The organism is Streptomyces sp. NPDC090108 (assembly GCF_044747185.1).
Taxonomy (GTDB): domain Bacteria; phylum Actinomycetota; class Actinomycetes; order Streptomycetales; family Streptomycetaceae; genus Streptomyces.
The window spans coordinates 170,799-226,465 of the sequence record NZ_JBIVDQ010000010.1; the positions used below are offsets into that span (position 1 = coordinate 170,799).

At 72.4% G+C, this 55,667-nt stretch carries 52 protein-coding genes (2 of these 52 cut by a window edge); 31 read left to right on the plus strand and 21 right to left on the minus strand.

The window, feature by feature from the left end:
• Nucleotides 1-354 carry the start of a Clp protease N-terminal domain-containing protein gene (locus ACIPRD_RS30550; protein ID WP_401567717.1) on the minus strand. 432 nt of this gene lie to the left of the window's left edge, so 354 of the gene's 786 nt are visible here — the first part of the coding sequence; it begins with the start codon at nt 352-354; its stop codon lies off the left edge, out of view.
• 316 nt (nt 355-670) lie between these two features.
• On the opposite strand from ACIPRD_RS30550, the gene ACIPRD_RS30555 reads away from it, so the two are divergent.
• Entirely contained in the window at nt 671-1,819 is a 1,149-nt protein-coding gene (locus tag ACIPRD_RS30555) for a DUF2786 domain-containing protein (protein ID WP_401567719.1), read from the plus strand.
• Between the two features lie 214 nt (nt 1,820-2,033).
• Here the strand turns inward: ACIPRD_RS30555 and ACIPRD_RS30560 are convergent, their stop codons facing one another.
• The gene (locus ACIPRD_RS30560; protein WP_401567721.1) at nt 2,034-2,555 is read right to left on the minus strand and encodes a DUF4232 domain-containing protein; all 522 of its coding nucleotides are present in this window, start codon (nt 2,553-2,555) and stop codon (nt 2,034-2,036) included.
• Nucleotides 2,556-2,637: 82 nt separating this feature from the next.
• On the minus strand, nt 2,638-3,141 hold the full coding sequence (locus ACIPRD_RS30565) for a hypothetical protein (RefSeq protein WP_356407683.1): 504 nt from the start codon (nt 3,139-3,141) through the stop codon (nt 2,638-2,640).
• 698 nt (nt 3,142-3,839) lie between these two features.
• Here ACIPRD_RS30565 and ACIPRD_RS30570 point away from each other — a divergent pair.
• Nucleotides 3,840-4,058, plus strand: coding sequence for a DUF397 domain-containing protein (locus tag ACIPRD_RS30570; protein WP_229887338.1), 219 nt, complete (start codon nt 3,840-3,842; stop codon nt 4,056-4,058).
• Between the two features lie 101 nt (nt 4,059-4,159).
• Here the strand turns inward: ACIPRD_RS30570 and ACIPRD_RS30575 are convergent, their stop codons facing one another.
• Entirely contained in the window at nt 4,160-4,636 is a 477-nt protein-coding gene (locus tag ACIPRD_RS30575) for an ATP-binding protein (RefSeq protein WP_356407686.1), read from the minus strand.
• A gap of 355 nt (nt 4,637-4,991) precedes the next feature.
• Here ACIPRD_RS30575 and ACIPRD_RS30580 point away from each other — a divergent pair, with 355 nt between their 5' ends.
• From ACIPRD_RS30580 to ACIPRD_RS30590, 3 genes are all read left to right on the plus strand, one after another.
• Nucleotides 4,992-5,816, plus strand: coding sequence for a helix-turn-helix transcriptional regulator (locus ACIPRD_RS30580; RefSeq protein ID WP_356407875.1), 825 nt, complete (start codon nt 4,992-4,994; stop codon nt 5,814-5,816).
• Between the two features lie 70 nt (nt 5,817-5,886).
• A complete protein-coding gene (locus ACIPRD_RS30585) occupies nt 5,887-7,347 on the plus strand; it encodes an aldehyde dehydrogenase family protein (protein ID WP_401567724.1) in 1,461 nt (486 codons plus the stop codon).
• Between the two features lie 119 nt (nt 7,348-7,466).
• On the plus strand, nt 7,467-8,009 hold the full coding sequence (locus ACIPRD_RS30590; protein ID WP_356407878.1) for a DinB family protein: 543 nt from the start codon (nt 7,467-7,469) through the stop codon (nt 8,007-8,009).
• 47 nt (nt 8,010-8,056) lie between these two features.
• Here the strand turns inward: ACIPRD_RS30590 and ACIPRD_RS30595 are convergent, their stop codons facing one another.
• Entirely contained in the window at nt 8,057-9,463 is a 1,407-nt protein-coding gene (locus tag ACIPRD_RS30595; RefSeq protein WP_356407692.1) for a glutamate decarboxylase, read from the minus strand.
• Nucleotides 9,464-9,508: 45 nt separating this feature from the next.
• A complete protein-coding gene (locus tag ACIPRD_RS30600) occupies nt 9,509-10,795 on the minus strand; it encodes an ion channel protein (protein ID WP_401567728.1) in 1,287 nt (428 codons plus the stop codon).
• A 151-nt stretch (nt 10,796-10,946) separates the two neighbouring features.
• Between ACIPRD_RS30600 and ACIPRD_RS30605 the strand changes: the two genes are divergently transcribed.
• Nucleotides 10,947-11,711, plus strand: a complete 765-nt coding sequence (locus tag ACIPRD_RS30605) for a MerR family transcriptional regulator (RefSeq protein ID WP_356407697.1) — start codon at nt 10,947-10,949, stop codon at nt 11,709-11,711.
• 151 nt (nt 11,712-11,862) lie between these two features.
• A complete protein-coding gene (locus tag ACIPRD_RS30610) occupies nt 11,863-13,101 on the plus strand; it encodes a DedA family protein (RefSeq protein WP_401567818.1) in 1,239 nt (412 codons plus the stop codon).
• Between the two features lie 53 nt (nt 13,102-13,154).
• Here ACIPRD_RS30610 and ACIPRD_RS30615 read toward each other — a convergent pair whose 3' ends face one another.
• Entirely contained in the window at nt 13,155-14,819 is a 1,665-nt protein-coding gene (locus ACIPRD_RS30615; protein ID WP_356407703.1) for a threonine/serine exporter family protein, read from the minus strand.
• 130 nt (nt 14,820-14,949) lie between these two features.
• Complete coding sequence (locus ACIPRD_RS30620) at nt 14,950-15,441, minus strand: inorganic diphosphatase (RefSeq protein ID WP_351714199.1); 492 nt, start codon at nt 15,439-15,441, stop codon at nt 14,950-14,952.
• A 127-nt stretch (nt 15,442-15,568) separates the two neighbouring features.
• On the opposite strand from ACIPRD_RS30620, the gene dacB reads away from it, so the two are divergent.
• The 6 genes from dacB (at nt 15,569) to folE (ending at nt 23,474) form a co-directional block, all read left to right on the plus strand.
• The gene (dacB, locus tag ACIPRD_RS30625; RefSeq protein WP_401567732.1) at nt 15,569-17,122 is read left to right on the plus strand and encodes a D-alanyl-D-alanine carboxypeptidase/D-alanyl-D-alanine-endopeptidase; all 1,554 of its coding nucleotides are present in this window, start codon (nt 15,569-15,571) and stop codon (nt 17,120-17,122) included.
• Between the two features lie 305 nt (nt 17,123-17,427).
• Complete coding sequence (locus tag ACIPRD_RS30630; protein ID WP_356407709.1) at nt 17,428-18,573, plus strand: zinc-dependent metalloprotease; 1,146 nt, start codon at nt 17,428-17,430, stop codon at nt 18,571-18,573.
• A 193-nt stretch (nt 18,574-18,766) separates the two neighbouring features.
• On the plus strand, nt 18,767-19,837 hold the full coding sequence (gene tilS / locus ACIPRD_RS30635; protein WP_356407712.1) for a tRNA lysidine(34) synthetase TilS: 1,071 nt from the start codon (nt 18,767-18,769) through the stop codon (nt 19,835-19,837).
• A gap of 80 nt (nt 19,838-19,917) precedes the next feature.
• A complete protein-coding gene (gene hpt / locus ACIPRD_RS30640) occupies nt 19,918-20,478 on the plus strand; it encodes a hypoxanthine phosphoribosyltransferase (protein ID WP_356407715.1) in 561 nt (186 codons plus the stop codon).
• Nucleotides 20,479-20,697: 219 nt separating this feature from the next.
• A complete protein-coding gene (ftsH, locus tag ACIPRD_RS30645; protein ID WP_356407718.1) occupies nt 20,698-22,737 on the plus strand; it encodes an ATP-dependent zinc metalloprotease FtsH in 2,040 nt (679 codons plus the stop codon).
• 131 nt (nt 22,738-22,868) lie between these two features.
• Nucleotides 22,869-23,474: a GTP cyclohydrolase I FolE gene (gene folE, locus ACIPRD_RS30650; protein WP_356407721.1), complete on the plus strand. Its 606-nt coding sequence runs from the start codon at nt 22,869-22,871 to the stop codon at nt 23,472-23,474.
• Nucleotides 23,475-23,508: 34 nt separating this feature from the next.
• On the opposite strand, the gene ACIPRD_RS30655 is transcribed toward folE, so the two are convergent.
• From ACIPRD_RS30655 to ACIPRD_RS30680, 6 genes are all read right to left on the minus strand, one after another.
• On the minus strand, nt 23,509-24,000 hold the full coding sequence (locus ACIPRD_RS30655; RefSeq protein WP_356407724.1) for a DUF3180 domain-containing protein: 492 nt from the start codon (nt 23,998-24,000) through the stop codon (nt 23,509-23,511).
• Between the two features lie 58 nt (nt 24,001-24,058).
• Nucleotides 24,059-24,670, minus strand: coding sequence for a 2-amino-4-hydroxy-6-hydroxymethyldihydropteridine diphosphokinase (folK, locus tag ACIPRD_RS30660; RefSeq protein ID WP_356407726.1), 612 nt, complete (start codon nt 24,668-24,670; stop codon nt 24,059-24,061).
• On the minus strand, nt 24,667-25,026 hold the full coding sequence (folB, locus tag ACIPRD_RS30665) for a dihydroneopterin aldolase (RefSeq protein WP_356407728.1): 360 nt from the start codon (nt 25,024-25,026) through the stop codon (nt 24,667-24,669). Before folB ends, folK begins: the two co-directional genes overlap by 4 nt.
• A 305-nt stretch (nt 25,027-25,331) precedes the next feature.
• Nucleotides 25,332-25,892 carry a nuclear transport factor 2 family protein gene (locus ACIPRD_RS30670; protein WP_401567738.1) on the minus strand — a complete coding sequence of 187 codons (561 nt, stop codon included), beginning with the start codon at nt 25,890-25,892 and terminating at the stop codon, nt 25,332-25,334.
• The gene (gene folP / locus ACIPRD_RS30675; RefSeq protein WP_356407734.1) at nt 25,889-26,779 is read right to left on the minus strand and encodes a dihydropteroate synthase; all 891 of its coding nucleotides are present in this window, start codon (nt 26,777-26,779) and stop codon (nt 25,889-25,891) included. Before folP ends, ACIPRD_RS30670 begins: the two co-directional genes overlap by 4 nt.
• 318 nt (nt 26,780-27,097) lie before the next feature.
• The gene (locus ACIPRD_RS30680) at nt 27,098-28,912 is read right to left on the minus strand and encodes a phosphatidylglycerol lysyltransferase domain-containing protein (RefSeq protein ID WP_356407737.1); all 1,815 of its coding nucleotides are present in this window, start codon (nt 28,910-28,912) and stop codon (nt 27,098-27,100) included.
• 228 nt (nt 28,913-29,140) lie between these two features.
• Here ACIPRD_RS30680 and ACIPRD_RS30685 point away from each other — a divergent pair, with 228 nt between their 5' ends.
• Both ACIPRD_RS30685 and ACIPRD_RS30690 read left to right on the plus strand, forming a co-directional pair.
• Entirely contained in the window at nt 29,141-30,265 is a 1,125-nt protein-coding gene (locus ACIPRD_RS30685) for an alpha/beta hydrolase-fold protein (RefSeq protein ID WP_356407740.1), read from the plus strand.
• A 97-nt stretch (nt 30,266-30,362) separates the two neighbouring features.
• The gene (locus tag ACIPRD_RS30690) at nt 30,363-32,063 is read left to right on the plus strand and encodes a hypothetical protein (RefSeq protein ID WP_401567743.1); all 1,701 of its coding nucleotides are present in this window, start codon (nt 30,363-30,365) and stop codon (nt 32,061-32,063) included.
• 78 nt (nt 32,064-32,141) lie between these two features.
• On the opposite strand, the gene ACIPRD_RS30695 is transcribed toward ACIPRD_RS30690, so the two are convergent.
• Together ACIPRD_RS30695 and ACIPRD_RS30700 are read right to left on the minus strand one after the other, a co-directional pair.
• Nucleotides 32,142-33,473, minus strand: a complete 1,332-nt coding sequence (locus ACIPRD_RS30695; protein WP_401567821.1) for a PH domain-containing protein — start codon at nt 33,471-33,473, stop codon at nt 32,142-32,144.
• Nucleotides 33,474-33,637: 164 nt separating this feature from the next.
• Nucleotides 33,638-34,141, minus strand: a complete 504-nt coding sequence (locus ACIPRD_RS30700) for a PH domain-containing protein (RefSeq protein ID WP_356407746.1) — start codon at nt 34,139-34,141, stop codon at nt 33,638-33,640.
• Nucleotides 34,142-34,172: 31 nt separating this feature from the next.
• On the opposite strand from ACIPRD_RS30700, the gene ACIPRD_RS30705 reads away from it, so the two are divergent.
• Complete coding sequence (locus tag ACIPRD_RS30705) at nt 34,173-35,321, plus strand: NADH-quinone oxidoreductase subunit D (RefSeq protein ID WP_356407749.1); 1,149 nt, start codon at nt 34,173-34,175, stop codon at nt 35,319-35,321.
• A gap of 61 nt (nt 35,322-35,382) precedes the next feature.
• Here the strand turns inward: ACIPRD_RS30705 and ACIPRD_RS30710 are convergent, their stop codons facing one another.
• Nucleotides 35,383-36,633: an SAM-dependent methyltransferase gene (locus ACIPRD_RS30710; RefSeq protein ID WP_401567747.1), complete on the minus strand. Its 1,251-nt coding sequence runs from the start codon at nt 36,631-36,633 to the stop codon at nt 35,383-35,385.
• Nucleotides 36,634-36,751: 118 nt separating this feature from the next.
• On the opposite strand from ACIPRD_RS30710, the gene ACIPRD_RS30715 reads away from it, so the two are divergent.
• Nucleotides 36,752-37,957 carry a sensor histidine kinase gene (locus tag ACIPRD_RS30715; protein ID WP_401567750.1) on the plus strand — a complete coding sequence of 402 codons (1,206 nt, stop codon included), beginning with the start codon at nt 36,752-36,754 and terminating at the stop codon, nt 37,955-37,957.
• 158 nt (nt 37,958-38,115) lie between these two features.
• Nucleotides 38,116-38,787 (plus strand): response regulator transcription factor, encoded by a 672-nt coding sequence (locus ACIPRD_RS30720; RefSeq protein WP_356407757.1) that lies wholly within the window; start codon nt 38,116-38,118, stop codon nt 38,785-38,787.
• A 150-nt stretch (nt 38,788-38,937) separates the two neighbouring features.
• On the opposite strand, the gene ACIPRD_RS30725 is transcribed toward ACIPRD_RS30720, so the two are convergent.
• Complete coding sequence (locus ACIPRD_RS30725; RefSeq protein WP_401567752.1) at nt 38,938-40,275, minus strand: threonine aldolase family protein; 1,338 nt, start codon at nt 40,273-40,275, stop codon at nt 38,938-38,940.
• Between the two features lie 197 nt (nt 40,276-40,472).
• Here ACIPRD_RS30725 and ACIPRD_RS30730 point away from each other — a divergent pair, with 197 nt between their 5' ends.
• The 10 genes from ACIPRD_RS30730 to ACIPRD_RS30775 all read left to right on the plus strand — a co-directional run bounded on the left by ACIPRD_RS30730 (nt 40,473) and on the right by ACIPRD_RS30775 (nt 48,891).
• Complete coding sequence (locus tag ACIPRD_RS30730) at nt 40,473-41,420, plus strand: DUF2520 domain-containing protein (RefSeq protein WP_356407763.1); 948 nt, start codon at nt 40,473-40,475, stop codon at nt 41,418-41,420.
• A complete protein-coding gene (panC, locus tag ACIPRD_RS30735; RefSeq protein ID WP_356407766.1) occupies nt 41,417-42,439 on the plus strand; it encodes a pantoate--beta-alanine ligase in 1,023 nt (340 codons plus the stop codon). Before ACIPRD_RS30730 ends, panC begins: the two co-directional genes overlap by 4 nt.
• Nucleotides 42,436-44,196, plus strand: coding sequence for an L-aspartate oxidase (locus ACIPRD_RS30740; protein WP_356407769.1), 1,761 nt, complete (start codon nt 42,436-42,438; stop codon nt 44,194-44,196). Before panC ends, ACIPRD_RS30740 begins: the two co-directional genes overlap by 4 nt.
• Nucleotides 44,193-45,170 carry a carboxylating nicotinate-nucleotide diphosphorylase gene (gene nadC, locus ACIPRD_RS30745; RefSeq protein ID WP_401567755.1) on the plus strand — a complete coding sequence of 326 codons (978 nt, stop codon included), beginning with the start codon at nt 44,193-44,195 and terminating at the stop codon, nt 45,168-45,170. Before ACIPRD_RS30740 ends, nadC begins: the two co-directional genes overlap by 4 nt.
• Before the next feature lie 5 nt (nt 45,171-45,175).
• Nucleotides 45,176-45,973 carry a type III pantothenate kinase gene (locus tag ACIPRD_RS30750; RefSeq protein ID WP_356407775.1) on the plus strand — a complete coding sequence of 266 codons (798 nt, stop codon included), beginning with the start codon at nt 45,176-45,178 and terminating at the stop codon, nt 45,971-45,973.
• A gap of 270 nt (nt 45,974-46,243) precedes the next feature.
• Nucleotides 46,244-46,921 (plus strand): hypothetical protein, encoded by a 678-nt coding sequence (locus tag ACIPRD_RS30755; RefSeq protein WP_356407885.1) that lies wholly within the window; start codon nt 46,244-46,246, stop codon nt 46,919-46,921.
• A gap of 105 nt (nt 46,922-47,026) precedes the next feature.
• A complete protein-coding gene (locus tag ACIPRD_RS30760; RefSeq protein ID WP_401567758.1) occupies nt 47,027-47,200 on the plus strand; it encodes a hypothetical protein in 174 nt (57 codons plus the stop codon).
• A gap of 190 nt (nt 47,201-47,390) precedes the next feature.
• Nucleotides 47,391-47,810, plus strand: a complete 420-nt coding sequence (locus ACIPRD_RS30765) for a BlaI/MecI/CopY family transcriptional regulator (RefSeq protein ID WP_401567823.1) — start codon at nt 47,391-47,393, stop codon at nt 47,808-47,810.
• Between the two features lie 9 nt (nt 47,811-47,819).
• Nucleotides 47,820-48,353 carry an amino-acid N-acetyltransferase gene (locus ACIPRD_RS30770; protein ID WP_401567760.1) on the plus strand — a complete coding sequence of 178 codons (534 nt, stop codon included), beginning with the start codon at nt 47,820-47,822 and terminating at the stop codon, nt 48,351-48,353.
• 202 nt (nt 48,354-48,555) lie between these two features.
• Nucleotides 48,556-48,891, plus strand: a complete 336-nt coding sequence (locus tag ACIPRD_RS30775; RefSeq protein WP_356407787.1) for an Lsr2 family protein — start codon at nt 48,556-48,558, stop codon at nt 48,889-48,891.
• Here the strand turns inward: ACIPRD_RS30775 and ACIPRD_RS30780 are convergent.
• A complete protein-coding gene (locus tag ACIPRD_RS30780; RefSeq protein WP_401567764.1) occupies nt 48,870-49,544 on the minus strand; it encodes an SCO3374 family protein in 675 nt (224 codons plus the stop codon). The genes ACIPRD_RS30775 and ACIPRD_RS30780 overlap by 22 nt on opposite strands.
• Nucleotides 49,545-49,974: 430 nt before the next feature.
• On the opposite strand from ACIPRD_RS30780, the gene ACIPRD_RS30785 reads away from it, so the two are divergent.
• Complete coding sequence (locus ACIPRD_RS30785) at nt 49,975-52,500, plus strand: ATP-dependent Clp protease ATP-binding subunit (RefSeq protein ID WP_356407793.1); 2,526 nt, start codon at nt 49,975-49,977, stop codon at nt 52,498-52,500.
• A gap of 93 nt (nt 52,501-52,593) precedes the next feature.
• Here the strand turns inward: ACIPRD_RS30785 and ACIPRD_RS30790 are convergent, their stop codons facing one another.
• The gene (locus ACIPRD_RS30790) at nt 52,594-53,286 is read right to left on the minus strand and encodes an HAD family acid phosphatase (RefSeq protein WP_401567767.1); all 693 of its coding nucleotides are present in this window, start codon (nt 53,284-53,286) and stop codon (nt 52,594-52,596) included.
• Nucleotides 53,287-53,747: 461 nt separating this feature from the next.
• On the opposite strand from ACIPRD_RS30790, the gene ACIPRD_RS30795 reads away from it, so the two are divergent.
• Nucleotides 53,748-54,299, plus strand: coding sequence for a M23 family metallopeptidase (locus ACIPRD_RS30795; RefSeq protein WP_356407799.1), 552 nt, complete (start codon nt 53,748-53,750; stop codon nt 54,297-54,299).
• On the opposite strand, the gene ACIPRD_RS30800 is transcribed toward ACIPRD_RS30795, so the two are convergent.
• On the minus strand, nt 54,289-54,903 hold the full coding sequence (locus ACIPRD_RS30800) for a TetR/AcrR family transcriptional regulator (RefSeq protein ID WP_356407802.1): 615 nt from the start codon (nt 54,901-54,903) through the stop codon (nt 54,289-54,291). The two genes, ACIPRD_RS30795 and ACIPRD_RS30800, sit on opposite strands and share 11 nt — an antisense overlap.
• Nucleotides 54,904-55,028: 125 nt before the next feature.
• On the opposite strand from ACIPRD_RS30800, the gene ACIPRD_RS30805 reads away from it, so the two are divergent.
• Nucleotides 55,029-55,667, plus strand: the 5' portion of a protein-coding gene (locus tag ACIPRD_RS30805; RefSeq protein ID WP_401567771.1) for an MDR family MFS transporter. The gene runs 984 nt beyond the window's last position; 639 of the gene's 1,623 nt are visible here — the first part of the coding sequence; it begins with the start codon at nt 55,029-55,031; the stop codon falls past the right edge of the window.

The window sequence follows — 55,667 nt, forward strand, 5'->3', positions numbered from 1 at the left end:
GTGGCGGGCCTTCACGGCCTCGCTGTGCGCGGACATGACCACGTTCCGCGCGCGGTCGGTGTAGCGGCTGAAGCCCTGGCTGAGGTCGAGGTCGGCCGACTCCTTCGGCACGAACCGCTTCTGCGCCGCCTGCCGGGTCACGCCCATGCTCTTGCCGATCTCGGTCCAGGACGCGCCCGACCGGCGGGCCTGGTCGACGAAGTGGCCGATCAGGTGGTCCGCCACGTCACCGAGGTGATCGGCGGCGATGACCGCGTCCTGGAGCTGGTCGAGCGGCTCGGGGTGGACCTTCTTGATGGCGTCGATGAGGTCGTCCAGACGCACGGATACCGGGGTGTTCGCATGGGATGCCATGTGTCAACCGTAGGTTGACATCCTCGTATCGTCAACCGTCGGTTGACAGTTGGTTCCGTCCGCCGCGATCCGCCCGGCGCGCACCCGTCCATCCGTCCGGCGCGCACCCGCTCGCCCGTGAGGCGCGCACCCCGAGCGGCCGTCCGGCGCGCACCCCGAGCGGCCCTCCGGCATGCGCCCCGCGCGGCCGTTGCGCTCCGCCCGCCGACGCGTTGAGCCGGGTGACGCGGGCGCCCGGGCTCGTACGGAGCGGTTTTGTCCACAGCCTGTGGACGAAGATGCCGGACTGTCGGCGCCGCATGGCACGATCGACGGTGTGACCAGTACCGCCAGCACCGTCGAGCGCGCTTTCCGGGCCGCTCTCTACGACGACACCGACTCCGGACTCGACACCGGCGCGTCCCTTCTCGCCGCCGACCCTGCCGCGGACGCCGAACTCGCCCGGCGCGGGGAGGAGTTCGTCGCGACGGCCTGGCAGCGCGGCTGGCAGCCGGCCGATGTCGTACGGCTGGTGCGGCGTGAGCTGGAGGAGGCGCACGCGCGGCTCGTCGCCGGCCTGATCCGCGCGCAGGCGGGCCGGGACCGTCCCCGGGGGCACCGCTGGGCCGCGCAGCTCGACGTCCTGGCCGGGGAGGCGGCGGAACCCGCGCGCGGAGGCGACCGGTTCTCGCACGCCACCGCCGTCCTGGAGCTGTACCGCCTGCTGCTGCGCCTGCCGTCCCTGGAGCCGCTGGAGGACGCCGCCCGCCCGCACGCGAACGGCAGGGGGGCCGCCCGCCGCGACGCGGGCGGCGCCGCCTCCCGGATGCTCGCCCGTATCCGCGCGCTCCTCGCCAAGGCCGAGGCCACCGGTTACCCGGAGGAGGCGGAGGCGCTGACCGCCAAGGCGCAGGAGCTGATGGCCCGCCACAGCGTGGACGAGGCCGTGCTCGCGGCGGCCGCGCCCGCGCCCGACGCCCCCGGGGCCTGCCGGATCGGCGTCGAGCCGCCGTACGAGCAGGCCAAGGCCGTGCTGCTGGACGCGGTCGCCCGCGCCAATCACTGCCGCGCGGTGTGGAACGAACCGTTCGCCTTCTCCACGGTCGTCGGCTTCGAGGCGGACCTGGAGGCGGTCGAACTGCTCCACACCTCGCTGCTGGTGCAGGCCACGCACGCGATGACCAGGGCCGAGGCCGCGCAGCGGGCCGGCGGCCGCAAGCGGACCAAGACCTTCAGGCAGTCGTTCCTGGCGGCGTACGCCCACCGTGTCGGCGACCGGCTCGCGGCCGCCGCCGAGACCCAGGTCACCGAGGATCTGCTGCCGGTGCTGGCCACGCGCGCGATAGCCGTCACCGACCACATGGAGCGGATGTTCCCGGACACCACCACCAGCCGGCTGCGCGGGGTGAGCGACGCGGCGGGCTGGACGGAGGGAGCCCGGGCCGCGGACGAGGCGCAGGTCAGGGCCCGCCCCCGGCTGCCGTGACCACCCGGGGCCACGCGCCGCCGCCGTGGCCCGTCACACGACCGGGGCCGCGACCGGTCCGCCACTGGGACTGCGACCGCCACCGGGGCCGCGACCCCCACTGGGGCCGAGACGCGGCCGGGGCCGAGACCGCGGCCGGCTACCCGCCCGCGACCCGACCCGACCCAACCCAATCTGACCCGGCCCAGCCCGGCCGCGGTCGCCGTGCCCGCCGTCAGTCCCCGGCCTGCTGGAACGCGCTGACCGTGGCGTCCACCTCGTTCCCGGCGCCCTTGCCGGCGACGGGGCCGTACTTCCAGGGGAAGCTCTTGGACCCGCCGCCGCCCGGCAGGGTGATGCTCATGGAGGTCGCGTCCAGCGCCTTGGCGTCCCCGTCCTTGCCCCGCACGTAGGCGATGGTGAACGTGGCCGAGTCGCCCTTGGCGAGCTTCAGCTTCTGGGCCTGCGCGCCCTGCTGGACGCCCAGCTCGGCGGTGCGGCCCTCCCGGCCGAGGGTGACCTTGGGGAAGTGGTCAAGGGTGCAGGGCGCGCTCTGGTTGGTGATGCTGACGGGCACCTCCCCGCTGTCCCCGGCCGAGGGAGCCACGCTGGCCGAGCCGACCTCCAGGGAGACCGAGTCGACCGAGCAGGCGGAGCCGGCACCGGACTTGCCGCCCCCACCGCCGCCTCCGGCGTCGCAGGCGGTCAGGGCGAGGGCGGCGGCGAGTACGGTGACGGTGAGCGGAATGGCGCGCATGAACTGGTCCCCATCGAGGTCGTGACGGTCTCCTCGCATCATGGCGCCTGCGTCCGGGGTGCGCGCACGCACCCCTCCTGATTCACCGGTTCAGGTCTGTCGGCAGCCCCGAGGGCAGCTTGCCGCCTTCGGCCTTGGTGTACGACTCCTGACCGGCCTTGCCCGACCAGGTCACCTTCAGACCGCTCGCGTCCACCGAGTCGACCATTCCGGTGCCCCGGTCCTTGCTGCCGTCCGCGCAGCTCAGGCGGATCATCCGCATGCCCGACTCCTCGCCGGCGGTGCCGCTGCACATGGTCCCGCCGGTGGCGAAGAGCCCGGCCTGCTTCCCGGTGATCACCAGGGCGACGACCTTGCCCCCGCTGGTGGTGATCCAGCTGCCCTGGAGCTTGTCGGAGGCGCCCGCCACGCCACCGGTCGCGCCGCCGGAGTCCGCGCCGGACGCACTGGACGTGGGGGACGCGCTCGTACCGGACGAGGAGCCGTCCCCGGAGCCGCTTCCCCCGCCGCACCCGGTCAGCGCGAGCGCCCCCACCAGTGCGGCGGCCGGCACAGCGGTCCGCGCTTTCGCAGTCGCCGTCGTCACGTCAACTCCCAAGCTGTAGCGGTCGCCCGGCCGGGGTCCGCCGCCCTGCCGGGCGACCGTCCTTGCGGCCGGAGGGTCCGCAGCAAGTTACCAGCCGTTACACAGGGAATTCCGGACGCGGCCGGGAACCGGGCGCGAGCCGTCGCGGGAGCGGTACGGGGTTCCGCCGCGACCGTCGCCGCGGGGCGGCGGGGCCCGGTGGGGCCCGTGAGGGAGCGCGGGTGCCGCCTGGAACAGGAAGGGCGCGGAACGCGTCTGTATCCGGTGCACGGGAAATCCGACCCGGAGGATCCGGCGCGGACGGCAGCACGGATGATCATGGGCGGATCAGGAGCGGGATCAGAGGCGGCGGCCGGAACGGAGCGTACGTGGCCCGTTCCGGGGCAAACGCTGCAACGACTCCGGTCCGGAATCCGCCAGGGCTGTCGGCGAGACTTCCGGCGAGGCGATCGGCGCGGCACTCTGCATGGCGATCGGGGGAGCGGCCGGTAAAGCGGTCGTCAAAGCTGTAATCGCGGCAACACCCCCCGTGCACGTGCATATGCTCATGCAGCTGCACATGAACAAGGTTATGATCCGGGTCAGTTGACCGCAGCATCCATGGCCACACCGGCCACATCAGCCAGCGCACCACCGGGGAGCGACCTGTGGACCGCGACGTCGACAACGGTTACGGGGGGTACGAGGTGTACAACGGCATGGCTGCGACGCAGCTTGACGGAGTGGCCTGGCAGAAGAGCCGGCACAGCAACTCGCAAGGCTCGTGCGTGGAGTTCGCGCGGCTGCCCGGTGGCGAGGTGGCCGTGCGCAACTCACGGTTTCCCGACGGTCCCGCGCTCGTCTACACGCGCGCGGAGATCGAGGCGATGCTCCTCGGCGTCAAGGACGGCGAGTTCGACCATCTGATCGCCGGCTGACCTCCGGCCACCCGCGCCGCGGCCGATGGCAACGATGTCGGGCGCGCGCGGGCCCGCGTGTACGCGCGTAGACACGGCGCGTGATCCGGTGCCGGGATGCGTCAGTGCGCGGGGTGGAGCCGGAACAGTGCCCAGACCACCTTGCCGCTGAGCGTGCCGGCGAGCGGGTGCCAGCCCCAGCTGTCGGCGAAGGAGTCGACCAGGAACAGGCCGCGCCCCGACTCGGCGGAGAAGTCGTCCGAGTCGCGTGGCACCGGGGTCTCGTGACTGGGGTCGCGCACCGCGCACACCAGCCGGTCGGTCCAGCGCATCAGGTGCAGCCGGACGGACGGCGGGCGTTCGCTCCCGCCCGTGTCGCCGTCCGGAAGGGCGTGCCGCAGGGCGTTGGTGGCGAGTTCGGAGACGACCAGGCATATGTCGTCGAACCGGTCGCCGACGTCCCACTGGTCGAGGGTGCCCCGGGTGAAGCGCCGGGCCTCGCGCACCGCTTCGTAGCGGGCGGGCAGGGCGCAGGACGCCGCGCTGGCCACGGCCGAGGGGTCGAGTGGCGGAAGGCCCTGCCGTAACGGCGTGAGCATGGTCGATCCATTCGTTCCCATGCGAGGCACTCCCGGGAATTCGCGGTCGTTGCGATGCAGCGGTGGCGCGGGACCATGGTTTCGGATGGGGAGAGCAGATGCAAGGGCAGATGCACGTGCACGCGACCGAATTGAGGCTTCCCGTACCGCTTCTTGGCCATTTTTTCCGCCATCTTCGCACCGGACGGTGTCAGAGGTCCGGACCTCCGGCGCCGGAAACCGGCCGAAGCCTTTCCGTTTCTGTAATCGTGCGAGTACTGCTCGAAGTGTTTTAGTGGCAGACTTCGGGCCCTGAAGACGGTTGGGGAGGCTGGCGAACGTGAGCGCGGGAGAGCCCGGATCGGTGGTGCGGCGTATGCTGCTCGGCTCGCAGCTGAGGCGACTGCGTGAGGCGCGGGGGATCACGCGAGAGGCGGCGGGGTACGCGATCCGCGCCTCCGAGTCGAAGATCAGCCGGATGGAACTGGGCCGGGTGAGCTTCAAGACCAGAGACGTCGAGGACCTCCTGACGCTGTACGGGATCACCGACGGCGCGGAGCGCGAGTCGCTCCTCTCCCTGGCCCGCGAGGCCAACGTGGCTGGCTGGTGGCACAGTTACAACGACGTGCTGCCGAGCTGGTTCCCCACCTATGTCGGCCTGGAGGGCGCGGCGTCCCTGATCCGGGTCTACGAGGTGCAGTTCGTGCACGGCCTGCTCCAGACCGAGGAGTACGCCCGCGCGGTCGTCCGGCGCGGCATGAAGGGCGCGGGCGCGGCCGACGTCGAGCGACGGGTCGCCCTGCGCCTGGAGCGGCAGAAGCACCTGCTCGGCGAGGGTGCCCCCGAGTTCCACATCGTCCTGGACGAGGCCGCCCTGCGCCGGCCGTACGGCGACCGCGAGGTCATGCGCGGCCAGTTCCAGCACCTGATCGACATCTCCGAACGCCCCAACGTGCGGCTGCAGATCATGCCGTTCGGCTTCGGCGGGCACTCCGGGGAGAGCGGCGCCTTCACCATCCTCAGCTTCCCCGAGTCGGACCTGTCCGACGTGGTCTACCTGGAGCAGCTGACCAGCGCGCTCTACCTGGACAAGCGGGAGGACGTCACCCAGTACGAGCAGGCGCTCAAGGAGCTCCAGCAGGACAGTCCGGGCCCCGAGGAGAGCCGGGACCTCCTGCGCGAATTCCTTCAACTCATCTGAAACACAAGTACGATGACCCGCGATCGAATCATGGCGTGGACCTGGTTTCCACCGGCGATTGAGGGATCACATGTCGTCCTGTTTCAGCGATCTGGCCCAGCAGTACATCGGCGGTGAGTGGCGCCCGGGCACCGGTTCCTGGGACGTCATCGACTTCGATCCGTACAGCGACGAGAAGCTGGCCTCGATCACCGTGGCGACGGCCGACGAGGTCGACCAGGCCTACCGCAGCGCCGCGCGCGCCCAGAAGCAGTGGGCCGCGACCAGCCCCTACGTCCGGCGCGGGGTGTTCGAGCGGGCGCTGCGCGCGGTGGAGGAGCGCGAGGCGGAGATCGCCGCTCTGATCGTCGCGGAGGTGGGCGGCACCCACGTGAAGGCGGCCTTCGAGCTGCACCTCGTCAAGGAGTTCCTGCGCGAGTCGGTCCGCCTGGCGCTGCACCCCGAGGGCACGATCGTGCCCTCACCGGTCGACGGCAAGGAGAACCGCGTCTACCGCGTCCCGGTGGGCGTCGTGGGGGTGATCAGCCCGTTCAACTTCCCGTTCCTGCTGGCGGTCAAGGTGGTGGCCCCGGCCCTCGCCCTCGGCAACGGCGTGGTCCTCAAACCGCACCAGGACACCCCGATCGCCGGCGGCACCCTGGTCGCGAAGATCTTCGAGGAGGCGGGCCTGCCCCCGGGCCTGCTCAACGTCGTCGTCACCGACATAGCGGAGATCGGCGACGCGTTCATCGAGCACCCGGTCCCCCGGGTCATCTCCTTCACCGGCTCGGACCGGGTCGGCCGGCACGTCGCCACCGTCTGCGCCCGGAACTTCAAGCGGTCGGTGCTCGAACTGGGCGGCAACAGCGCGCTGGTGGTGCTGGACGACGCCGACATCGACTACGCCGTGGACGCGGCGGTCTTCAGCCGGTTCGTACACCAGGGGCAGGCCTGCATGGCCGCGAACCGGGTGCTGGTGGACCGCTCGGTCGCGGCCGAGTTCACGGAGAAGTTCGTCGCCAAGGTCAGGACCCTCAAGGTCGGTGACCCCCGCGACCCGGAGACCGTCATCGGCCCGGTCATCAACGCCACGCAGGCCAACTCCCTCGCGGGCACGGTCGAGCAGGCGCTCGCCGAGGGCGCGACGGCCCTGGTGCGCGGCGCCGTCAGGGGCAACATGGTCGAGCCCAGCGTCCTCACCGACGTGCCGGCGGACTCCGCACTGCTGCGGCGCGAGACCTTCGGCCCCGTCGTCTTCCTCATCCCGTTCGAGGGCGAGGAGGAGGCCGTCCGGATCGTCGACGACACCCCGTACGGCCTCAGCGGCGCCGTCCACACGGCCGACACCGAGCGCGGGGTCGCCTTCGCCCGGCGGATCGACACCGGCATGTTCCACGTCAACGACGGCACCGTGCACGACGAGCCGCTCGTGCCCTTCGGCGGGGTGAAGCACTCCGGGGCCGGCCGCCTGAACGGCGAGACCACCGTGGACGCGTTCACCACGACCAAGTGGATCTCGGTGCAGCACGGCCGCAGCGCCTTCCCCTTCTAGCTCGCCGCGCAGGGCCTCCTCATCCGCCGGGCCCTTTGGGACAGAACCTGTCCCAAAGGGCCCGTAGCGTCGTCCGGGCCGGGGCGGACCGCAGCCCCGCGAAGGAAAGGCGGCCGGTGATGATCACTCACGTGCGCGTGGAGGAGAAGGGCGACGAGCGGGGTGCTCTGCTGTCGTTCCTGGAAGAACAGCGCGGCGGCATCCGCAGAGCGCTGCTGGGGGTCACGGAGGAACAGGCCCGCTCCCGCCCCAGCGCCGGCGAGCTCTCCCTGGGCGGCCTGCTCAAGCACGTCGTCGAGGGGGAACAGAGCTGGCTGGCGCGGGCCCGGCAGGAGCCGCCCGCGATCCGGCGCGACGCGTCGAACTGGCACGAGTGCTTCGAGCTGACCGACGGCGAGACGGTCGCCGCGCAGCTCGCGTACTGGGCGGAGGTCGCCGCGGAGACGGAGAGGTTCATCCGCTCCGCGCCCAGCCTGGACGACACCTTCCCGGTCCCGGACCAGCCCTGGTTCCCGCCGGAGGGCCACGTCTCCCTGCGCTGGCTGTGCCTGCACCTGATCGGCGAGACCGCCCGGCACGCCGGCCACGCCGACATCGTCCGCGAGTCCCTCGACGGCAGGACCGCCTACGAACTGGCCGCCCTGGAACACGCCGCCCCGTAGTGGTGACCCCGTGACCGCCCCGTAGTGGTGGAACCCCGTGGCCGCCCCTAATGGTGGAACCCGGTGGCCGCCTCCTTGTCGCGGGTGTGGGGGTGGGCCTGGGCGCGCAGTTCGGGCAGGAGCCGGGTCAGGTCCTCGACGAAGAGGTCGGCCAGGTCGTGCGAGAAGCCGTTGCGGCAGACCACGCGCAGCACCGACAGGTCCTCCCGGTCCGCCGGGAAGGTGTACGCCGGGAGCAGCCAGCCCCCCTGGCGCATCCGCCGGGAGACGTCGAACACGTCGTACGCCGTGACGTGACCGGCGGTGGTGAAGGCGAACACGGGCAGCTGGTCGCCCCGGGTGAGCAGCCGGAAGTCGCCGAGCGCCTCGATCCGCGAGGCGAGGGACATCGCCACGTCCCGCGTCGACTGCTGCACCGCCCGGAAGCCCTCGCGGCCCAGCCGCAGGAACGTGTAGTACTGCGCGGCCACCTGGGCACCGGGGCGGGAGAAGTTCAGGGCGAAGGTCGGCATGTCGCCGCCCAGGTAGTTGACCCGGAAGACCAGTTCCTCGGGCAGCGCCTCCTTGTCCCGCCACAGCGCCCAGCCGACGCCCGGGTAGACCAGGCCGTACTTGTGCCCGGAGGTGTTGATCGAGGCGACCCTCGGCAGCCGGAAGTCCCAGACCAGGTCCTCGTCGAGGAAGGGCGCCACCATCGCCCCGGAGGCGCCGTCGACGTGCACCGGGATGTCGAGGCCGGTGCGGTCCTCGAAGGCGTCCAGGGCCGCGCACAGGTCGGCGATGGGCTCGTAGGAGCCGTCGAAGGTGGAGCCGAGGACGCCGACGACACCGATGGTGTTCTCGTCGCACAGCTCGACGGCCGCCTGCGGATCGAGGTGGAACCGCTCGCCCTCCATGGGCACCAGCCGCGCCTCCACCTCCCAGAAGTTGCAGAACTTCTCCCAGCAGACCTGGACGTTGATGCCCATGACCAGGTTGGGGCGCGCTCCGGGATAGCGGTCGGCGTTGCGCCGTGACCAGCGGCGCTTGAGGGCCATGCCCGCGAGCATGCACGCCTCGCTCGAACCGGTGGTGGAACAGCCGACGACGGCCGACGGGTCGGGGGCGTTCCACAGGTCCGCGAGCATCGCCACACAGCGCCGCTCCAGCTCGGCGGTGCGCGGGTACTCGTCCTTGTCGATCATGTTCTTGTCCGCGCACTCCGCCATCAGCACCCCGGCCTGCGGCTCCATCCAGGTGGTGACGAAGGTGGCCAGGTTCAGCCGGGCGTTGCCGTCCAGCATCAGCTCGTCGTGCACCAGCTGGTACGCCGTGTTCGGCGCCAGCGGGGTGTCGGGCAGCCGGTGGGTGGGCGGGGCCTCGGCCATGCCGGCGACCGGGTTCGCCTCCCCGAAGAAGGGGTTGACCGACATCGGCCGCTCACCGTTCTTCCGGGAACCTTTGTGCAGGGCCATCGACGTTCCTCCAGACGGGCGATTCGGATTCAGGCGATTCAGGATTCAGCGGACCGGGGTCCCGTCCGCGCGCAGTTGCATCTGGGGCCGCCCGGTCACCAGCAGCCACGCCGGCAGCGAGGCGACGCACAGCAGGGCGAGGACACCCGGCGAGGACACCAGGACCGCGGCGGTGAACAGGCTCACCCAGCCCTGCCGGGTGACCGCGAGGAGCATGCCCAGGACGCCCGAGGCCACGCCCACGGCCGGCGGCACCGCCGGCACCAGCGCGTGCGCGCACAGCCCCAGAGCCGCACCGATGAACACGGACGGGAAGATGCGCCCGCCCCGGAAGCCGCAGGAGGCGGCGACCAGCAGCGCGGCCAGCTTCACCACCGCCATCACGGCGAACTGGCCGGCCGTCCAGCCGTCGGGGTCGGAGGCCAGCTCGCCGACCTCGGCCAGTCCCTTGAACAGCGTCAGAGGGCCGCCCGCCGCCGCCAGCGCCCCGAGGACGGCCCCGCCCGCCGGGAGCATCAGCATCGGGTGCCGCAGACGCCGGAAGGCAGCGTGGACGTAAGGGAAGGCGTAGACGGCGCACATGCCGAGCAGCGCCGAGGCCGGGGCGATCACGAGGGCGGCCAGCAGGTCGCCGCCCCCGGGGTGGCCGAAGGGCGGCAGCCCCAGGTCGAACGTCGGGTGCGAGACCAGGGTGGTCGTCACCGCGCCGCAGGTGGCGGCGGTCAGCGGGGCGAAGAGGTTGTCCCACAGCAGTCCCTTGACCGGCCGTCCGGCCAGCGCCTCGGATATGACCAGCGCCGCCGCCACCGGAGTGCCGAACAGCGCGCCGATCGTTCCCGCCTCGGCGAGCGCCGGCCAGACGCTGTCGGGTGCCCGGGGCCGTAACCGTCCGCCCAGCCAGGCCGCGAGCCCGATGTTCACGGCGATGATCGGGTTCTCCGGGCCCAGGCTCGGACCGCCGGCCAGCATCAGCCCGGTGGCCAGCACCAGCCCCGGAAGGACGACGGGTGGCATGACCGGCGCGTTCAGCCCCATGGTGGCCGGGTCGGGACCGGCGTGCCCGGGGACCTTCCAGACCACCAGGCCCACGGCGACGCCGGTCGCGATCAGCATCACGAACATCCAGAGCACGGAGTAGCGGCCGATGCCCAGCGCGTCCGGAAGAGGGCCCCACAGCACGTGCTGGAGCCGTTCGGCCGCCGCGCTCACCCCGATGAAGATCAGGCTGGACGCCACCCCGACGGTGACGGCGGGCAGGATCAGCGGCAGCAGGGCTCGTGCGGGGGCCGTCGGAGCGGTCGCGAGCGGCTGCCGCGCGGTGTCCTGGGCCACGCGCTCACCATAAGCGGACACAAGGCGTGCAACATCCCGAAAGGGATCGGGCTTGCACCTCACGTGGCGTGAGGCCTCAGGGTGGACCCGTCGCCACGACAGGGGCGACGCCGTCAGGACGGATGACGACGGACGACAAGGAGGGGAAAGCGTGAGCTACTCCGTGGGGCAGGTCGCGGGGTTCGCCGGCATCACGGTGCGTGCCCTGCACCACTACGACGAGATCGGCCTGCTCGCGCCGGGCGAGCGCACCCGCGCGGGCCACCGGCGCTACACCGACGCCGATCTCGACCGGCTCCAGCGGATCCTGTTCTACCGGGAGCTCGGCTTCCCCCTCGACGAGGTCGCGGTCCTGCTCGACGACCCGGAGGCGGACCAGCGCGCGCACCTGCGCAGGCGGCACGAACTGCTGACCGCACGGATCGAGAAGCTGCAGAGGATGGCCGCGGCCGTGGAGCACGCCATGGAGGCACGCGAGATGGGTATCCAGCTCACCCCCGAGGAACGGTTCGAGGTCTTCGGGGAGAAGGACCCCGAGCAGTACGCGGAGGAGGCCGAGCGGCGCTGGGGCGGCACGGAGACGTACGCCGAGTCGCAGCGGCGCGCGGCCCGCTACACCAAGGAGGACTGGAAGCGGCTCCAGGGCGAGGTGGACGCCTGGACCGCCCGCTACACCGCCCTGATGGCGGCCGGCGAGCCGGCGTCCGGCCCGGCCGCCATGGACATGGCCGAGGAGCACCGGCTGCACATCGGCAAGTGGTTCTACGACTGCCCGCACGCCATGCACCGCTCCCTGGGCGAGATGTACGTGGCCGACGAGCGCTTCAAGGCGTTCTACGACTCCATGCGGCCGGGTCTCGCCGAGCATCTGCGCGAGGCGATCACCGCGAACGCCGACCGGCACCCGGAGTCCTGAGCGGCGGGTTCCACCGGTGGCCCGTGCTCGGGCCGCCGGTGGAACCCGGGGCGGTCACCTCACGTTGATAGCTTTGTGCGGCCTCACACGGACGCGTCAGCCGCCGTGGCCGCCGTTGCCGCCCTCATCCCCTCAGGAGCCCGGACCCGTGATGACACTCGCCCTCGGCCCGAGCTGGCTGGATCCCAACTACCTGCTCAGCACCTATGGAATATGGGGTCTGCTGCTCGTCGTCTTCGCCGAGTCCGGCCTGCTCATCGGGTTCTTCCTGCCCGGTGACTCGCTGCTGTTCACCTGCGGTCTGCTGATCACCTCGCACCAGCTCGACTTCCCGCTGTGGGCCGCGGTCGCGCTGATCTGCCTCGCCGCCGTCCTCGGCGACCAGGCGGGCTACATGTTCGGCAAGAAGGTCGGACCTTCGCTGTTCAACCGTCCCGACTCGCGCCTGTTCAAGCAGGAGAACGTGACGAAGGCGCACGAGTTCTTCGAGAAGTACGGCCCGAAGTCCCTGATCCTGGCCCGCTTCGTGCCCGTCGTGCGGACGTTCACGCCGATCATCGCCGGCGTCAGCGGCATGAAGTACCGCTCGTTCCTGATCTTCAACGTGATCGGCGGCTGCCTGTGGGGCGCCGGTGTCACCCTGCTCGGGTCCTGGCTCGGCAACATCGACTTCGTGCACAAGAACATCGAGGCGATCCTCATCCTGATCGTCCTCGTGTCGGTCGTGCCGATCGCGATCGAGTTCCTGCGGGCCCGCGGCAAGGAGAAGAAGGCCGCCCGGCAGCGCCCCGAGCCGGCCGCCGAGGACTCCGACGAGCACCTCCACCCGCAGGCCCCGGCCATGGACGACGCCACGGCCCGCCTGCGGCGCGTCGAGCCGGAGCACCAGCAGTACGACCAGCGGTACCAGGAGCAGCAGCAGCCTCAGCAGCAGCACCAGCCGCCGCAGCAGCACCAGCAGCCGCCGTACCAGCAGCACCCCCAGCACCAGCACCAGCCGCAGCAGCAGCACCAGCAGCCTCACCACCAGCACCCTCAGCAGCAGTACCAGCAGCCGCAGCAGCCGTCGTACCCGTCGCAGCAGGCGCAGCAGTACGGCCGGCCGTACCAGCCCCAGCAGTACGAGCAGCCCCAGGCGCACGCGCAGCAGTCCCACCACCAGCCGCAGCAGCCTCAGCCGCAGCAGCAGGACCAGCAGTACTGGAACCAGGGCTACGACAACCAGTACTACGACCAGTCACAGCACCCCCAGGCGCCCGCGCAGCACCCGCAGCAGCAGCGCCCGCAGCAGCAGCACCCCCAGCAGCAGCACCCGCAGGCGCAGCAGCCCCAGCACCCCCAGCAGCAGTACGGGCAGGACCAGTACCCGTACGAGTACCGCAACGACTGACCCGGCCGCCGGCCGCGGAGGCCCCGTGCGGGGCCCCGCCGCCGGACCCCGGCTCAGAACCCCCGTGTCCGCTTGGCGGCCTTCCGCTTGCTCGCGGAGCCGACCCGCAGGAACAGCCGGGAGATCTCCGAACCCAGGTTGACCCCGATCGCGATCGCCATGGCCAGGGAGACCGCCTTGGCCAGCGACACCAGCCCCCGGTCGATCTGGCTCTGGGCCATCGCCAGCAGGCCGAAGTAGGTGGCGGAACCGGGCAGCAGCGGCCCGATCGCGGCCGTCGTGTACGGCAGGGCCGAGGCGAACTGGTAGCGCGACAGCAGCTGCCCGAACAGGCCCACCAGACCCGCCGCCACCGCCGTGGACGCCACCGGTGAGATGCCCCCGACGTAGTGCATCGCGCCGTACACGCACCACGCGACGCCGCCGTTGAGGGTCACCCACAGCACGGTGGACCGTTCCTGCTGGAGCAGGACGGCGAAGGTCAGCGACACCAGCATCGCGGCCGCGATCTGGATCAGGGGCCGCTCGGAGATGCTCAGCGCGGTGTCCGGGTTGGCCTTGCCGCCGATCTTCACGCCGAAGTACAGGACGACCAGCACGCCGATGACGATGCCGACGAAGAAGTACATGACCTCCAGCAGCCGGGCCGCCGCGGTGATGTAGAACCCCGTCAGGCCGTCCTGCACGCCCGCGACCAGGGCCCGCCCGGGCAGCAGCGCGAACAGCCCACCGGTGATCACGGCGGCCGCCTTCACGTCGACGTGCGCCAGCGTCAGCGCCACGCCGATCGCCGCCGGAGGCATCGCCGCGATCGTGAACTGGTAGAACTCCGGGAACCCGCGCCCGGCGCACAGCCAGGCCAGCCGGTCGCCGAGCATCGCGCCCACCGCCGCGGCGATGAACACGACCAGGTCACCGCCGACCAGGACGGAGGCGGCGCCCGCCAGCAGTCCGGTCGCCGTGGTCAGCGCCCAGCCGGGGTAGGGGTGCCGGTTGCGGCGTATCTCGGCGAGACGGCCGTAGGCCTCCTCCAGCGAGACGTGCGTCTCGGGGTCGGTCAGGTCGTCCACCAGCTGGAAGACCGCCGCGAGCCGCGTGTAGTCGGTGCCCCGCCGGCGGACCGTGCGGGACGCCGTCACCGGGTCCTCCACCAGCGACGGCTGGTACGAGATCGACAGCAGCGTGAAGGTGACGGTCGGCTCGCAGCGGTCCAGCCCGTAGGAGCGGCACACCGCGAACATCGCGGCCTCCACGTCCTCCGCGCCCTCGCCGCCCGCCAGCAGCAGCTCCCCGATACGCAGCGTCAGGTCGAGCACGCGCGGCACCGGGATGCCGCCCTCCTCCGGGCGCTGCACCAGCTCCAGCGCCGGCCGCTCGGCCACCGGCATGCGGAGCATCGTGCGCATCCGGTCCTGCCAGGGCGCGTCCTTGATCAGGCTGACCGTCGGCATGCCCATTGCAGGGGTGAACGCCGCCGGAGCGTCCCTGACGCTGTAGGTGCGCGGCGGACTGAACGCCGAGCCCTCCGGTTCACCGGACGGCTGCTGCGGCGTCTCCAGCCCCTGGGGCAGCGCGAACTCGGAGGTCGTCTCCGAGGTCTCGCTCCCAGCTCTGGAGACCGCCAGGCCCTCCGGCACGGCGAACTCGGACGTGATCTCCGGGTCGTAACTGACCCGCGCCTCGTCCGACCTGGGCTTGCGGTCCTCCGCGTCCGTCACCTATCACCGCTCCCCTGAATGACGCATTCCGAATTCCCTCGGCAGTCCTCAGTATGCGCACCAGCACACAAACGGGCCGCGCCACCCCCTGGCAGGGATGACGCGGCCCGTGAGAAGAACTGACGGCAGGTCAGTGACCGCCGGTCTCCTTGAAGCGCTTGTAGGACCGCTCGATCTCCACCTCGGCGTCCGTGCGGCCGACCCAGTTCGCGCCCTCGACCGACTTGCCCGGCTCCAGGTCCTTGTAGACCTCGAAGAAGTGCTGGATCTCCAGGCGGTCGAACTCCGACACGTGGTGGATGTCGCGCAGGTGCTCCACACGCGGGTCGGTGGCCGGGACGCACAGCAGCTTGTCGTCGCCGCCCGCCTCGTCGGTCATCCGGAACATGCCGATCGCGCGGCACTTGATCAGGCAGCCCGGGAAGGTCGGCTCGTCAAGGATGACAAGCGCGTCCAGCGGGTCGCCGTCCTCGCCGAGAGTGTTCTCGACGAATCCGTAGTCGGTCGGGTAGGCGGTCGAGGTGAAGAGACGACGGTCCAGGCGGATCCGACCGGTCTCGTGGTCCACCTCGTACTTGTTCCGCGAACCCTTCGGGATCTCGATCGTGACGTCGAACTCCACCGGTGGCTCCTCCATGATCAACACATAGTTCTGGTGGTTAAGTGTCCCTCACGCAGGTGTGTGATCGCGAAAGGGGCTGGTGGTAGTGCCAGAGCTGAGGCCTTGGCGAGCCGCGGGACCGCAGGTGATGCGGGTCGCGAACGCCGTACGACCGCGTCTGGCGAGCGCCGCCTCGGCCGCCGGACCGCGGGTCGCGCGGCTGGTGCGGGCGGTGCGCCGGGGCCCTGCGCACCTCCCCCGCACGCGGACCGCCAGGACCTGGCAGCTCACGGCCGGGGCCGCCACCGCCGGACTGGCGCTGGCCGCCGGGATGGTGGCCGCCGCCGGTCCCTGGGACGCCGACGGCCAGCGTACGGCCGAGCGCGACCGGGCGGCCGCCCTGGAGCGGCCGGGTGGCGCAGATCACGGCGGCTCCGGCACGATCGCCGGGGCACCGCGGCCCGCCCCGAGCGCCGCGGCCGTCCTGGCCGGCCTGGGGGGCGCCACGGGCGCGGTGACCACCAAGAAGGCCCCGCCCGCCGCGACGGCTCTCGGGGACGCCCTGGAGCCCCTCCTGGCCGCCCCGGCGCTCTCCCACGGCCACTCGGCCGCCGTCGTCGACGTCGGCACCGGAAAGCTCCTCTACGGCGCCCGCACCGGCGACGCCCTCACCCCCGCCTCCACCACCAAGATCGCCACCGCGGTGGCCGCCCTGTCCGCCCTCGGCCCCGACCACCGCCTCACCACCCGCGCGGCGCTCGAACCGGACACCCACGAACTGGTCCTCGTCGGCGGCGGCGACCCCACCCTCACCGCGCACCCGAAGGCCGGAGGCTGGGCGAGCCTGCGCACCCTGGCCGCCGGCACGGCCACCGCGCTCAAGCGGCGCGGCATCCACAAGATCACGCTCTCGTACGACACCACGCTCTACTCGGGCCCCGCCGTGCACCCCATCGGCGTCAACGACAACCTCGCCCCCGTCAGCCCGCTCACCGCCGACGAGGGCCGCACCGACGCCTCCGACCACGGCCCCGTCGCCCGGGTGGCCGACCCGGCGGCGACCACGGCCGGCACGTTCGCCGGCCTCCTCAAGGCCGCCGGGATCACCACCACCTCCCCCGGCCCCTCCAAGGCCACCGGCCGCGCCCGCACCCTCGCCTCCGTGTCGTCACCCCCGCTGTCCGCCCTGGTCGAGCGCATGCTCACCAACAGCGACAACGACATCGCCGAGGCCCTCGCCCGCCAGACCGCCCTCGCGAGCGGCCGCCCGGCGAGCTTCGACGGCGGCGCCAAGGCCGTCGCCGCCCAGCTCGGCAGGCTCGGCCTGCCCACGGCCGGCGCCTCCTTCCACGACGGCAGCGGCCTCGACCGCGACGACCGGCTCACCGCGAACCTCCTCACCGCCCTGCTGGTCAAGGCCGCCGACCCCGCCCGGCCCGGACTGCGCCCCGTCCTCACCGGCCTCCCCGTCGCCGGCTTCACCGGCACCCTCGCCGCGCGCTACGCCGACGGCGCGGCGGGCGTCGTACGGGCCAAGACCGGCACCCTGACCGGCGTCAACACCCTGGCCGGGACCGTCGTCGACCGGGACGGCCGCCTCCTCGCCTTCGCCTTCATGGCCTCCGGCACCACCGACCCCCTCGCCGCCCAGGCCGCCCTGGACAGGACGGCGACGGCACTGGCCGGCTGCGGCTGCGGGTAGCGGCACCCCGATCCCCGAGGCACCGGGGGAGCGGGCAAGAGCTGCCGCCCGCTCCCCGCTCCCCGCTCCCCGCTCCCCGCTCCCCGCTCCCCGCTCCCCGCTCCCCGTTCCCCGTTCCCCGTTCCCCGCTCCCCCCCCGCCGGAGCTCCCGCGCCGCGCCCGCCGCCCCCTTCCCGGGGCCCGCGCCCCGTCCCGTCCGCACCTTCCGGCACGTCCGTCACGGCCGCCCCGCCGCGCACCGCGAACCCGGCCCCGCGCGGCCGCACGGCCTGCCCCCGGCGGGGGCGACCACGTACGGTTGACGCATGACGAGCTTCGGTGGCACCGCATCTCCCGGGATGGTCGACTGGAACCTCGCGGTGGCGACCGCGACACGGCTCGTACGACCGGGCCCCGAGGTCAGCCGCGACGAGGCCCGGGCCGTCGTCGCGGAGCTGCGCCGGCACGCCAAGGCCTCGGAGGAACACGTCCGGGGATTCACCCGGATGGGCACCGGGGAGACCCACGACACCCCCGTCCTCATCGTCGACCGCCCCGGCTGGGTCCGCGCCAACGTGGCCGGCTTCCGCGAGATCCTGCGGCCCCTGCTGGAGAAGATGCGTGAACGCCGCGGCGACAGCCCCGGCAACGCCGTCCTCGGCGCCGTCGGCGGCAAGGTCACCGGCGTCGAACTCGGCATGCTGCTGTCGTTCCTGTCCTCCCGGGTCCTCGGCCAGTACGAGACCTTCGCCCCCGCCTCCGACGGCCTCCCGGCCGGCGGCTCGCCCGACGCCCCGCGCGGCGGACGGCTGCTGCTCGTCGCGCCCAACATCGTGCACGTGGAGCGCGAACTCGACGTCCAGCCCCACGACTTCCGCATGTGGGTGTGCCTGCACGAGGAGACCCACCGCACCCAGTTCACCGCGGTCCCCTGGCTCCGCGACCACCTCGAGGGCGAGATCCAGTCGTTCCTGGCGGAGACCGACGTCGACCCCATGACCTTCCTCGAACGCGCCAGGGAGGCCGCCCAGTCGCTCGCCGGCGGCCGCCCCGAGGCCGAGGAGGAGGACGGCGGACGCTCCTTCGTGGAACTCGTCCAGACCCCCTCCCAGCGCGAGATCCTGGGCCGCCTCACCGCGGTCATGTCCCTGCTGGAGGGCCACGCCGACTACGTCATGGACGGCGTCGGCCCCGAGGTCGTGCCGAGCGTCGCCGAGATCCGCGAGAAGTTCCAGCAGCGGCGCGCCAAGGGCGCCTCCCGCCTGGACCTCGCCCTGCGCAAACTGCTCGGCCTGGACGCCAAGCTCCGGCAGTACCGCGACGGCGAACGCTTCGTCCGCTCCGTCGTCGACCAGGTCGGCATGGACGGCTTCAACCGGGTCTGGACCTCGCCCAACACCCTCCCCACCAAGGCGGAGATCGCCAAGCCGGCGGACTGGGTCGCGCGGGTGCACCGCAGGACCGAGACGTGAGCGACGGCACGGAGCCATGACACGGATCCGGCCGACGGCAGGCGAACGCCCCTCCAATCACCCGTCCGAGGGACCGTGTGCCATGGGTAGGCGTGCAATGCTCGGGTAACGGCCCGCTTCTGTCACCATCGTCACACTCTGAGTGACCGAATCCCGGGCTCACCCCCCGAAAACTTCATGAAGGGAACCGGACATGGGTCCCCATCCTGCGGTCGCGGCGATACGCCTGGCGGTCCGCCGCGCCCTCCACGACATCCTCACGCACTCCGGCCGCAGCCCCGAGGCGGCGGCGACCGCCGTAGCGGCGTCCCGCGGGACGATCCACGCGCAGAGCCGCGGCGGCCCGCCGCCCGCCCCGCTCGTGCTGGTCGCCTGCTCCGGCGGCGCCGACTCGATGGCACTCGCCTCGGCCCTCGCCTTCGAGGCCCCCAAACTCGGCGTCCGCGCCGGCGGCATCACCGTCGACCACGGCCTCCAGCCCGGCTCCGACCTCCGCGCCGACGAAGTCGTCGTCAGGCTGCGCGGCCTCGGACTCGACCCGGTCGAGTCCATCGCCGTGACCGTCGGACGCGAGGGCGGCCCCGAGGCCGCGGCCCGCGACGCCCGCTACGCCGCCCTCGACGCCGCGGCCGTCCGCCACGGCGCCACCGCGGTCCTCCTCGGACACACCCGCGACGACCAGGCGGAGACCGTCCTGCTCGGCCTCGCCCGCGGATCCGGCATCCGCTCCCTGTCCGGCATGGCCGCGGTCTCGGGGGCCGACGGCCGTTACCGGCGCCCGTTCCTGCAGCTGGACCGGCAGACCGCCCGCAAGGCGTGCATGGCCCAGTCCCTGCCCGTCTGGGACGACCCGCACAACACCGACCCGGCCTACACCCGCTCCCGGCTGCGCCACGAGGGCCTGCCCGCCCTCGAGAAGGCCCTCGGCAAAGGTGTCGTCGAAGCACTGGCCCGCACCGCCCAGCTCTCCCGCGACGACGCCGACGCCCTCGACGCCTGGGCCAGCCAGGCGGAGGCCTCCGTGCGCGACGCCACCGGCCTGCTGGAGTGCGCCAAGCTCTACGCCCTGCCGCCCGCCGTACGCCGCCGCATCCTGCGCCGCGCGGCCATCCGGGCGGGCGCTCCGGCCGGTTCGCTGTTCGCCCGGCACATCGAGGAGATCGACCGGCTGATCACCGGCTGGCGGGGCCAGGGAGCCATCAATCTCCCGGGCAAAGTCGTCGCCCAGCGTCAGGGTGGCAGACTGGTGATTCGGCAAGGCTGAATCCCGACCCCTCCGGAGCGACTCCTCCGGTGGTCCGGGCAGTTCAGCGGGTGGCCGTAAGTGCGGGACGACCGAAAGTGATGCGGGTGGACGCGAAAGACATGGGTGCCGACCTGAAGTCGGTGCTCATCACCAAGGAAGAGATCGACGCGAAGCTGGCGGAGCTGGCCGCGAAGATCGACGCGGAATACGCGGGCAAGGACCTGCTCATCGTGGGCGTGCTCAAGGGCGCCGTGATGGTCATGGCCGACCTCGCCCGGACCCTGTCCACCCCGGTCACCATGGACTGGATGGCGGTGTCGTCCTACGGCGCGGGCACCCAGTCCTCCGGTGTGGTGCGCATCCTCAAGGATCTCGACACCGACATCAAGGGCAGGCACGTCCTGATCGTCGAGGACATCATCGACTCCGGTCTGACGCTGTCCTGGCTGATCAACAACCTCGGCTCGCGCGAGCCCGCCTCCCTGAAGGTGTGCACGCTGCTGCGCAAGCCCGACGCCGCGAAGGTCGCCATCGACGTGGAGTGGGTCGGCTTCGACATCCCGAACGAGTTCGTCGTCGGCTACGGCCTCGACTACGCCGAGAAGTACCGCAACCTGCCGTTCGTCGGTACGCTCGCGCCCCACGTCTACGGCGGCTGACCAGCGGCCGCGGACAGCGGCAGGGCCAACGGGGCGAGTCTTCGCGGGACCATCGGGAACCCCTGCGGGTCTCGCGCCGTTGGAGCAAACAGAGACGGGATTACCGGCAGTCCGAGCCGCTCCGTGCGGCTTCGGGCAACAATGCTGGGGTACCGTCGGAAGAACTGTCTTATCAAACTCACTATGGCAGGAGGGACGGGGCGGCACCGCTCCGTATGGATGGACGTGAAGCGATACTTCCGTGGGCCGGTCATGTGGATCGTGCTGGCCGTCCTTGCCGTGGTCGTGTTGATGCAGGTCGTCGGCTCGTCCGGCGGCTACAAGACGGTGGACACCGGCCAGGTCGTGGCGGCGATCAGTGACAACAAGGTCCAGTCGGCCAAACTCACCACCGGCGACGATCAGACCATCAAGGTCACGCTGAAAGACGGCGTGAAGGTCGACGGCAGCTCGAAGATCGAAGCGAGCTACATCGGCGACCAGGGCGTGGGCATCGCCCAGATGCTCCAGACCAAGTACCAGGACAAGCAGATCAAGGACGGCTACACGGTTTCGCCGTCGAAGCAGAACCCGTTCCTCGGCGTTCTGTTCTCGCTGCTGCCCTTCGTCCTCATCGTGGTCGTCTTCCTGTTCCTGATGAATCAGATGCAGGGCGGCGGCTCCCGGGTCATGAACTTCGGCAAGTCCAAGGCCAAGCTCATCACCAAGGACACCCCGAAGACCACCTTCGCCGACGTCGCGGGCTGCGACGAGGCCGTCGAGGAACTCCACGAGATCAAGGAGTTCCTCCAGGAGCCGGCCAAGTTCCAGGCCGTCGGCGCCAAGATCCCCAAGGGCGTGCTGCTGTACGGCCGCCCGGGTACCGGCAAGACCCTCCTCGCGCGCGCCGTCGCCGGCGAGGCCGGGGTGCCCTTCTACTCGATCTCCGGTTCCGACTTCGTCGAGATGTTCGTCGGTGTCGGTGCCTCCCGGGTCCGTGACCTCTTCGAGCAGGCCAAGGCGAACGCCCCGGCGATCGTCTTCGTCGACGAGATCGACGCGGTCGGCCGCCACCGCGGCGCCGGCCTCGGCGGTGGTCACGACGAGCGCGAGCAGACCCTGAACCAGCTGCTCGTCGAGATGGACGGCTTCGACGTCAAGGGCGGCGTCATCCTGATCGCCGCCACCAACCGGCCGGACATCCTCGACCCGGCGCTGCTGCGCCCGGGCCGCTTCGACCGGCAGATCGCCGTCGACCCGCCGGACCTCCAGGGCCGCCTGGAGATCCTCAAGGTCCACCAGAAGGGCAAGCCGGTCGCGCCCGACGTCGACCTGGCCGCCGTCGCCCGCCGTACGCCCGGCATGACCGGCGCCGACCTCGCGAACGTGCTGAACGAGGCCGCGCTGCTCACCGCCCGCAGCGACCAGAAGCTGGTCGACAACAAGGCGCTGGACGAGGCGATCGACCGTGTGGTCGCGGGCCCGCAGAAGCGGACCCGGATCATGTCGGACCGGGAGAAGAAGATCACCGCGTACCACGAGGGCGGTCACGCCCTGGTCGCGGCGGCCTCGCCGAACTCCGACCCCGTCCACAAGATCACCATCCTGTCCCGCGGCCGCGCCCTGGGCTACACGATGGTGCTCCCGGACGAGGACAAGTACTCGACCACGCGCAACGAGATGCTCGACCAGCTCGCCTACATGCTGGGCGGCCGCGCTGCCGAGGAACTGGTCTTCCACGACCCGACCACCGGTGCCGCGAACGACATCGAGAAGGCCACCAACGTGGCCCGCGCGATGGTCACGCAGTACGGCATGACCGAGCGGCTCGGCGCCATCAAGTTCGGCGGCGACAACAGCGAGCCCTTCCTCGGCCGTGAGATGGCTCACCAGCGCGACTACTCGGAAGAGGTCGCCGCGCTGGTGGACGAAGAGGTCAAGAAGCTCATCGAGACCGCGCACAACGAGGCCTGGGAGATCCTGGTCGAGAACCGCGACGTGCTCGACAACCTCGTCCTCGCCCTCCTGGAGAAGGAGACGCTGGGCAAGGAGGAGATCGCCGAGATCTTCGCGCCGATCCACAAGCGCCCGCCGCGGCCCGCCTGGACCGGCTCCTCCCGCCGTACCCCCTCCACCCGCCCGCCGGTGCTCTCCCCGAAGGAACTGGCACTGACGAACGGCGCGAACGGCACGGCGGCCGCGATCAACACGATCAAGTCCACCGCGACGGAGTCGGCCCCGATCACGGACCGGTCCCCGGACGACCGCTCGGACAGCTGACCCCTTTCGGCCAACAGGGCTGGAATGAATGCCGCGCCCCCCAGGTTCTAGCCTGGGGGGCGCGGCATTTCCATGTCCGCACACCGCTGGCGCGGCCGTCGCCACACCAAGGCACAGGAGCGAGGAACCACATGACCGACCCGGTGACGCTGGACGGCGAGGGAACCATCGGCGAGTTCGACGAGAAGCGCGCCGAGAACGCCGTACGCGAGCTCCTGATCGCGGTCGGCGAGGACCCTGACCGCGAGGGCCTGAAGGAGACCCCGGCACGGGTGGCACGCGCCTACAAGGAGATCTTCGCGGGGCTGTGGCAGAAGCCGGAGGACGTCCTGACGACGACGTTCGACCTGGGCCACGACGAGATGGTCCTCGTGAAGGACATCGAGGTGTACAGCACCTGTGAGCATCATCTGGTGCCGTTCCGGGGCGTCGCCCACGTCGGCTACATCCCGTCCGTCTCCGGCAAGATCACCGGCCTGTCCAAGCTCGCCCGCCTGGTCGACGTCTTCGCGCGCCGGCCGCAGGTGCAGGAACGTCTCACCACGCAGATCGCGGACTCCCTGATGGAGATACTCGAACCGCGGGGCGTCATCGTGGTCGTCGAGTGCGAGCACATGTGCATGTCGATGCGGGGCATCCGCAAGCCGGGCGCCAAGACGATCACCTCGGCCGTGCGCGGTCAGCTGCGCGACGCGACGACCCGCAACGAGGCGATGAGCCTCATCATGGCCCGCTGAACCACCCGTTCGTGACGCCCGGAGCCGGCCGGCCTCAGGCCGCCGGTTCCGCGCGGGTCGGGGGGTTGTGGTCGTCGTCCTCCGGGAGGCGGCAGACGCGTTCCAGGAAGAGGGCGGCCGCTATGACGGCGATGCCGGCGACGGCCGAGAAGCCGGCGTAGATGGCCTGGTCGCGGCGGGCCGGGAAGTCCAGGAGCTCCAGCAGGAAGACGCCGACGCCGCCGTAGACACCGGCGACGAGGGCGGCGACCAGGGCGCTGGCGTGGCCGAAGACGACCGCGCGGGCGGCCATCAGCGGGTCGACGCCCTTGGCGCCGGGGCGGCGTTCGCGCTGGGCCTTGAGGCGGGCGCGCAGCGAGAGGGCCGTGGCGAGCAGGACCACGGCGATCAGGGCGAGGACGATCGGGGCGGCGAGGGGGACGCTGGGGAGCGCCCCCGCGGAGTTCCAGAGGCGGGCGCCCGCCCAGGACAGGACTCCGGCCACGACGAACACGCCGGCCAGCACCCTGATGCGCAGCTGTTTCACGGTGTCCCTTCAGCTCCCCCGGACCGGTCCCGGAATGTGGTCGTCCTGACCTTAACGACTACTCGGGCAGTCGGAGTTCCAGGTCCGGGCGAGCGGTCACCCCGTCGCGGGTGACGGCCGCGAGCAGATCGGCCACCGCGCCCCGGCCGGGCAACTGGGCTTCGGGGTCGACGTCGTACCAGGGCGCGAGCACGAAGGCGCGTTCGTGGGCGCGCGGGTGGGGGAGCGTCAGCAGCGGGTCGTCGGAGGTGACACCGGCGTAGGCGACGATGTCGACGTCCAGCGTGCGCGGGCCCCAGCGCTCGTCGCGGACCCGGTGGAAGGCCTCCTCGACCGCGTGCGCCCGCTCCAGCAGGGAGGCCGGGGGCAGGGTGGTCTTCAGCAGCACGACCGCGTTGAAGTACGACGGCTGGCTGCCGGGCTCGACGCCCCACGGCTCGGTCTCGTACACCGGGGAGACGGCCTTCACGCGGACCCCGGGGGTGTCCTCGAAGGCGTCGACGGCTCCCTGGAGGGTCTCCAGCCGGTTGCCGAGGTTGGCACCGAGGGAGAGCACGGCCCACTGGGGGTTGTGCAGGGTGCTGTCGGCGTCGTCGACCTTCTGGACCACGGACGCGGGCACCGGCTGCACGGTCGGGTCGGGCTGGCCCTGGGTGTACGGCCTGGTCATGCCCGCCTCCGGGTGATGGTGACGGTCACGTCGTCGAAGGGGACGGTGATCGGCGCGTCCGGCTTGTGGACGCACACCTCGACCTCCTCGACCCCCTCGTGCTTCAGGCACGTCCGGGCGATCCGGTCGGCGAGCGTCTCGATGAGGTTCACGGGCTCGCCCCCCACCACGGCCACGACCTCCTCGGCGACGATGCCGTAGTGCACCGTCCGCGCCAGGTCGTCGTCGGCCGCGGCCTGCCGGGTGTCCAGGCCGAGGACGAGGTCGACGATGAAGGTCTGGCCCTCCTCGCGTTCCTTGGGGAACACACCGTGGTGCCCGCGGGCCTTCAGGCCGCGCAGCGCGACACGATCCACGCGAATCACTCCTGCAATCGTCGGGAACGGCCGGTCGGTGCCGCACATGTGCGACACGCCGGCCTCAGACGAATCTACCTGCGGGCACGGACACGGCCGGGTCACGGGGGTACGGGCCGGTGCCGGGCCGGACGGCCGCACCGGCTGTTCCGCCTGGTGAATCCGGGCGCGCCATGCGCTGGTAGCCGTACCTACCCGTGGTTCGTGATTCCAACCACTTCCCGCGCTTTCCGTCCGCGGGGTCCCCGCCGGGCCTGTACGGGCGGCTCCGGTGGCGTCCCGGACGGTGTCCCGGGGGCGTCTTCCTAGCCGGGGTCCACGCCGTCCGTGCCGGGATGCCCGGTGTCGCCGTCCTCGTCGTCCTCGTGCGCGTCGGCGCCGTCGGAGGCCGCGTCGGTCTCGGTGATGACGGGGGAGGCGTGGTGGGACCAGAGCTTCCAGCCGGCCGGGGTGCGCCGGAAGACGTTCGTGGCGACGACGACCTGTCCGACCAGGGGGCCGAGTTCCGCGCCCTCCTCGGGGGCGGGGCCGCCGCTGAGGATGTTCTCGGTGCAGGTCACGAGGGCGGTGTCGCCGGTGACGGAGACATGGACGTCGGTGAGGAAGAACTGGATGTAGTCGGTGTTCGCCATGATCAGGGCGTACGACCTGAGCACTTCGCCGCGTCCGGTGAGCACCGGCCAGCCGGGGTGGACGCAGGAGATCACGCCGGTGTCCGCCGGGTCGTGGTACTCCTCGTCGACGCCCAGGTCGGAGGGCGTGAGCCAGAGGGTGGCCAGTTCCTCGAAGTCGCCGCGCTCCATCGCCTCGTAGAAGGCGGTGTTGGCGGCCTCGACCTGCTCGACGTCGGTGTGGGGGGCGCTCACCGGGCTCCTTCCGCTCCGGTGTCCGCGGTACGCGCCTCTTCCACGGCCCGCGCGACCCGTACCGCGTCCGCGGTGGCGCGCACCTCGTGCACGCGTACGGCCCAGGCGCCGGCGTGTGCCGCGAGGGCGGAGACGGCGGCGGTGGCGGCGTCCCGTTCACGGGCGGGCGGGGGCGCGCCCTCGGGTCCGGCCAGCACATGGCCGAGGAAGCGCTTGCGGGAGGCGGCGACGAGCACGGGGTGGCCGAGGGCGCGCAGTCGGTCCAGGCGCGCGAGCAGGGCGAGGTCGTGCCCGGCCTCCTTGGAGAAGCCGAGGCCGGGGTCGATCACGATGCGGTCGGGGGCGACGCCGCCCGCCAGCACGGCCTCCACGCGCGCGTGCAGTTCACCGACGACCTCGGTGACGACGTCGTCGTAGGTGCCCCGGACGTTGCCCCCTTCGAGGAAGCCGCGCCAGTGCATGACGACGAAGGGCGCGCCCGCGGCGGCGACCACGGGGATCATCGCGGGGTCGGCGAGGCCGCCGCTGACGTCGTTGACGAGGGCGGCGCCGGCGGCGAGGGACTGTTCGGCGACGGAGGCGCGCATGGTGTCGACGGAGACGACCACGCCCTCGGCGGCGAGACCGCGGACGACGGGGACGACCCGGCGCAGTTCCTCCGCCTCGTCGACGCGGGTGGCGTTCGGGCGGGTGGACTCGCCGCCGACGTCGACGAGGTCCGCGCCCTCGGCGACGAGGTCCAGGCCGTGCTTGACGGCGGCGGTCGTGTCGAACCAGCGGCCGCCGTCGGAGAAGGAATCGGGGGTCACGTTGACGACGCCCATGACCGCGCACCGGTCCCACGCCGGAAGTCCGGCCACCCGGCCGCGTCCGCTGAGGTTGTTCATACGTTCAGCGTAGGCCCCGGGTGCGGGCCCGGACGCGCGGCGGCCCGGGCGGAAGCACCCGTACCGGAGGGGGTGGGACGTCCGCCCGGGCCTGTCCGGGGGGCCGCCGCGGCCGTCCGCCGGGCGGGGCCGGCCGGCGGCGGGGGCGTGCCGCGAAAGTGGCGGGGCGTGCCCGCCGGGGGTGTCGGGGGAGGGGCGGGGCGTGCCGTCCGGGGTGCCGGGGGAGGGGTACGGGCGCGTCGGCCGGGGGCCGGGGGAGCGGCAGGGGCGCGCCGGGCCCGGTGCCGGAGCGGGCGTCGCCGGCCCGGCGGTGGTCCGTCAGGCCGCTCTCATGTCGGCCTCCGGGGCGGAGTGCGCGCAGGGGCGGGCCTGGGTCCTGCCGCGCCGGCGCAGGAAGCGGGGCAGGGGGAGGGCGAGGTCGACGAAGCCCTCCGCCTGCATGGCGGCGAAGCCGATGCGGGGCAGGTCGGCGGAGGCGCGGTAGACGACGAAGCGCGGCTCCCAGCGGGGCTGGAACTTGGCGTTGAACTTGTACAGCGACTCGATCTGGAACCAGCGGGAGAGGAACACCAGCAGTCCGCGCCAGGCGCGCAGCACCGGGCCCGCACCGATCTTCTCGCCGCGGGCGAGGGCGGAGCGGAACATCGCGAAGTTCAGCGAGACCCGGGTGACGCCGAGCTTCGGGGCGGCCTGGAGGGCGGCGACGATGAGCAGTTCGTTCATGCCGGGGTCGGCGGCGCGGTCGCGGCGCATGAGGTCCAGCGAGACGCCGTCCTCGCCCCACGGTACGAAGTGCAGGATCGCCTTCAGGTCGCCGTACGGGCCGGGCTGGTCGTCCGCCTTGTGCGCGGTGGCGATGAGGCAGTCGCCGTCGCCGGGGTCGCCGATGCGGCCGAGCGCCATCGAGAAGCCGCGCTCGGTGTCGGTGCCGCGCCAGTCCTCGGCGGCTCGCCGGACGCGCTCCAGTTCGGGTTCGCCCAGGTCACGGATACGCCGTACCCGGGTTTCGTAGCCGGCCCGCTCGATGCGCTTGACCATCTGTCGTACGTTGCGCATCGCGCGTCCGGCGAGCGAGAAATCCGCGACGTCGACCACCGCCTCGTCGCCCAGTTCCAGGGCGTCCAGCCCGGTCTCGCGGGTCCACACCTCGCCGCCGGTCTCCGAGCAGCCCATGACGGCCGGGGTCCAGGAGTGGGCCTTGGCCTCGTCCATGAAGCGTTCGATGGCGCCGGGCCAGGCCTCGACGTCGCCGATCGGGTCGCCGCTGGCGAGCATGACGCCGGAGACCACGCGGTAGGTGACGGCGGCCTTGCCGCTGGGCGAGAAGACGACCGCCTTGTCGCGGCGCAGCGCGAAGTGGCCGAGGGAGTCGCGGCGGCCGTGGCGCTCCAGCAGGGTGCGCAGCCGCGACTCGTCCTCCTCGGTGAGGCGGGCGGCCGGGTGCTCGGGGCGGAAGGCGAGGTAGACGGTGGTGACCGCGGTCAGCCAGCCGAGGGCGCCGAGAGAGAAGGCGACCGTCCAGGAGGTGCTGCCCTGGTAGTCCACCGGGCCCTCGAAGCCGAACAGGCCGTACAGGACATGGGTCAGCCGGTCGGCCAGGCTCGGGTCGCCGATCGTGCGGTCCGGATGGACGCTGACGATGATCAGTCCGAGGACGAGGGAACCGGCGCTCATGAGGACGAAGTTGGCGAGCGCCCGCCAGCGGCTGCGGGGGTCGGGCAGCGCCGCGAACTCGTCCCGGTGGCGCAGCAGCGGTGCCAGGAGCGCCGCCGAGATGAGCATGCCGACGAGCGAGTGCCGGTACACGAACTCGGCGGCCGCGCCGGCCGGCAGCAGTGCGACCGCGGCGCGCCAGGCCCGGCGCTTGCGCCGCTTGAGCCCGTGCGCGAGCAGCAGGAGCAGCACGCCGGCGCTGAGGGAGAGCGCGGCGGCGAACGGCCCGAAGGAGCCGGGCAGCACCTCGGCGAGGGCGTGCATACGGCTGTGCCGGAAGCGCGGGAACACGCCCGCGGCGATGTCCAGGGCGCCCACGAGCGCGCACGCTCTGGCGACCAGGGTGGGAACGGCTTCGGGGCGCGGGCCGTGGAGTATGCGCCGCGCCCGGTGTGATCGGTCCGGAACCTCGCCCGACATTTCCCCATCTATCCTGACAGACATCGCATCCCGTAGTTCTGCGAGAGACCTTGAAACCCGGTGCCGATCGGGCATCCGGCGACATTGCGCCCTCTAGGACGGTGTCCCGGGGAGAGAGGTTCACTCCCCTCCGGAAAGTCGGGTCAAAGGCCAAGGAAAGCCTCGGGCAAGTCCGCGCGAAGAAGTGTGGGCGGGTCACGGGCCAGAAGCGCGGACAGGAATCAGCCCATGGGTCTCACGAGCAACAAAGTGCTGGCGGTGACGGTCGTCGTCGCCATCGCGCTGTTCGTCGCCACGGTGTGGCTCTGGCCGCGGCTGGCCCGGTGGAGCTGGCGTGCCGTCGCCGGACGGGTCGGGCTGCTGCTCGCCACCCAGCTGGCGATCTTCTGCTGCGCGGGCATCGCGGCCAACCAGGTCTTCGGCTTCTACGCGAGCTGGGCGGACCTGTTCGGCAGGGAGACCGACCAGGGGGTCGTCGTCGACCACGCCGAGGGCGGCAGGGGAGGACCGGTCGAGGTGTTGTCCAGCTCCGTGGTGCAGGGGGTGAACGGTTCCCGGCCGCAGACGGCCGGGCAGGTCCAGCAGGTCGACATCGTGGGCCGCAGGACCCGCATCGCCACACCGGCGTACGTCTATCTGCCGCCGGAGTACTTCCAGCCGCAGTACCGCACGCGTACGTTCCCCGCGGCCGTCGTGCTGACGGGTTATCCCGGTACGGCCCAGTCGCTGGTCACCAAGCTGCACTATCCGCGCACCGCGCAGACGCTCGCCAGGAGCGGGCGGACGCAGCCGATGATCCTGGTGATGCTGCGGCCGACCGTGGCGCCGCCCCGCGACACCGAGTGCGTGGACATCCCGCACGGTCCGCAGACGGAGACCTTCTTCGCCAAGGATCTGCCCGAGGCCGTCCTCGCGCACTACCGGGTGGGCCGGCGGCCGGGCAGCTGGGGCATCGTCGGCGACTCGACCGGCGGCTACTGCGCGCTGAAGCTCGCGATGCGCCACCCGGACGTCTACGCGGCGGGCGCCGGTCTGTCGCCGTACTACCGGGCGCCGCTCGATCCGACGACCGGCGACCTCTTCCACGGGGACGTGAACCTGCGGAATCGAGCCGACCTGTGGTGGCTGCTGCGCCACGAACCGGCGCCCGACACCTCGCTGCTGGTGACCAGCAGCAGGGTCGGCGAGCACAACTACAAGGACACGCTCGCGTTCGTGCGGCAGGTGCAGGCCACGCACCGGACCAGGATCTCCTCGATCATCCTCGACAGCGGCGGCCACAACTTCAACACCTGGCGGCGGGAGATCCCGGCGACGCTCCAGTGGCTCGGCGGGCGGCTGGTGGACCGGTGAACCGGGAGGTTCCTGACGCCCCGTGAACCCCGTGGTGTGGCTGTCTTTTTACGGTGCGGGGGCCCATGGTTCGCCTACGCGCGGTAAGTTTCTGGCCATGCCACGTGGACGCCACCGCCATTCCCCGCCTTTGCACCGGCTGTTGCCCTCCTCGGTCATCGCCGGTGTGTCCGTCGTCTGCGCGCTGGGTCCTTGGGTGTTCTCCGAGGTCACGGTGGTCCGTGTACCGGCCGCGATCGCCGCGCTGACGGCCGTCGCGGGCGCGGTCGTGATGCGCCGCTGGGACACGCAGGCGGGCCGGCAGGTCGCCGACCTCACGCGCGCGCGGACCAGTGACGAGTGGCGCTTCGAGGAACGGGTCGCCGAACTGGAGACCGACCTGGAGGAGTCGCGCGAGCTGCGCACCAAGCTGGAGCAGCGGCTGCGCGAGAAGCGCACGGAGCTGGCCCGGCTGCGCAACGAGCACGCCTCCCTGCTGCGCCGGTACGCCACCGCCGAGACCGAGCGCGCGACCGCCCTGGAGGGGCGCCGCCTGCTGGAGATCGAGTCCGCGGCGCCGTCCGGCACGCTCGCGCTGCCGGCCGCGCCGAGTGCGGACGCGGAGCCGTCCGAGGAGCCCTCCGCGGAGCTGTCCGAGGAGCCCTCCGCGGAGCTGTCCGAGGAGCCTTCCGAGGGCGGACCCGTGGCGGCGGAGCGCGCCGATGGCGGGCCCTCGCAGGGCGCGCCGTGGGGGAGCGGGCCTTCGCGGGCCGCGGCCGAGGAGGCCTCGCCCTCGGATGCGGCGGCCGGGGACGGCGCCGCCGGACCGGAGTCCCGCGCGGTGTTCTCGGCCGAGGGTGCCGGGCTCTACCGCCGGGCGGCCGGTGCGCTGGCCCGCTTCGCCGGACAGGCGTCCGCCGAGCCGGAGCCTGCGCCCGAGGCCGGGGTCGAGCCCGAGGCCGAGGGCCAGGCCGTGACGGAGGCTGCGGCGGAGACCTCCCGGACGCCGGAAGCCGCCGGGAACCCGGACGCCCCGGCGCCGGAACCCGAGCCGGTCACGTCGGTCCCCGCGCAGTCCGCGTCCGCCGAGCCCGTCTCCGCCGAGCCCGTCTCCTCCGAGTCCGCCTCCACCGAGCCGGTCTCCGACGGAACCACCTCCTCCGAGCCCGTCTCCGACGCGACCGCGTCCGCCGGGACCGTCTCCGAGGACACCGATCCCGCCGTGTCCACCGCGGCCCCGCTGGCCGAGGCCGCCGCGGCGGCCGTCCGGTCCGAGGCCGCCGCCGCAGGTGCCGAGGGCGCCCGTGCCCCCGGGGCCGGGGCGGACACCTCCGCCACCGCCCCCGAGGAGCCCACCGCCCAGGAGCCGACCGCCCAGGAGGGCACCGCGTCCGGGCAGTCCGCCGACCCCGCGTCGCCCGCCGAGCCCGCCGCGGGCGACGCGGCCGGGACGTCCGAGGCGGCCGGCGACCACGCGCCCGAGGCCGCCGCGCCCGCCAGGACCCGGGGCCGTCATGGCGCCGGGCACTTCACCGTCCCGACCGCCGTGGCCGTCGTACCGGCGGCGCCCGCCCGGCGTCCGCTGGTCGAGGGCGGATTCGACTTCTTCGGCACCCAGAAGGAGGCCGGTCCGGACGACTCCGTGCGCAACGAGGACCTCGCCGACGGCGTGGGCCGGTCGGCGCTCCACAAGGGTGGCGACGAGTCCGGGTTCAAGCCCGGAGCCGGAGTACGCGACGCCGGCCAGGTGATCGACCTGACCGCGCACGACGAGACGGAGCAGATCGACCTGGAGCGGCTGCGCACCGCGGCGTCCTGATCCACGAACACCGCTCCCGGAGCCCGGTCCCCCCGCGAGGGCGGCCCGGGCTCCCGCGTTTTTCCGGGCCGGTCCGGCTCAGGTCATCCAGCGGTCCGGGCGGGCGTCCCGGCGGCCGGTGCGGGAGCGGTCCGCCTGGTCGTACAGCAGCCGCGCGGCCTCCCCGGCGTCCCGGACGCGGGCCGTGACGGTCCGGTCGGCTCCGGTGTCCACATGGACGGAGGCGAGCCGCCACAGGCGCTCCCAGGGCCCCTGGGTGAGCCGTACGCTCTGCACCTTCGCGTGCGGGACCAGGGACAGCCGGCGGCGCAGCAGGCCGCGCCGGGCCGCGAACACCGCCGGGGTCACCGCGAGTCCGTGGCCGCGCCACCACAACGGGACGCACCACCGGGCCCGCCGTGGCGGACGGGACAGCGACGCGGGCACGGTCACTCCGGGCAGCACGTGCGCGACGACCGACTCGGCGACCTCGCGCGGGGCGACCGGCACCAGCACCGAGCCGGCGGATCCGGCGACATGCAGCTCCACCCGTACCCAGCCGGGTCCGCGCCACAGCAGCGGTTCCACGATCCGCACGGTCTGCACCCGGCCCGGCGGCACCGTCTCGTGCGAGCGGTCGAGCAGCCCGTGGTCGATGCGCAGGCCGTCCGGGGACCCGGCCACCGTCCAGTCGTACTCGGTGACGAACCGTCCCACGCTGCGCGCGCCCGCCGCGCCGAGCAGCGGCACGCCGATCGCGAGGACCGTCCACACGCTGTGGGTGGCGAGCCACAGCACGGGCGGTACGACGAGGGCGACGGCCAGGGACGACCAGGTGGCGCCCGTCAGCACCAGGGAGAGCGCCAGCTTGCCCGGGGGCACGCGCAGCAGTTCGCGCGCGGGTGCCTCACCGACCTCGCCCGCGGTCTCGGGCGCGAAGCCCGCCGCACGGGCGAGGAGTTCGGCGCGCAGGGCGCGCGCCTCCTGTTCGCCCAGGAAGGCCAGTTCGTCCCGCCGTTCCGCCCCGACGACGTCTATCCGCAGCTTGGCGACGCCCGCCACGCGCGCGAGGAGCGGGCGGGTGACGTCGACGGCCTGGATGCGTTCCAGGCGGATGTGCGCGGTGCGCCGGAACAGCAGGCCGGTGCGGATGCGCAGTTCGGTGGCGGTGACCGCGAAGTGCGTGAACCACCAGGACAGGAAGCCGTACAGGGCCGCCGCCGGGACCAGCACGCTCAGTCCCGCCAGGAGCATCGTGCCGGTCAGCCGGGTCAGCTGTTCCTGCGCGGAGTTCGGGTCGTGCACGGCCCATCCCGCGAGCACGGCGACGGGCGCCCACGCCCGCCGGAACGGGGTGACGGGATGCAGCCGCCGCTCCCGCGGGCCCGCGCCGGCGTCCGCCACGGCCGTCCCGAAGGCGCCGGGGTCCACAGCGCCGGGGTCCAGGGTGCCGGGGTCCACAGCGCCGGGGTCCGCGTCCGCCGCGGCCGGTTTCCCGGGCCGCGCGCCCGCCTCCGCGGCGGCCGGCCGGCCGGGCCGCGTGCCCGCGCCCGTCTCCGCGTCGCCGCCGGTCCCCGGGGCCGGCACGGGCCCGTTCACAGCCCGGCCGATCGGGCCCCGCCCAGCTCGGTGAGCCGGTCGCGCAGCCGTTCCGCCTCGGCCGGGCGCAGGCCCGGGATGGTCGCGTCGGTCGCGGCGGCCGCGGTGTGCAGCTGTACGCCCGCCAGCCCGAAGTGCCGCTCGACCGGCCCGGAGGTGACCTCCACCAGCTGCATGCGCCCGTACGGCACCACGGTCTCCTCGTGCCACAGCACGCCCCTGCTGATCAGCAGGTCGTCGGCGCGTTCCGCGTACCGCCAGGAGCGCCAGTTGCGGCCGAGCAGCCACCAGCCCCACACCGCCAGGGCGACGGGCAGCAGCGCGAAGGCCGCCCAGCCGGGCCCGGCGAGCAGGCCGAGCGGCAGCCCGACCGCGAGGGCGACCAGTACCGTCCACACCGTCAGCAGCAGCCGGCGCATCCGCAGCAGACCGGGCGGCAGACCGCGCCACACCGGTTCGTCCGCCGCCGGGGCGGCCGGCTCGGGGCTCCCCGTATCCATGGGGCCAGCGTACGTAGGGGAGACTGGATCCATGACTGCGACGGAGACCACGGTCGGCATCGGCGGTGCCGCGGAGAGCACCGACATGGTGCTCAACATCGGCCCCCAGCATCCGTCCACGCACGGTGTGCTGCGCCTTCGGCTCGTGCTGGACGGCGAGCGCATCCTGAGCGCGGAGCCGGTGATCGGCTATATGCACCGGGGTGCCGAGAAGCTCTTCGAGGCGCGCGACTACCGGCAGATCATCGTGCTCGCCAACCGGCACGACTGGCTCTCGGCGTTCTCCAACGAGCTGGGCGTGGTCCTCGCCGTCGAGCGGATGCTCGGCATGGAGGTCCCCGAACGGGCGGTGTGGACGCGCACCCTGCTCGCCGAGCTGAACCGGGTGCTGAACCATCTGATGTTCCTCGGTTCCTACCCGCTGGAACTGGGCGGGATCACGCCCATCTTCTACGCGTTCAACGAGCGCGAGGGCCTCCAGAACGTCATGGAGGAGGTCTCCGGCGGACGCATGCACTACATGTTCAACCGGGTCGGCGGCCTCAAGGAGGACCTGCCGGACGGGTGGACCACGCGCGCGCGGGGCGCCGTCGACGCCGTGCGCTCCCGGATGGGCGTCTTCGACGACCTGGTGCTCGGCAACGAGATCTTCCGCGGGCGCACCCGGGGCGTGGGCGTGCTCGCGCCCTCGGCCGTGCACGCCTACGGCGTCAGCGGGCCCATCGCGCGCGCCTCGGGCGTCGACTTCGACCTGCGCCGCGACGAGCCGTACTTGGCGTACGGCGAGCTCCAGGACACGCTGAAGGTCGTCACCCGTGAGGAGGGCGACTGCCTCGCCCGCTTCGAGTGCCTGCTGGAGCAGACCCACAACGCGCTGGACCTCGCGAGCGCCTGCCTGGACCGGCTCGCCGAGCTGCCGCCCGGCCCGATCAACCAGCGGCTGCCCAAGGTGCTGAAGGCCCCTGAGGGCCACACCTACGCGTGGACCGAGAACCCGCTCGGCATCAACGGCTACTACCTGGTCAGCAAGGGCGAGAAGACGCCGTACCGGATGAAGCTGCGCTCGGCGTCGTACAACAACATCCAGGTGCTGAACGAGCTGCTGCCGGGGACGCTGGTGGCGGACATGGTGGCGATCCTGGGGTCGATGTTCTTCGTGGTCGGGGACATCGACAAGTAGGACGATCCGACGGGCGGGCTGACGGGCGGGGTCGGGGCCCGGGGGCCGGGGGCCGGTTCCGTCAGCGGAGCGGGTCCGCGATGCCCACCGGCTGGAGCAGCCAGCCGAAGTCGCCGAGACCGCCCGGCGCGGTGAGTTCGGCGGCCTCGCCGGCGCCCGCGAGGGCGCGCACATAGGCGGCGGGGTCGGTGGAGGCGAGCGCGAGCGGAGGGCGCGCGCCGGTGACGTCCAGGGCGCGCAGGGCGTCGCGCTGGGTGAGCAGACGGGGGGCGGGGAGCGTGCGCGCCGCCCCGGCGACCTCACCGGCGCGTGCCGGTCCCGTGTCCGCCGGTCCCGTCCCTGCCGGTTCCGTGTCCGCCGGTCCCGCGCCTGCCGGTCCCGTCTCTGCCGGTCCCGCGCCTGCCGTTCCTGTATCCGTCGGTCCCGCACTCGCCGTTCCCGGTCCCGGTCCCGTCGTACCTGCCGCCGCCGCGCACGCGTCCAGCGCGACATGCGCGGTGATGTCGCAGGTCCCGTCCGGTACCGGCGCCGTCTCGCGCCCTTCCCGGAAGCCGGTGAGCGTGCCGAACGGCGGGCGCGCGCCGGCGGAGTGCGCGTAGTCCACGGCCACCGCCAACCCCTGTGCCACCCGTTCCACGGCCCCGGCCCACGCCAGGTCCCTGGGGAGTCCGATCTCCGCGCGCAGCCCCTCCTCGGCCGGCAGCGGCCACCAGCGCGCCAGCCAGTCCGCCGCCGGGCCCGTCACGGGTTCGCCGGGCAGCTCGCCGCCGTCCGCGCCGACCAGGACCAGCCGGGCCACTCCGCGGGCGTCCACCTCGGCGACGTCCAGGGGGACGTTGTCCAGCCACTCGTTGGCGAAGAGCAGTCCGGTCACGGTCTCCGGAGGGGCGCTCAGCCAGGTGATCCGCCCGTCCAGTCCGGCGGGGCGCGCCGCGAGCTCCACGGCGTACCCGCGCGTCCGGGCGGCCACACCGGCCGGGAGCGCGGCGAGGACGCCGGTGACCAGCTCGCCCCGCCCGGCGCCCATGTCGACGAAGTCCAGCGTGTCCGGCCGGCCCAGCGCGTCGTCGACCCGGCACAGCAGCCGGGCCACGGCGGCGGCGAACAGCGGGGAGGCGTGCACGGACGTGCGGAAGTGGCCGGCCGGCCCCTCGGGGCGCCGGTAGAAGCCGCCGGGCCCGTAGAGCGCCGCCTCGGTCGCGGCACGCCAGCCGCGCGCCCCGCCCGCGGCGGCCCCGCTGCCCCGTGGCTCGCCCGCCGCGGCCCCGGTGTCCCGTGCCGCCCCGGTGTTCCCCGCCGATTCATCCGTCACCGGGACAGACTAGGCACACCGCCGATCACGGCATCCACCTTGCGGAGTACACGCGCGGTGTACGGATCGGCCCTCCGGTTGACCCCTGCACGCATTCGGTTTCCCTACTCTGGGTTACGTGCAGCGCGTCTATGACTTCTTCCGCCGCCACCCGGCGTGGGTCGACACCTTCTGGGCCGTCGTCCTGCTCGGGCTGTCCGGCGTGAGTGTCGTGAACGTCAACGGCACTCCCGGCCACCACGGGTCCGTCGCCGCCGGCTGGGCGGTGTCCGTCGTGCTGTGCGTCGTCGTCGCCCTGCGCCGCCGCTTCCCGGAGCCGATGCTGCTGCTGGCGTGCCTGACCGGGCTGGTCCAGCTGGTCCTGGACATCGAGACGACCGCCGCCGACTTCGCCATGCTGGTGATCACCTACACGGTGGCCGCCGTCGGCGCCCGCTGGGCCTCCCGGCTCGCCCTCGCCGTGAGCCTGTTCGCGGCGACGCTGGCGCAGGTGCGCTGGCCGGCCGAGCACACCGGCGCCCTCGGCCAGGTCGCGATCGCCGTGTTCCAGACCGTGCCGTTCGCGCTCGCCTGGGTCCTCGGCGACTCCATGCGCGTCCGGCGCGCCTACTTCGCGGAGCTGGAGGAGCGCGCCGCCCGCCTGGAGAAGGAGCGCGAGGCGCAGTCCAAGGTCGCCGTCGCCGCCGAGCGGGCCCGGATCGCGCGCGAACTGCACGACGTGGTCGCGCACAACGTGTCGGTCATGGTGGTCCAGGCCGACGGCGCCGCCTATGTGCTCGACGCCGCCCCCGACCAGGCGAAGAAGGCCCTGGAGACGATCTCCTCCACCGGCCGCCAGGCGCTCGCCGAGATGCGCCGCCTGCTGGGCGTGCTGCGCACCGGCGAGCACCAGGAGAGCGGCGAGTACGTCCCCCAGCCCGACGTCGAGCAGATCGACGACCTCGTCGAGCAGTGCCGCGCCTCCGGTCTGCCGGTCGACTTCAAGGTCGAGGGCACCGCGCGCCCGCTGCCCAGCGGGGTGGAGCTGACCGCGTACCGGATCGTGCAGGAGGCGCTCACCAACACGCGCAAGCACGGTGGGCCGAACGCGGGCGCCAGCGTGCGGCTGGTCTACTTCGACGACGGGCTCGGCCTGCTGGTCGAGGACGACGGCAAGGGCGCCCCGCACGAGCTGTACGAGGAGGGCGGCGCCGACGGCCGGGGCCACGGCCTGATCGGCATGCGGGAACGGGTCGGCATGGTCGGCGGCACCCTGGACGCGGGCCCGCGTCCGGGCGGAGGATTCCGCATCAGCGCGCTGCTGCCGCTCAAACCGGCGCACTGACACCGACGCGGGCCTTTCGTTGACACCTGTAACACCTCCGCCGCCTGCGGAGACACCCTGCCCGAGGCCTCCCGGGGGCGACCCGGGGACGCCGGGGGCGACGCATCAGGAAGACGCCTGAGGCGACCGAAGAGATGGAAGAGACGGAAGAGGACCCGATGACGATCCGTGTGATGCTCGTCGACGACCAGGTGCTGCTGCGCACCGGGTTCCGGATGGTGCTCGCGGCCCAGCCGGACATGGAGGTCGTCGCGGAGGCGGGCGACGGCGTCGAGGCCCTCCAGGTGCTGCGCTCCACCTCCGTCGACGTCGTCCTGATGGACGTCCGCATGCCGAAACTGGACGGCGTCGAGACCACCCGGCGCATCTGCGGGGAGCCCGACCCGCCGAAGGTCCTCATCCTGACCACCTTCGACCTGGACGAGTACGCCTTCTCCGGGCTGAAGGCGGGCGCCTCCGGGTTCATGCTCAAGGACGTGCCGCCCGGCGAGCTGCTGACCGCGATCCGCGCCGTGCACAGCGGTGACGCGGTCGTGGCGCCGTCCACCACCCGGCGCCTGCTGGACCGGTTCGCGCCGATGCTGCCGTCGGCGGGCAAGGAGCCCCAGCACAAGGAGCTGGAGCGGCTCACCGACCGCGAGCGCGAGGTCATGGTGCTGGTCGCGCAGGGTCTGTCGAACGGTGAGATCGCCGCCCGCCTGGTGCTGTCCGAGGCGACGGTGAAGACCCATGTCGGCCGCATCCTGACCAAGCTCGGCCTGCGGGACCGGGTCCAGGTGGTGGTCCTCGCCTACGAGACGGGCCTGGTGCGGGCCGGCGGCCACGCCTGACGGCAGGCCCGTCCCGCCGCGCGGCTCCCGCTCCCGCGCGGCTCCCGCAGCACCTTCCCGACGTCCACCGTGCCCGTGCCCGTGCCCGTGCCCGTGCCCGTGCGCACGGCACCGGGCGCCGCGTGCGTCATGCCCCGGGTTCCGGCGGCGCTACGGGTGGTCCCGCAGCCGGTCCGCGAGGCCGGCGACGGCGTCGCGCACGTCGTCCGCGGTCCACTCCAGGCCGGCCGCGCGCACGGTGACCTCGGTCCAGGCCAGCCCCGGGCCGCCCGCCTCCCAGCCGCCTGCGAACAGCAGCGTGCCGGTCTCCTCGCCCTGGCGCAGCGCCGCCTCGGCCACCACGTCCGGGTCGTACGGCAGCCAGACCTGGAACTCGTGGGTGTGCGGCACCTCGGGGTGCACGCGGGCCCACGGCAGCCCGGCGGCGGCGAACCCCTCGCGCAGCGCGGCGGCGACCACGCGCGCGTGGCGGACGTACTCGGGAAGGCGCGGCAGTTCGCGGTCGAGGCCGACGAGCGCGGACAGCGCGGTCGGGAACTGCTGGAAGATCATGCCGCCGTACCGGTGCCGCCAGGTCCTCGCGTCCTCGATCAGGGCCCGCGGACCGGCCAGGGCGGCGCCGCCGAAGCCGTCGAGGGACTTGTAGAACGACACGTAGACGCTGTCGGCCAGGCCCGCGATCTCGTCCAGGGGGCGCCCGAAGTGCGTGGTGCTCTCCCACAGGCGCGCGCCGTCGAAGTGCACCACCGCGTCGCGTTCCCGGGCCGCCTCGACGGTCGCGGTCAGCTCCTCCCAGGACGGCAGCACGAAACCGGCGTCCCTGAGGGGCAGTTCCAGCATGAGCGCCCCGAAGGGCTCGGGGAACGCGTGTATCTCGTCCGCCGTGGGCAGCCGGGGCCCGCTCGTCACCCGGACCGGCCGCAGACCGCTGACCTGGCTGAAGGCATGCCGTTCGTGCACCTCGGGATGGGACAGCGCGTGCAGCGCCACCGTGCGGTCGCCGGTGCGGGTGGCCCAGCAGCGCAGGGCCACCTGCTGGGCCATGGTGCCGGTCGGGAAGAACGCCGCGGCCTCCGTCCCGAGCAGCGCCGCGACCCGCTCCTCCAGGGCGGTCACGATCCGGTTGCCGTAGATGTCCGCGCGCTCGTCCAGGTCGTACACGCCGGCCCCGGCCTCCAGGAGGTCCGTGAGCCGCTCGCGGACCGTGCCCCGCGCCCCGGCGCGCGACAGCACACGCCGGGCGGCGCGGTGCGCGGCCGCACGCCGCTCGGCGAGCCGCTGCTCCTCGTCCTGGCCCCCGTCCCGCTCCTCGTCCTGGGTCGCGTCCCGCTCCTCGTCCGGGGGCCCGTCCTGGCCCCCGGAGCCGCCCGCGCCCTGCCCGGCGCCCGTGGCGCTGCCCCGTTCCGGGGCGTCCGTGTCCGTGTCCGTCTCCGTGCCGGTCGTCGCGGCCGGGACCGCGCCCGTCTCCCGTTCAGCCGTATCGCTCATGCGCGCGATCATGCCGTCCCGGCGTCCGCGCGGGCACCACGATTTCCGGTCCGGGGGCCGGGCGCCCGCCTGCGGCGACGCGCCGTGGCGTAACCCACAGCCTGTGGACGAACGGCCGCCTCCCCACCCGATAGCGTTAACATGACGAGAAATCGTCCGGTACCCAGAGCGGACTGGAACGGGAAGGCCTCCGTCGCGTGAGTACAGTCCACCAGTCAGACATCAAGGACCGCCCCGCGCGGCTCACCGTGGGCGTCGTCGGCGCCGGACGCGTGGGTCCCGCCCTGGCCGCGTCCCTCCAGCTCGCCGGACACCGTCCGGTGGCCGTCTCCGGCGTCTCCGACGCCTCCCGCAGGCGCGCCGAGACCATGCTCCCCGGCGTTCCGCTGGTCCCGCCCGCCGAGGTCCTCCGGCGCGCCGACCTGGTCCTGCTCACCGTGCCCGACGACACCCTGCCCGGACTGGTCGCGGGTCTCGCCGAGACCGGCGCCGTACGGCAGGGCCAGCTGCTGGTGCACACCTCCGGGCGGTACGGCACCGCGGTGCTCGACCCCGCCCTGCGCGCGGGCGCGCTGCCGCTCGCGCTGCACCCGGCGATGACCTTCACCGGCACCGCCGTGGACGTCCAGCGCCTGGCCGGCTGCTCCTTCGGCGTGACCGCGCCCGGCCGGCTGCGGCTGGCCGCCGAGGCCCTCGTGGTCGAGATGGGCGGTGAGCCGGAGTGGATCAGCGAGGAGAACCGCCCGCTGTACCACGCGGCCCTCGCCCTCGGCTCCAACCACCTGATCACCCTGGTCGCCCAGTCCATGGAGCTGCTGCACAAGGCGGGCGTGGAAGCGCCCGACCGGATGCTCGGCCCGCTCCTCGGCGCCGCCCTGGACAACGCCCTGCGCTCCGGCGACGCGGCGCTCACCGGGCCCGTCGCGCGCGGGGACGCGGGCACGGTCACCGCCCACCTCGCCGAGCTGCGCAAGCACGCGCCGGGGACCCTGGAGGGCTATCTGGCGATGGCCCGCGCGACCGCGGACCGCGCCCTGGCGGGCGGCCTGCTGAAGCCCGCACTCGCCGAGGACCTGCTGGGGGTACTCGCCACGGGCACGGACCCGACGGGCACGAACCCGACCGAGAACGAGGAAGACCGATGAGCCGCCGCCACTTCGAACTCGCCCCCACGGCCGAGGACCTGAAGGACGCGCACGACCAGCACGCGGTGCCGGGGCGCACCGCCGTCGTCATGACCATGGGCGCCCTGCACGAAGGCCACGCGACCCTCATCAGGGCGGCGCGCGAACACGTCGGCGACCAGGGCTTCGTCATCGTCACCGTCTTCGTCAACCCGCTGCAGTTCGGCGCCGGCGAGGACCTCGACCGCTACCCGCGCACCCTGGACGCCGACCTGGAGATCGCCGAGCGGGCGGGCGCGAACGTGGTGTTCGCGCCGTCCGCCGACGAGGTCTACCCCGGCGGCGAGCCCCAGGTGCGCGTCACGGCCGGCCCCATGGGCGAGCGCCTGGAGGGGGCTTCCCGCCCCGGGCACTTCGACGGCATGCTCACCGTCGTCGCCAAGCTGCTGCACCTCACCCGGCCCGACGTGGCCCTGTTCGGCCAGAAGGACGCCCAGCAGCTGGCGCTGATCCGGCGCATGGCGCGGGACCTGAACTTCGGGGTCGAGATCGTCGGCGTGCCGACGGTGCGCGAGGAGGACGGGCTGGCCCTGTCCAGCCGCAACCGCTACCTCTCGCCCGAGGAGCGCACCACCGCGCTCGCCCTGTCCCGCGCCCTGTTCGCCGGCCGCGACCGGCACGCCGCCCAGGAGGCGCTGCGCGCGCGGGCCCTCGAAGTGCCCTCCACGCACGCGCGTGCCGAGGCGCTCAGCGCCATAGGCGAGTCCCGCGCTGCGGCCGACGCGCACGCCGTGGCCACGGCCGTGCCCGGCGGCCCCGCGGCCGTCCGCGCGGCCGCCCGCCAGGTCCTGGACGAGGCCGCCCGGTGCGAGCCGCCGCTGCGCCTGGACTACCTCGCCCTGGTCGACCCGTCCGACTTCACCGAGATCGGCGACACCTTCGACGGCGAGGCCGTCCTCGCGATCGCCGCCCGCGTCGGGGCGACCCGGCTGATCGACAACATCCCCCTCACCTTCGGATCACTCGGAGTCGTCTCATGACCGGTACCGGCATACGGCTGCCCGCGCCCGCCCCCGGCTGGTCGCTCTCCGCCGACGTGGTCGTGGTCGGCTCGGGAGTGGCCGGCCTGACCGCCGCCCTGCGCTGCGAGGCCGCCGGCCTGTCGACGGTCGTCGTCACCAAGGCCCGCCTCGACGACGGCTCGACCCGCTGGGCCCAGGGCGGCATCGCCGCCGCCCTCGGCGAGGGCGACACCCCCGAGCAGCACCTGGACGACACCCTGGTGGCCGGTGCGGGCGTGTGCGACGAGGAGGCCGTGCGCATCCTCGTCACCGAGGGCCCGGACGCCGTACGCCGGCTGATCTCCACCGGCGCCCGCTTCGACACCGACGACGAGGGCGGCATCGAGCTCACCCGCGAGGGCGGCCACCACCGGCGCCGGATCGCCCACGCGGGCGGCGACGCGACCGGCGCGGAGATCTCCCGGGCGCTCGTGGAGGCCGTCCGCGCGCGCGGGCTGCGCACCGTCGAGAACGCGCTCGTACTCGACCTGCTCACCGACGCCGAAGGCCGCACGGCCGGGGTCACCCTGCACGTGATGGGCGAGGGCCAGCACGACGGCGTGGGCGCCGTGCACGCCCCCGCGGTCGTCCTCGCCACCGGCGGCATGGGCCAGGTGTACTCCGCGACCACCAACCCGTCCGTCTCCACGGGCGACGGCGTGGCGCTCGCGCTGCGCGCGGGCGCGGAGCTGAGCGACATGGAGTTCGTGCAGTTCCACCCGACCGTGCTGTTCCTCGGCGCGGACGCGGAGGGCCAGCAGCCCCTGGTGTCCGAGGCCGTGCGCGGCGAGGGCGCCCACCTGGTCGACGCCGACGGCGTGCGCTTCATGGTGGGCCAGCACGAGCTGGCCGAGCTGGCGCCCCGGGACATCGTCGCCAAGGGCATCACGCGGCGCATGCAGGAGACGGGCACCGAGCACATGTTCCTCGACGGCCGGCACTTCGGCGCCGAGATGTGGGAGAACCGCTTCCCGACCATCCTGGCCGCCTGCCGCGCCCACGGCATCGACCCCGTCACCGAGCCGATCCCGGTCGCCCCGGCCGCTCACTACGCCTCCGGCGGCGTCCGCACCGACGCACGCGGCCGTACGACCGTGCCCGGCCTGTACGCGTGCGGCGAGGTCGCCTGCACCGGCGTGCACGGGGCCAACCGGCTGGCCTCCAACTCCCTGCTGGAAGGCCTCGTCTACGCCGAGCGCATCGCCGCCGACATCACCGCGGAACGCGCGGCGGACGGCCTGCGCGCGCGGGTGCCCGAGCCGGTCCCGCACCCGGAGACCCCCGAGCACCCGCTGCTCGGCGCCGAGGCCCGCTTCACCATCCAGCGGATCATGACCGAGGGCGCGGGCGTGCTGCGCTCGGACCGGTCCCTGGCCGAGGCCGCCGAGCGGCTCCAGCGGCTGCACACCGGCGCCCGCGAGGCGCTGGAGGAGAACGGCAAGACCGCCGAGCCCGGCGTCGACACCTGGGAGGCCACCAACCTCCTGTGCGTGGCCCGGGTCCTGGTCGCCGCGGCCCGGCTGCGCGAGGAGACCCGCGGCTGCCACTGGCGCGAGGACCACGCCGGGCGCGACGACACCCACTGGCGGCGTCACCTCGTCGTACGGCTCGCGGCCGACCGGACGCTCGACGTGCGCACCACGGACACCGCGGACTTCCCCGCGACCCTGCCCCCGGCTCCGGCCGGGCAGGGAAGCACCCCCATCGGCCCCGTCCCCAGGAGCAGTGAACAGTGAGCACCGACGACCTTCCCCTCGTCCCCACCGGCGGCTGCGGTGACGGCTGCGGCTGCGGCGCCGAGGGCGACGCGGAGTACCTGGAGTGCGGCCTCGACCCCGCGCTCGCCGAGCTGCTGGCCGAGGCGGGCCTCGATCCCGTCGAGATCGAGGACATCGCCAATGTCGCCGTCCAGGAGGACCTGGCGGGCGGCGTGGACGTGACGACCGTCGCGACCATCCCCGAGGACGCCGTCGCCACCGGTGACTTCACCGCGCGCGAGGCCGGTGTGGTCGCGGGTCTGCGGGTCGCCGAGGCCGTGCTCTCCGTGGTCTGCACGGACGAGTTCGAGGTCGAGCGGCACGTCGAGGACGGCGACCGGGTGGAGGCCGGGCAGAAGCTGCTGTCGGTCACCACGCTCACCCGCGACCTGCTCACCGCCGAGCGCAGCGCCCTGAACATCCTGTGCCGCCTGTCCGGCATCGCGACCGCCACGCGCGCGTGGGCGGACGCCCTGGAGGGCAGCCGGAGCCGGGTGCGCGACACCCGCAAGACCACCCCGGGCCTCAGGTCGCTGGAGAAGTACGCCGTGCGCTGCGGCGGCGGCGTCAACCACCGCATGTCGCTGTCCGACGCCGCGCTGGTCAAGGACAACCACGTGGTCGCGGCCGGCGGTGTCGCCCAGGCCTTCAAGGCCGTCCGGGAGGCCTTCCCGGAGCTTCCGGTCGAGGTCGAGGTCGACACCCTGCACCAGCTGCGCGAGGTCGTCGACGCGGGCGCCGACCTGATCCTGCTCGACAACTTCACGCCCGGTGAGTGCGAGGAGGCCGTCGGCATCGTGGGCGGGCGGGCCCAGCTGGAGGCCTCCGGCCGGCTCACGCTCGACAACGCGCGCGCGTACGCCGAGACCGGAGTGGACTACCTGGCCGTCGGCGCCCTCACCCACTCCTCGCCGATCCTGGACATCGGCCTGGACCTGCGCGAGGCGGAGTAAGGGCCATGCTGCTCACGATCGACGTCGGCAACACGCACACGACCCTCGGCCTGTTCGACGGCGAGGACATCGTCGAGCACTGGCGCATCTCCACGGACGCGCGCCGCACGGCGGACGAGCTCGCGGTGCTCCTCCAGGGCCTGATGGGCATGCACCCGCTGCTCGGCGAGGAGCTGGGCGACGGCATCGACGGCATCGCCATCTGCGCGACGGTCCCGTCGGTGCTGCACGAGCTGCGCGACGTCACCCGGCGCTACTACGGCGACGTGCCCGCGATCCTGGTGGAGCCCGGCGTGAAGACCGGCGTGCCGATCCTGACGGACAACCCCAAGGAAGTCGGCGCGGACCGGATCATCAACGCGGTCGCGGCCGTGGAGCTGTACGGCGGCCCGGCGATCGTCGTCGACTTCGGCACCGCCACCACCTTCGACGCGGTCTCCGCGCGCGGGGAGTACGTCGGCGGGGTCATCGCGCCCGGCATCGAGATCTCGGTGGAGGCGCTCGGCGTCCGCGGCGCCCAGCTGCGCAAGATCGAGGTGGCCAGGCCGCGCAGCGTGATCGGCAAGAACACGGTGGAGGCCATGCAGGCCGGCATCGTGTACGGGTTCGCCGGGCAGGTCGACGGCGTGGTGAGCCGGATGGCCAGGGAACTGGCCGCCGACCCGGACGACGTCACGGTGATCGCCACGGGCGGCCTCGCGCCGATGGTGCTGGGCGAGGCCTCCGTGATCGACGAGCACCAGCCGTGGCTGACCCTGATCGGCCTGCGGCTCGTCTACGAGCGGAACGTGTCCCGCATGTAGGACGCGCCCCGCGCACCCTGGATCCGGCGCCCGCCTCCCGCGGGCGCCGGACCCGTTTCCGGACCCGTTTCCGGACCTGTTCGCGGACGGCCCGGAACCGGCTCCTTCCGCGCACGTCACACCGGGCGTACGCGCTTCACCCGTGCGGGGTGACCCCGGTCGGGGGAACCCCGGCGACGACACGCGACGACACAACGTGTCGATCTGTCGCTTTTGTCTGATTAGCGGTAGCGTCGCCGCATGCCCACGCCATACGGATCCCGCGGCGGCATGGCGTTCGGCGCGGAGGAGCTGCGTGTGCTCCGCCGCGCCCTCGCCCTCGCCCTCCACCCCGGCCAAGCCCGAGCCGAGGACGTCCAGGACTGCTTCCGCCTGGCCGCCTCGCTCGACGAGGCGCTGCGCGAGGCGGCCAGGCTGCGCGCCTTCCTGATCGACGACCTCGGCAGGTACCGCGCCGCCCTGCCGGGCACCGCCGCCGGGTATCTCGCCCTCCTGGAGGAGGCGCTGGGCGCCGGGCACCGCCCCACGCCGGACGACCTCGCCGCGCTCCGCGCGCTGCGCGGCAACCCCGTGGCCGCGGCCCTGCTGGACCGCTGCCGTGCGATGGCCGAGCGGGACGTACGGGCCCGCTTCGCCCACGGCGCGCGCACGGTCCCGGCCCCCACGGTCCCGGCCCCCGCCGTGCCGGCCTCCCGGACCCGCCTGCTGGCCCTCCCCGGGGGTGCGGGCGAGACCTGGGCCGCAGGGAGCGAGGGTGCGGAGAAACCCGCTCAGAAGCCCGCCCAGAAGCCCGGACGGGCCCCCTCGGAGACGCCCGGCGGACGGCCGGACGCCGATCCGGCGGCACCGAAGCGGCCCATTCCGACCCCCGGCGAGGTCTTCCCGCGCCGCAAGCCGCCGGCGTCCGAGGCCGGCGCGGCGGAACTCCGCCGGCTCGCCGCCGGATGAGCCGCGGGGTGAGCCGCCGGGCCGCCGCCGGATGAACGGCCGGCCGGACCGCCGGTTCGCCCACCCCGCCCCTTTCGCCCGTTCCCGCGTGGCTACTCTGGAGCCATGGACTACGTCTCCGCGCTCGTGCCCCCGGTCGTCATGGCCGTGTTCTTCATCGGTGTGGTCAGGGTGATCGTGAAGACCCAGGGCGGGGCGGCCAAGGCCAAGGAGGACGCGGCCGTCGACGCCGCCCTCGCCCGCGCGGACGCGGCGGGCGGCACCCCCGGCGACGCCTGACCCGCCCGCGGGGCCCCACGGCCCGCCTGACATACGGCGTACGGCCGCGCGCACCTCGGTGCCTCGCGAGCCGTGCGCCCTTTTTGTTCGCTTTCGACGCCAAAGGCCACGTCAGGTACGCCTTCGGCGGTATCTCCCAGTATTGTTCTGAGATGTGCCTCGCCCATTGGGAGAACTCGAAGACGCCGTCATGACCCGGGTGTGGAAGTGGAACCGGCCCGTGACGGTTCGGGAAGTCCTGGAAGACCTCCAGCGGGAACGCTCCATCGCGTACACCACCGTGATGACGGTTTTGGACAATCTCCATCAGAAGGGCTGGGTGCGGCGCGAGGCCGAAGGGCGTGCCTATCGATATGAGGCCGTCTCCACCCGGGCCGCCTACGCGGCCGCGCTGATGAACGAGGCCTGGTCGCAGAGTGACAACCCGGCCGCCGCTCTCGTCGCCTTCTTCGGGATGATGAGCGACGAACAGCGCCAGTCCCTGCGGGACGCGGTACGCATCGTCCAGGGACCGGAAACGCGGGAAGCGCAGGAACCCACGGAACGGGAAGCCGCGCGACCCCCGCGAGACGAGAACCCCGGCTCGGCGGGGGACCACGACGGGCGATAGCGTCCGCTCATGTCCGCAGAGCGCTCCGAAGCGACCGCAAAAGCCATCACCGTCCGGCGGGCCAGGACCAGCGATGTCCCCGCCGTGCGCCGGCTCCTCGACGACTACACGCGCGAACGCATCCTGCTCGACAAACCCACCGTCACGCTTTACGAGGACATCCAGGAGTTCTGGGTCGCGGAACGCGACGACAACGCCGAGGTGGTCGGCTGCGGCGCCCTGCACGTCATGTGGGAAGACCTCGCCGAAGTCCGCACTCTCGCGGTGAAGACCGGGCTCAGGGGCGCCGGCGTCGGACACCGGCTGCTGGAGAAGTTGCTGCACACCGCGCGCCGGCTCGGCGTTCGCCGGGTTTTCTGCCTGACCTTCGAAGTCGACTTCTTCGCGAAGCACGGCTTCGTCGAGATCGGTGAGACGCCGGTCGACACCGATGTGTACGCGGAGCTCTTGCGTTCCTATGACGAGGGCGTCGCGGAGTTCCTCGGTCTCGAACGAGTGAAACCGAACACCTTGGGCAACAGCCGGATGCTTCTGCATCTGTGATCGCCAATGCCCCGGTTCCCTATGTCCGAAACGCGCATGTTTCCGGGCAGGACGGTCTGACGAGTCTCTCCCAGGGGTTTGTGTTTTTCCGGCAAAAGCGGTTTGCTTTCCGACGTACTGCAGTACTGCATATAACAGGGGCGGCGAAACGGCGGGCGCCGCACACCCACTGACACTCACGTTATCGATGAAAGGAAATCCGGTGGCACAGAAGGTTCAGGTCCTTCTTGTCGATGACCTCGACGGCGGCGAGGCGGACGAGACCGTCACGTTCGCACTGGACGGCAAGTCGTACGAGATCGACCTCACGACTGCCAATGCGGACAAGCTGCGTGGTCTTCTCGACCCCTATCTGAAGGGCGGCCGTCGCACCGGTGGCCGTGCTTCCAGCGGTCGCGGAAAGACCCGTGCCGCTTCCGGCGGCAACCAGGACACCGCGGCGATCCGCGCCTGGGCCAAGGAGAACAAGCTCGAGGTCAACGACCGCGGCCGCGTTCCCGCGACCATCCGCGAGGCCTACGAGAAGGCCAACGGCTGATTCCGCCCGCGGGCGGACCGGACGGCGCTCAGGCGCCGCAGCCGGACCCGGTGGCAGTAAGTCGCCACCGTGTCCACCAGTCGCACGAGATCGGGGGCCTGCCCGACGCCGCCGATGCCCGGCAGCGCCGGCAGCGCAGCCTCCACCTCGCACCCCGGCCCGGGGGGCCGCAGCCACACGGCGGCCCCCTGCACGGGCTCCGCGGCACCGGCCGGACCGGCCGAGGTGCCGGAACCGGCGGCGGCACCGGCGAACCGGCCGGCACCGGCGCCGTACAGGCCCGGCGCCTCCATCAGGCCGCCGGCGCCGAGGACCCGCAGATCCAGCTCCAGTGACCCCCACTCCAGCCAGTCGAGCAGCCCAGGCAGCTCCTCCGCGCTGCCGGCGGCCACCAGCAGGAGCGTCCGGCCGCCCCGCAGGGCCACCGGAGAACCCGGTACGAGATGCCTGAGCGCCTGCGCGCCCGCCTCGGCCGGTACGTCCAGGACGTCGAACCGCACCCCCGTCACCAGCCGCAGCGGCCGGCCGGGCACGGTCTTCCATCCCAGTTCGTTCTCGTACCAGTGCCGGGCCCCGGAAGCGGGGTGCGGACCGGAACCGGGCGGACGACGAGGAGGGGGGACCGTGGAGGTCACGGGGACCGAGCCAGCCATGCCACCTGCAACCGCCGGAGCACGCCGGGAGTTACGCTGGGTTCACCGGCGATTGCGCAGGGTCCCCGAGAAGGGGGCGCGCGGGGGTGCCGGGAGGCGCAAGGTTGTTCGCCCGTAGCGGAGGGAACCGGTGCGCACGGCATGGAGTGTCAGTCCCTGCGGGTAAGACATGCCTAGTGGGAGGGGGCGACACGCAGATCGGGGCGTCCCACGTTCGCCATCGGCGTACTGGCGAGTGGGGTAACTGCCTGGCCTGCGGGAACATCGTCTCGCACCATCGGGTTGGAGCAGATGTCGGCGTTCGGGGTCAGGAGGCCATCGACGGTGTCGGCAGTTGGAATGAGCGGTCCCCGCTTGCGGGACTAAGCTGCGGAAGGACAGGGAGGGGAAGTTCCCCCCACTGCCTGACCGCTCTGAGGAGCGATTAACGATGTTCGAGAGGTTCACCGACCGCGCGCGGCGGGTTGTCGTCCTGGCTCAGGAAGAAGCCCGGATGCTCAACCACAACTACATCGGCACCGAGCACATCCTCCTGGGTCTCATCCACGAGGGTGAAGGTGTCGCCGCTAAGGCCCTGGAGAGCCTCGGCATTTCGCTTGAGGCGGTCCGCCAGCAGGTGGAGGAGATCATCGGTCAGGGCCAGCAGGCCCCGTCCGGCCACATCCCCTTCACCCCCCGTGCCAAGAAGGTCCTGGAGCTGTCGCTCCGCGAGGCCCTTCAGCTGGGCCACAACTACATCGGCACGGAGCACATCCTGCTCGGCCTGATCCGTGAGGGCGAGGGCGTCGCCGCCCAGGTCCTGGTCAAGCTGGGCGCAGACCTCAACCGGGTGCGGCAGCAGGTCATCCAGCTGCTCTCCGGTTACCAGGGCAAGGAGACGGCCACCGCGGGCGGGCCGGCCGAGGGCACCCCCTCGACCTCCCTCGTCCTCGACCAGTTCGGCCGGAACCTCACCCAGGCCGCTCGTGAGTCCAAGCTCGACCCGGTCATCGGGCGCGAGAAGGAGATCGAGCGGGTCATGCAGGTGCTGTCCCGCCGTACCAAGAACAACCCGGTGCTGATCGGTGAGCCCGGCGTCGGCAAGACCGCCGTCGTCGAGGGCCTCGCCCAGGCCATCGTCAAGGGCGAGGTGCCCGAGACCCTCAAGGACAAGCACCTCTACACCCTGGACCTCGGTGCCCTGGTCGCCGGCTCCCGCTACCGCGGTGACTTCGAGGAGCGCCTGAAGAAGGTCCTCAAGGAGATCCGCACCCGCGGCGACATCATCCTGTTCATCGACGAGCTGCACACGCTGGTCGGTGCGGGTGCCGCCGAGGGCGCCATCGACGCCGCCTCCATCCTCAAGCCGATGCTGGCCCGCGGTGAGCTCCAGACCATCGGTGCCACCACGCTGGACGAGTACCGCAAGCACCTGGAGAAGGACGCGGCCCTCGAGCGCCGCTTCCAGCCCATCCAGGTCGCGGAGCCGTCCCTGCCGCACACGATCGAGATCCTCAAGGGTCTGCGCGACCGGTACGAGGCGCACCACCGCGTCTCCATCACGGACGAGGCCCTGGTCCAGGCCGCCACCCTGGCCGACCGCTACATCTCGGACCGCTTCCTGCCGGACAAGGCGATCGACCTGATCGACGAGGCCGGCTCCCGGATGCGCATCCGCCGGATGACCGCGCCGCCGGACCTCCGCGAGTTCGACGAGAAGATCGCCGGTGTCCGCCGCGACAAGGAGTCCGCGATCGACTCGCAGGACTTCGAGAAGGCCGCCTCCCTGCGCGACAAGGAGAAGCAGCTCCTCGCCGCCAAGGCCAAGCGCGAGAAGGAGTGGAAGGCCGGCGACATGGACGTCGTCGCCGAGGTCGACGGCGAGCTGATCGCCGAGGTCCTCGCGACCGCCACCGGCATCCCGGTCTTCAAGCTGACCGAGGAGGAGTCCAGCCGCCTGCTCCGCATGGAGGACGAGCTCCACAAGCGGGTCATCGGCCAGGTCGACGCCGTCAAGGCGCTGTCGAAGGCGATCCGCCGTACGCGTGCCGGTCTGAAGGACCCGAAGCGTCCCGGTGGCTCGTTCATCTTCGCCGGCCCGTCCGGTGTCGGTAAGACCGAGCTGTCCAAGGCGCTCGCCGAGTTCCTCTTCGGTGACGAGGACGCGCTGATCTCCCTCGACATGTCGGAGTTCAGCGAGAAGCACACGGTCTCGCGCCTGTTCGGTTCGCCCCCCGGCTACGTGGGCTACGAAGAGGGCGGCCAGCTGACCGAGAAGGTCCGCCGCAAGCCGTTCTCCGTGGTCCTCTTCGACGAGGTCGAGAAGGCCCACCCGGACATCTTCAACTCGCTGCTGCAGATCCTGGAGGACGGTCGCCTGACCGACTCCCAGGGCCGGGTCGTGGACTTCAAGAACACGGTCATCATCATGACGACCAACCTCGGCACGCGGGACATCTCGAAGGGCTTCAACCTGGGCTTCGCGGCCTCGGGTGACACGAAGACCAACTACGAGCGCATGAAGAACAAGGTCCAGGACGAGCTCAAGCAGCACTTCCGGCCCGAGTTCCTCAACCGCGTGGACGACGTGGTCGTCTTCCCGCAGCTCACGCAGGCCGACATCCTGCGGATCGTCGACCTGATGGTCGGCAAGGTGGACGAGCGCCTGAAGGACCGGGACATGGGCATCGAGCTCTCCCAGTCCGCCAAGGAGCTGCTGTCCAAGAAGGGCTACGACCCGGTGCTGGGCGCGCGTCCGCTGCGTCGCACGATCCAGCGCGAGATCGAGGACACGCTCTCGGAGAAGATCCTCTTCGGCGAGCTGCGCCCCGGTCACATCGTGGTCGTGGACACCGAGGGCGAGGGCGACTCCGCCACCTTCACCTTCCGGGGTGAGGAGAAGTCGTCCCTGCCGGACGTCCCGCCGATCGAGCAGGCGGCCGGCGGTGCCGGACCGAACCTGAGCAAGGACGCCTGACCCCTCAGGCGCTTCAGCGGCAACCGGAGGGGGCCGGTGCTCTTCGGAGCACCGGCCCCCTCCGGCATGCCCGGGGTCCCGCCCCGGGCCGGACTACGACAGCTGACCGTCGTAGTCCGGCAGCTTGAACGTCCTCTCGGCGTGGCCGCCGGAGAGGTCGGTGGCGCTGTTGCCGATGTTGGCGACGATCGTGTAGCCCTGGCTCTCGATGTCGGCGCGCTGGGCCGTCTTGTAGGTGGCGACGTCCTTGAAGAGGTCGAAGAGACCGCGGACGTAGAGGCCGGAGACGTCGTAGCCGTCGTGTTCGAGGTTGTACTCGGTGGGCCAGTAGAGGATGCCCGGGCGGGCCGTGACGAAGAAGAGCCGGACGCCGTGCTCCTGGGCGTAGCGGGCGACGTCCAGGACGGGCTGGTTGGCGGGCTGCGGGTAGCTGAAGCCGAAGTCGGTCTCCAGCGTGGTGTTGTCGATGTCGAAGACGATCGCCTGCTTCTCGCCCGGCCGCGCGGCGGCGACACGGGCCTGGAGGTACGGCAGGGCCTGGTCCATGACCGCCCGGCAGTCCCGCTGCCAGGTCGCGTGGTCGACCGGGGTGGCGCCGGCCGCCTCCGCCGCGCCTGCGGAGCCCGTGACGGCCGTGGAGGCCGCGGAGGCGGCCGAGGCCGTGGTGTCCGCCCGGGCCGACGGGGAGGCCGCGGAGGCGGCCTGGGCCGGCGCGGCGAGAGCGGCGAGCGCGGCCACGCAGACCGCGGTCACGGATGTCCGGCGCACCCAGGAGCTTGGGGTCATCTGAGGGGTCCTCTCACGTCCGTACGCTGCACGGCCCGACCGAAGCGAAATGTCAGGGACATGGTGTGTGGTGAGGATGGCGCGAGAGGAACCGTAGGGTTACCGGACGGTAGGTGCCTAGAGGTGCGCATCACATTTCCACACCCGGAAACAAAGGCCCCCGGTGACAAGCCGCACAGGCGAAATGTCCGTTACTAACCCTGATAGTGGGATCTTGTTTCGGGACAAAAAGGACATTGCGCTTGGAAACTCTGAGTGAAACAGCGACGTTGTCGCCGCTGGTCCTCCGGGGGAGGCGGAACTGTCAAGAGGTGGGTGGATTTGGGGGGATCTACTGCCTGGAGTCGTAGATCGGTGAATTGTGGCCGGATGGGGCGGCGGGATACGAATGTCCGGCCACCCGGTGCGCCGAGACATTCGTGCGACGGGTGGCTTTCTGTCCCCGACTCCACGAGGTCTCGATGTTCCAGCGCTTCACGTCCCGCTCCTCCCGTGTGTCCTCGTTCCGCACCCGTGCGGCCGTCATGGCGGCCGGCGTGGGCGCCATGGCCGTGCTGGGCAGCGGAATCGCGAGCGCCGCCACCCCCGCCGCGGCCTCCTGGGTCGACCCGGTGAAGTCGTACACCCTCTCCGCGGGCTTCGACCAGGCCGGCAGCCACTGGGCGCACAAGCACAGCGGCCAGGACTTCGCCGTCCCGACCGGCACCGAGGTCGTCGCCGCGCACGGCGGCACCGTCGTCAAGGCCGGCCCCAACGGTGCCGGTGACGGCCCGGCGTACGGCAACGCCATCGTGATCAAGCACGCGAACGGCCTGTACTCCCAGTACGCGCACCTGTCGCGCATCGACGTCCGCGTCGGCCAGATCGTCCGGACCGGCCAGCACATCGCCCTCTCGGGCAGCACCGGCAACTCCACCGGCCCCCACCTGCACTTCGAGATCCGCAAGACGCCGAACTACGGCTCCGCGGTGAACCCGGTCGTCTTCCTGCGCGCCGAGGGCGTCACGGTCTGATCTGCTCGTCCTTCGCGTGGGCGCCCCGGTGCGCCTGCGTGACCAGGTCCACGGCGACCTCGAGAACGGCCTCGCGCTTCTTCTCGGGGTCGCCTTCCAGGTCCTGCATCACGAACATCCCGGCGTGCAGGGTGAAGAGCGCGCTGACCGAGCGGACCTGGTCGACCAGATCGGCCTCGGGGTCCATGAGGATGTCCCGCAGGCCGCGCATCCGGTCCTTGAAGGTGTCGCCGATGCGCAGTTCCCGCACGGTCGCCTGGTTCTCCTGCATGAACCGGAAGAGCGGCTCCGCGCCGGCCAGGGCCTCGCTGTAGCGCCGTACGATCTCCTGCTTGGTCTCCAGCGTGTGCGGCTGGCTCCGGCCCCACTCGATCAGGTCCTCGATCGGCTGCGTCAGATCCCGGAAGAGGCTGACGATGATCTCTTCCTTGGTCTTGAAGTGGTAGTACAGGGCCGCTTTCGTGACGTCGAGACGCTCGGCGATCTCGCGCAGAGAGGTCTTCTCGTAGCCCTGCTCCGCGAAGAGCTCGAGTGCCACGTCCTGGATGCGCTGGCGGGTGTTGCCGCGGCGCTGCTGCTTGGTGCCGTCCATGGTGACGCCCATCCTCGTACTCCTTGCGCTCCCGCGGAAACTTACTTGACGCCCGGCTAGTAGCGCGGGTACCTTTCCCAGTGTAGTGAACTAGCCGGGCGGCAAGTAAGTAGTTGTCGCCAGGGGGAGTGGGAGAGATGGCGGACACGCAGACTGTGACGGGCGACACCAAGCCCGCCGGCAAGCAGGAGAAACAGCCCAAGAGCGTGCGGGTGGTCCTGCTCGCGCTCATGATCGCGATGATGCTCGCGATGCTCGACAACATGATCGTGGGCACCGCGATGCCGACGATCGTGGGCGAGCTGGGCGGTCTGGAGCACCTGTCCTGGGTGGTGACCGGGTACACGCTCGCGACCGCGGCCTCGACCCCGGTCTGGGGCAAGGTCGGCGACATGTTCGGGCGCAAGGGCGCCTTCCTGAGCTCGATCGTGATCTTCCTGATCGGTTCGGCGCTCAGCGGCATGGCCCAGGACATGGGCCAGCTGATCGGGTTCCGCGCGATCCAGGGACTCGGCGCCGGCGGTCTGATGGTCGGCGTCATGGCGATCATCGGTGACCTCATCCCGCCGCGCGAGCGCGGCAAGTACCAGGGCATGATGGCCGGCGTCATGGCGCTGGCGATGATCGGCGGCCCGCTGGTCGGCGGCACCATCACCGACAACTGGGGCTGGCGCTGGGCCTTCTACATCAACCTGCCGCTCGGCGCCGTCGCGCTGGCGCTGGTCACCGCGGTGCTGCACCTGCCGAAGAAGCGGTCCAAGGCCGGCATCGACTAC

Excerpts from the sequence above, each read along its gene's own strand:
- ACIPRD_RS30560 (WP_401567721.1), bottom strand. The coding sequence starts at position 2,555 with ATGCGCGCCATTCCGCTCACCGTCACCGTACTCGCCGCCGCCCTCGCC.
- ACIPRD_RS30570 (WP_229887338.1), top strand. The coding sequence starts at position 3,840 with ATGGCTGCGACGCAGCTTGACGGAGTGGCCTGGCAGAAGAGCCGGCAC.
- ACIPRD_RS30575 (WP_356407686.1), bottom strand. The coding sequence starts at position 4,636 with ATGCTCACGCCGTTACGGCAGGGCCTTCCGCCACTCGACCCCTCGGCC.
- ACIPRD_RS30580 (WP_356407875.1), top strand. The coding sequence starts at position 4,992 with ATGCTGCTCGGCTCGCAGCTGAGGCGACTGCGTGAGGCGCGGGGGATC.
- ACIPRD_RS30585 (WP_401567724.1), top strand. The coding sequence starts at position 5,887 with ATGTCGTCCTGTTTCAGCGATCTGGCCCAGCAGTACATCGGCGGTGAG.
- ACIPRD_RS30590 (WP_356407878.1), top strand. The coding sequence starts at position 7,467 with ATGATCACTCACGTGCGCGTGGAGGAGAAGGGCGACGAGCGGGGTGCT.
- ACIPRD_RS30595 (WP_356407692.1), bottom strand. The coding sequence starts at position 9,463 with ATGGCCCTGCACAAAGGTTCCCGGAAGAACGGTGAGCGGCCGATGTCG.
- ACIPRD_RS30610 (WP_401567818.1), top strand. The coding sequence starts at position 11,863 with ATGACACTCGCCCTCGGCCCGAGCTGGCTGGATCCCAACTACCTGCTC.
- dacB (WP_401567732.1), top strand. The coding sequence starts at position 15,569 with ATGCGGGTCGCGAACGCCGTACGACCGCGTCTGGCGAGCGCCGCCTCG.
- ACIPRD_RS30630 (WP_356407709.1), top strand. The coding sequence starts at position 17,428 with ATGACGAGCTTCGGTGGCACCGCATCTCCCGGGATGGTCGACTGGAAC.
- tilS (WP_356407712.1), top strand. The coding sequence starts at position 18,767 with ATGGGTCCCCATCCTGCGGTCGCGGCGATACGCCTGGCGGTCCGCCGC.
- hpt (WP_356407715.1), top strand. The coding sequence starts at position 19,918 with ATGCGGGTGGACGCGAAAGACATGGGTGCCGACCTGAAGTCGGTGCTC.
- ftsH (WP_356407718.1), top strand. The coding sequence starts at position 20,698 with ATGGACGTGAAGCGATACTTCCGTGGGCCGGTCATGTGGATCGTGCTG.
- folE (WP_356407721.1), top strand. The coding sequence starts at position 22,869 with ATGACCGACCCGGTGACGCTGGACGGCGAGGGAACCATCGGCGAGTTC.
- folK (WP_356407726.1), bottom strand. The coding sequence starts at position 24,670 with ATGACCAGGCCGTACACCCAGGGCCAGCCCGACCCGACCGTGCAGCCG.
- folP (WP_356407734.1), bottom strand. The coding sequence starts at position 26,779 with ATGAACAACCTCAGCGGACGCGGCCGGGTGGCCGGACTTCCGGCGTGG.
- ACIPRD_RS30680 (WP_356407737.1), bottom strand. The coding sequence starts at position 28,912 with ATGTCGGGCGAGGTTCCGGACCGATCACACCGGGCGCGGCGCATACTC.
- ACIPRD_RS30685 (WP_356407740.1), top strand. The coding sequence starts at position 29,141 with ATGGGTCTCACGAGCAACAAAGTGCTGGCGGTGACGGTCGTCGTCGCC.
- ACIPRD_RS30690 (WP_401567743.1), top strand. The coding sequence starts at position 30,363 with ATGCCACGTGGACGCCACCGCCATTCCCCGCCTTTGCACCGGCTGTTG.
- ACIPRD_RS30700 (WP_356407746.1), bottom strand. The coding sequence starts at position 34,141 with ATGGATACGGGGAGCCCCGAGCCGGCCGCCCCGGCGGCGGACGAACCG.
- ACIPRD_RS30705 (WP_356407749.1), top strand. The coding sequence starts at position 34,173 with ATGACTGCGACGGAGACCACGGTCGGCATCGGCGGTGCCGCGGAGAGC.
- ACIPRD_RS30720 (WP_356407757.1), top strand. The coding sequence starts at position 38,116 with ATGACGATCCGTGTGATGCTCGTCGACGACCAGGTGCTGCTGCGCACC.
- ACIPRD_RS30725 (WP_401567752.1), bottom strand. The coding sequence starts at position 40,275 with ATGAGCGATACGGCTGAACGGGAGACGGGCGCGGTCCCGGCCGCGACG.
- panC (WP_356407766.1), top strand. The coding sequence starts at position 41,417 with ATGAGCCGCCGCCACTTCGAACTCGCCCCCACGGCCGAGGACCTGAAG.
- ACIPRD_RS30740 (WP_356407769.1), top strand. The coding sequence starts at position 42,436 with ATGACCGGTACCGGCATACGGCTGCCCGCGCCCGCCCCCGGCTGGTCG.
- ACIPRD_RS30750 (WP_356407775.1), top strand. The coding sequence starts at position 45,176 with ATGCTGCTCACGATCGACGTCGGCAACACGCACACGACCCTCGGCCTG.
- ACIPRD_RS30755 (WP_356407885.1), top strand. The coding sequence starts at position 46,244 with ATGGCGTTCGGCGCGGAGGAGCTGCGTGTGCTCCGCCGCGCCCTCGCC.
- ACIPRD_RS30760 (WP_401567758.1), top strand. The coding sequence starts at position 47,027 with ATGGACTACGTCTCCGCGCTCGTGCCCCCGGTCGTCATGGCCGTGTTC.
- ACIPRD_RS30765 (WP_401567823.1), top strand. The coding sequence starts at position 47,391 with ATGACCCGGGTGTGGAAGTGGAACCGGCCCGTGACGGTTCGGGAAGTC.
- ACIPRD_RS30770 (WP_401567760.1), top strand. The coding sequence starts at position 47,820 with ATGTCCGCAGAGCGCTCCGAAGCGACCGCAAAAGCCATCACCGTCCGG.
- ACIPRD_RS30780 (WP_401567764.1), bottom strand. The coding sequence starts at position 49,544 with ATGGCTGGCTCGGTCCCCGTGACCTCCACGGTCCCCCCTCCTCGTCGT.
- ACIPRD_RS30785 (WP_356407793.1), top strand. The coding sequence starts at position 49,975 with ATGTTCGAGAGGTTCACCGACCGCGCGCGGCGGGTTGTCGTCCTGGCT.
- ACIPRD_RS30790 (WP_401567767.1), bottom strand. The coding sequence starts at position 53,286 with ATGACCCCAAGCTCCTGGGTGCGCCGGACATCCGTGACCGCGGTCTGC.
- ACIPRD_RS30795 (WP_356407799.1), top strand. The coding sequence starts at position 53,748 with ATGTTCCAGCGCTTCACGTCCCGCTCCTCCCGTGTGTCCTCGTTCCGC.
- ACIPRD_RS30800 (WP_356407802.1), bottom strand. The coding sequence starts at position 54,903 with ATGGGCGTCACCATGGACGGCACCAAGCAGCAGCGCCGCGGCAACACC.